The organism is Arthrobacter sp. GQ119, from assembly GCF_059759125.1.
The window spans coordinates 1-57,671 of record NZ_JCAXEA010000002.1 but is presented as its reverse complement, the minus strand read 5'-3'; the positions used below and the strand labels follow the sequence as shown (position 1 = coordinate 57,671).

The 57,671-nt window shown below is 61.8% G+C and carries 50 protein-coding genes and 3 pseudogenes (1 of these 53 running past the window's edge); 27 read left to right on the top strand and 26 right to left on the bottom strand.

The window, feature by feature from the left end:
- The 5 genes in view from AC6CH3_RS02140 to AC6CH3_RS02120 are tightly spaced (each overlapping or abutting the next) and all read right to left on the bottom strand, a layout consistent with a single transcriptional unit that may run on beyond the window.
- Positions 1 to 842 carry the 5' portion of a Gfo/Idh/MocA family protein gene (locus AC6CH3_RS02140; RefSeq protein WP_498130888.1) on the bottom strand. It extends 154 nt beyond the left edge of the window, so 842 of the gene's 996 nt are visible here — the first part of the coding sequence; it begins with the start codon at positions 840 to 842; its stop codon lies off the left edge, out of view.
- Positions 839 to 1,744, bottom strand: coding sequence for a sugar phosphate isomerase/epimerase family protein (locus AC6CH3_RS02135; protein ID WP_498130887.1), 906 nt, complete (start codon positions 1,742 to 1,744; stop codon positions 839 to 841). Before AC6CH3_RS02135 ends, AC6CH3_RS02140 begins: the two co-directional genes overlap by 4 nt.
- Positions 1,741 to 2,325 (bottom strand): VOC family protein, encoded by a 585-nt coding sequence (locus AC6CH3_RS02130; protein WP_498130886.1) that lies wholly within the window; start codon positions 2,323 to 2,325, stop codon positions 1,741 to 1,743. The genes AC6CH3_RS02135 and AC6CH3_RS02130 overlap by 4 nt, the downstream gene beginning before the upstream one ends.
- Complete coding sequence (locus AC6CH3_RS02125) at positions 2,322 to 3,317, bottom strand: LacI family DNA-binding transcriptional regulator (protein WP_498130885.1); 996 nt, start codon at positions 3,315 to 3,317, stop codon at positions 2,322 to 2,324. The genes AC6CH3_RS02130 and AC6CH3_RS02125 overlap by 4 nt, the downstream gene beginning before the upstream one ends.
- Positions 3,310 to 4,290 carry a Gfo/Idh/MocA family protein gene (locus tag AC6CH3_RS02120; protein WP_498130884.1) on the bottom strand — a complete coding sequence of 327 codons (981 nt, stop codon included), beginning with the start codon at positions 4,288 to 4,290 and terminating at the stop codon, positions 3,310 to 3,312. Before AC6CH3_RS02120 ends, AC6CH3_RS02125 begins: the two co-directional genes overlap by 8 nt.
- Positions 4,291 to 4,433: 143 nt before the next feature.
- Between AC6CH3_RS02120 and AC6CH3_RS02115 the strand changes: the two genes are divergently transcribed.
- The 13 genes from AC6CH3_RS02115 to AC6CH3_RS02055 all read left to right on the top strand — a co-directional run bounded on the left by AC6CH3_RS02115 (position 4,434) and on the right by AC6CH3_RS02055 (position 19,262).
- Positions 4,434 to 5,081, top strand: a complete 648-nt coding sequence (locus AC6CH3_RS02115; RefSeq protein WP_498130883.1) for a bifunctional 4-hydroxy-2-oxoglutarate aldolase/2-dehydro-3-deoxy-phosphogluconate aldolase — start codon at positions 4,434 to 4,436, stop codon at positions 5,079 to 5,081.
- On the top strand, positions 5,078 to 5,626 hold the full coding sequence (locus tag AC6CH3_RS02110) for a P-loop nucleotide/nucleoside kinase family protein (RefSeq protein ID WP_498130882.1): 549 nt from the start codon (positions 5,078 to 5,080) through the stop codon (positions 5,624 to 5,626). The genes AC6CH3_RS02115 and AC6CH3_RS02110 overlap by 4 nt, the downstream gene beginning before the upstream one ends.
- 359 nt (positions 5,627 to 5,985) lie before the next feature.
- On the top strand, positions 5,986 to 7,407 hold the full coding sequence (locus tag AC6CH3_RS02105) for an MFS transporter (RefSeq protein WP_498130881.1): 1,422 nt from the start codon (positions 5,986 to 5,988) through the stop codon (positions 7,405 to 7,407).
- A gap of 388 nt (positions 7,408 to 7,795) precedes the next feature.
- Positions 7,796 to 8,761, top strand: a complete 966-nt coding sequence (locus tag AC6CH3_RS02100) for a sugar phosphate isomerase/epimerase family protein (RefSeq protein WP_498130880.1) — start codon at positions 7,796 to 7,798, stop codon at positions 8,759 to 8,761.
- 596 nt (positions 8,762 to 9,357) lie between these two features.
- Positions 9,358 to 9,924: a recombinase family protein gene (locus AC6CH3_RS02095; protein WP_498130879.1), complete on the top strand. Its 567-nt coding sequence runs from the start codon at positions 9,358 to 9,360 to the stop codon at positions 9,922 to 9,924.
- A 397-nt stretch (positions 9,925 to 10,321) separates the two neighbouring features.
- Entirely contained in the window at positions 10,322 to 11,311 is a 990-nt protein-coding gene (locus tag AC6CH3_RS02090; RefSeq protein ID WP_498130878.1) for a LacI family DNA-binding transcriptional regulator, read from the top strand.
- A 2-nt stretch (positions 11,312 to 11,313) separates the two neighbouring features.
- Positions 11,314 to 12,294, top strand: a complete 981-nt coding sequence (locus AC6CH3_RS02085; RefSeq protein WP_498130877.1) for a 2-hydroxyacid dehydrogenase — start codon at positions 11,314 to 11,316, stop codon at positions 12,292 to 12,294.
- Positions 12,291 to 13,508 (top strand): D-mannonate dehydratase ManD, encoded by a 1,218-nt coding sequence (gene manD / locus AC6CH3_RS02080; protein WP_498130876.1) that lies wholly within the window; start codon positions 12,291 to 12,293, stop codon positions 13,506 to 13,508. The genes AC6CH3_RS02085 and manD overlap by 4 nt, the downstream gene beginning before the upstream one ends.
- A 4-nt stretch (positions 13,509 to 13,512) precedes the next feature.
- Entirely contained in the window at positions 13,513 to 15,033 is a 1,521-nt protein-coding gene (locus AC6CH3_RS02075; protein ID WP_498130875.1) for a mannitol dehydrogenase family protein, read from the top strand.
- Positions 15,030 to 16,082, top strand: coding sequence for an NAD(P)-dependent alcohol dehydrogenase (locus tag AC6CH3_RS02070; protein WP_498130874.1), 1,053 nt, complete (start codon positions 15,030 to 15,032; stop codon positions 16,080 to 16,082). The genes AC6CH3_RS02075 and AC6CH3_RS02070 overlap by 4 nt, the downstream gene beginning before the upstream one ends.
- A 74-nt stretch (positions 16,083 to 16,156) precedes the next feature.
- On the top strand, positions 16,157 to 17,548 hold the full coding sequence (locus AC6CH3_RS02065; protein ID WP_498130873.1) for an MFS transporter: 1,392 nt from the start codon (positions 16,157 to 16,159) through the stop codon (positions 17,546 to 17,548).
- A gap of 80 nt (positions 17,549 to 17,628) precedes the next feature.
- Positions 17,629 to 18,315: a bifunctional 4-hydroxy-2-oxoglutarate aldolase/2-dehydro-3-deoxy-phosphogluconate aldolase gene (locus AC6CH3_RS02060; protein ID WP_498130872.1), complete on the top strand. Its 687-nt coding sequence runs from the start codon at positions 17,629 to 17,631 to the stop codon at positions 18,313 to 18,315.
- Positions 18,312 to 19,262, top strand: a complete 951-nt coding sequence (locus tag AC6CH3_RS02055; RefSeq protein WP_498130871.1) for a sugar kinase — start codon at positions 18,312 to 18,314, stop codon at positions 19,260 to 19,262. The genes AC6CH3_RS02060 and AC6CH3_RS02055 overlap by 4 nt, the downstream gene beginning before the upstream one ends.
- A 460-nt stretch (positions 19,263 to 19,722) precedes the next feature.
- Here AC6CH3_RS02055 and AC6CH3_RS02050 read toward each other — a convergent pair whose 3' ends face one another.
- Entirely contained in the window at positions 19,723 to 20,142 is a 420-nt protein-coding gene (locus AC6CH3_RS02050; protein ID WP_498131134.1) for an enolase C-terminal domain-like protein, read from the bottom strand.
- 370 nt (positions 20,143 to 20,512) lie between these two features.
- Here AC6CH3_RS02050 and AC6CH3_RS02045 point away from each other — a divergent pair.
- The 3 genes and pseudogenes from AC6CH3_RS02045 to AC6CH3_RS02035 all read left to right on the top strand — a co-directional run.
- Positions 20,513 to 20,860, top strand: a pseudogene (locus AC6CH3_RS02045) (aldehyde dehydrogenase (NADP(+))); the annotation flags it as partial.
- 390 nt (positions 20,861 to 21,250) lie between these two features.
- The gene (locus AC6CH3_RS02040) at positions 21,251 to 22,336 is read left to right on the top strand and encodes a DUF8462 domain-containing protein (protein ID WP_498130870.1); all 1,086 of its coding nucleotides are present in this window, start codon (positions 21,251 to 21,253) and stop codon (positions 22,334 to 22,336) included.
- 91 nt (positions 22,337 to 22,427) lie between these two features.
- Positions 22,428 to 23,012, top strand: coding sequence for a hypothetical protein (locus tag AC6CH3_RS02035; protein WP_498130869.1), 585 nt, complete (start codon positions 22,428 to 22,430; stop codon positions 23,010 to 23,012).
- 162 nt (positions 23,013 to 23,174) lie between these two features.
- Here the strand turns inward: AC6CH3_RS02035 and AC6CH3_RS02030 are convergent, their stop codons facing one another.
- From AC6CH3_RS02030 to AC6CH3_RS02020, 3 genes are all read right to left on the bottom strand, one after another.
- Positions 23,175 to 23,336, bottom strand: a complete 162-nt coding sequence (locus AC6CH3_RS02030) for a hypothetical protein (RefSeq protein ID WP_498130868.1) — start codon at positions 23,334 to 23,336, stop codon at positions 23,175 to 23,177.
- 582 nt (positions 23,337 to 23,918) lie between these two features.
- Entirely contained in the window at positions 23,919 to 24,212 is a 294-nt protein-coding gene (locus AC6CH3_RS02025; RefSeq protein ID WP_498130867.1) for an antibiotic biosynthesis monooxygenase family protein, read from the bottom strand.
- Positions 24,209 to 24,916 carry an SDR family oxidoreductase gene (locus AC6CH3_RS02020; RefSeq protein WP_498130866.1) on the bottom strand — a complete coding sequence of 236 codons (708 nt, stop codon included), beginning with the start codon at positions 24,914 to 24,916 and terminating at the stop codon, positions 24,209 to 24,211. Before AC6CH3_RS02020 ends, AC6CH3_RS02025 begins: the two co-directional genes overlap by 4 nt.
- A gap of 314 nt (positions 24,917 to 25,230) precedes the next feature.
- On the opposite strand from AC6CH3_RS02020, the gene AC6CH3_RS02015 reads away from it, so the two are divergent.
- Positions 25,231 to 25,800, top strand: coding sequence for a TetR/AcrR family transcriptional regulator (locus AC6CH3_RS02015; protein WP_498130865.1), 570 nt, complete (start codon positions 25,231 to 25,233; stop codon positions 25,798 to 25,800).
- Between the two features lie 432 nt (positions 25,801 to 26,232).
- Here the strand turns inward: AC6CH3_RS02015 and AC6CH3_RS02010 are convergent, their stop codons facing one another.
- Positions 26,233 to 26,733, bottom strand: coding sequence for a transposase (locus AC6CH3_RS02010; RefSeq protein ID WP_498130864.1), 501 nt, complete (start codon positions 26,731 to 26,733; stop codon positions 26,233 to 26,235).
- Between the two features lie 533 nt (positions 26,734 to 27,266).
- On the opposite strand from AC6CH3_RS02010, the gene AC6CH3_RS02005 reads away from it, so the two are divergent.
- Entirely contained in the window at positions 27,267 to 28,493 is a 1,227-nt protein-coding gene (locus tag AC6CH3_RS02005; RefSeq protein WP_498130863.1) for an ATP-binding protein, read from the top strand.
- A 284-nt stretch (positions 28,494 to 28,777) separates the two neighbouring features.
- Here AC6CH3_RS02005 and AC6CH3_RS02000 read toward each other — a convergent pair whose 3' ends face one another.
- The 14 genes from AC6CH3_RS02000 to AC6CH3_RS01935 all read right to left on the bottom strand — a co-directional run bounded on the left by AC6CH3_RS02000 (position 28,778) and on the right by AC6CH3_RS01935 (position 44,173).
- Positions 28,778 to 30,868, bottom strand: coding sequence for a chorismate-binding protein (locus AC6CH3_RS02000; RefSeq protein WP_498130862.1), 2,091 nt, complete (start codon positions 30,866 to 30,868; stop codon positions 28,778 to 28,780).
- A gap of 219 nt (positions 30,869 to 31,087) precedes the next feature.
- Entirely contained in the window at positions 31,088 to 31,708 is a 621-nt protein-coding gene (folE, locus tag AC6CH3_RS01995; protein ID WP_498131133.1) for a GTP cyclohydrolase I FolE, read from the bottom strand.
- A 118-nt stretch (positions 31,709 to 31,826) separates the two neighbouring features.
- The gene (locus AC6CH3_RS01990) at positions 31,827 to 32,129 is read right to left on the bottom strand and encodes a hypothetical protein (protein ID WP_498130861.1); all 303 of its coding nucleotides are present in this window, start codon (positions 32,127 to 32,129) and stop codon (positions 31,827 to 31,829) included.
- An 841-nt stretch (positions 32,130 to 32,970) separates the two neighbouring features.
- Positions 32,971 to 34,089, bottom strand: coding sequence for an ABC transporter permease (locus AC6CH3_RS01985; protein WP_498130860.1), 1,119 nt, complete (start codon positions 34,087 to 34,089; stop codon positions 32,971 to 32,973).
- A complete protein-coding gene (locus AC6CH3_RS01980; protein WP_498130859.1) occupies positions 34,086 to 35,660 on the bottom strand; it encodes a sugar ABC transporter ATP-binding protein in 1,575 nt (524 codons plus the stop codon). The genes AC6CH3_RS01985 and AC6CH3_RS01980 overlap by 4 nt, the downstream gene beginning before the upstream one ends.
- Positions 35,661 to 35,663: 3 nt before the next feature.
- A complete protein-coding gene (locus AC6CH3_RS01975) occupies positions 35,664 to 36,902 on the bottom strand; it encodes a sugar ABC transporter substrate-binding protein (RefSeq protein ID WP_498130858.1) in 1,239 nt (412 codons plus the stop codon).
- Between the two features lie 123 nt (positions 36,903 to 37,025).
- The gene (locus AC6CH3_RS01970; protein ID WP_498130857.1) at positions 37,026 to 38,135 is read right to left on the bottom strand and encodes an alcohol dehydrogenase catalytic domain-containing protein; all 1,110 of its coding nucleotides are present in this window, start codon (positions 38,133 to 38,135) and stop codon (positions 37,026 to 37,028) included.
- Between the two features lie 33 nt (positions 38,136 to 38,168).
- Positions 38,169 to 38,486, bottom strand: a complete 318-nt coding sequence (locus AC6CH3_RS01965; protein ID WP_498130856.1) for a 2Fe-2S iron-sulfur cluster-binding protein — start codon at positions 38,484 to 38,486, stop codon at positions 38,169 to 38,171.
- Between the two features lie 45 nt (positions 38,487 to 38,531).
- Positions 38,532 to 39,767, bottom strand: a complete 1,236-nt coding sequence (locus AC6CH3_RS01960; RefSeq protein WP_498130855.1) for an NAD(P)/FAD-dependent oxidoreductase — start codon at positions 39,765 to 39,767, stop codon at positions 38,532 to 38,534.
- On the bottom strand, positions 39,764 to 40,321 hold the full coding sequence (locus AC6CH3_RS01955; RefSeq protein ID WP_498130854.1) for a cupin domain-containing protein: 558 nt from the start codon (positions 40,319 to 40,321) through the stop codon (positions 39,764 to 39,766). The genes AC6CH3_RS01960 and AC6CH3_RS01955 overlap by 4 nt, the downstream gene beginning before the upstream one ends.
- Entirely contained in the window at positions 40,308 to 40,985 is a 678-nt protein-coding gene (locus AC6CH3_RS01950; protein WP_498130853.1) for a 4-carboxy-4-hydroxy-2-oxoadipate aldolase/oxaloacetate decarboxylase, read from the bottom strand. Before AC6CH3_RS01950 ends, AC6CH3_RS01955 begins: the two co-directional genes overlap by 14 nt.
- A gap of 10 nt (positions 40,986 to 40,995) precedes the next feature.
- The gene (locus AC6CH3_RS01945; protein WP_498130852.1) at positions 40,996 to 41,931 is read right to left on the bottom strand and encodes an ABC transporter substrate-binding protein; all 936 of its coding nucleotides are present in this window, start codon (positions 41,929 to 41,931) and stop codon (positions 40,996 to 40,998) included.
- 35 nt (positions 41,932 to 41,966) lie between these two features.
- Entirely contained in the window at positions 41,967 to 42,995 is a 1,029-nt protein-coding gene (locus AC6CH3_RS01940; RefSeq protein WP_498130851.1) for an amidohydrolase family protein, read from the bottom strand.
- Entirely contained in the window at positions 42,992 to 44,173 is a 1,182-nt protein-coding gene (locus AC6CH3_RS01935) for a cytochrome P450 (RefSeq protein ID WP_498130850.1), read from the bottom strand. The genes AC6CH3_RS01940 and AC6CH3_RS01935 overlap by 4 nt, the downstream gene beginning before the upstream one ends.
- A gap of 404 nt (positions 44,174 to 44,577) precedes the next feature.
- Here AC6CH3_RS01935 and AC6CH3_RS01930 point away from each other — a divergent pair, with 404 nt between their 5' ends.
- From AC6CH3_RS01930 to AC6CH3_RS01890, 9 genes and pseudogenes are all read left to right on the top strand, one after another.
- Complete coding sequence (locus AC6CH3_RS01930; RefSeq protein ID WP_498130849.1) at positions 44,578 to 46,137, top strand: FAD-binding oxidoreductase; 1,560 nt, start codon at positions 44,578 to 44,580, stop codon at positions 46,135 to 46,137.
- A gap of 119 nt (positions 46,138 to 46,256) precedes the next feature.
- Positions 46,257 to 46,877: a TetR/AcrR family transcriptional regulator gene (locus AC6CH3_RS01925; protein ID WP_498130848.1), complete on the top strand. Its 621-nt coding sequence runs from the start codon at positions 46,257 to 46,259 to the stop codon at positions 46,875 to 46,877.
- Between the two features lie 719 nt (positions 46,878 to 47,596).
- Positions 47,597 to 48,499, top strand: a complete 903-nt coding sequence (gene purU, locus AC6CH3_RS01920; protein WP_498130847.1) for a formyltetrahydrofolate deformylase — start codon at positions 47,597 to 47,599, stop codon at positions 48,497 to 48,499.
- Complete coding sequence (gene folD / locus AC6CH3_RS01915; protein WP_498130846.1) at positions 48,499 to 49,374, top strand: bifunctional methylenetetrahydrofolate dehydrogenase/methenyltetrahydrofolate cyclohydrolase FolD; 876 nt, start codon at positions 48,499 to 48,501, stop codon at positions 49,372 to 49,374. Before purU ends, folD begins: the two co-directional genes overlap by 1 nt.
- On the top strand, positions 49,371 to 50,255 hold the full coding sequence (locus tag AC6CH3_RS01910; protein ID WP_498130845.1) for a methylenetetrahydrofolate reductase: 885 nt from the start codon (positions 49,371 to 49,373) through the stop codon (positions 50,253 to 50,255). The genes folD and AC6CH3_RS01910 overlap by 4 nt, the downstream gene beginning before the upstream one ends.
- A 570-nt stretch (positions 50,256 to 50,825) precedes the next feature.
- Complete coding sequence (locus AC6CH3_RS01905) at positions 50,826 to 52,205, top strand: aminomethyl transferase family protein (RefSeq protein ID WP_498130844.1); 1,380 nt, start codon at positions 50,826 to 50,828, stop codon at positions 52,203 to 52,205.
- A gap of 214 nt (positions 52,206 to 52,419) precedes the next feature.
- The gene (locus AC6CH3_RS01900) at positions 52,420 to 53,475 is read left to right on the top strand and encodes a hypothetical protein (RefSeq protein ID WP_498130843.1); all 1,056 of its coding nucleotides are present in this window, start codon (positions 52,420 to 52,422) and stop codon (positions 53,473 to 53,475) included.
- Positions 53,476 to 53,731: 256 nt separating this feature from the next.
- Positions 53,732 to 53,866, top strand: a pseudogene (locus AC6CH3_RS01895) (recombinase family protein); the annotation flags it as partial.
- Between the two features lie 95 nt (positions 53,867 to 53,961).
- A complete protein-coding gene (locus AC6CH3_RS01890; protein ID WP_498130842.1) occupies positions 53,962 to 55,104 on the top strand; it encodes an MBL fold metallo-hydrolase in 1,143 nt (380 codons plus the stop codon).
- 619 nt (positions 55,105 to 55,723) lie between these two features.
- Here AC6CH3_RS01890 and istB read toward each other — a convergent pair.
- Both istB and AC6CH3_RS01880 read right to left on the bottom strand, forming a co-directional pair.
- On the bottom strand, positions 55,724 to 56,512 hold the full coding sequence (istB, locus tag AC6CH3_RS01885) for an IS21-like element helper ATPase IstB (protein ID WP_498130841.1): 789 nt from the start codon (positions 56,510 to 56,512) through the stop codon (positions 55,724 to 55,726).
- Positions 56,509 to 57,671, bottom strand: a pseudogene (locus tag AC6CH3_RS01880) (DDE-type integrase/transposase/recombinase); the annotation flags it as partial. The gene istB and the pseudogene AC6CH3_RS01880, both read right to left, overlap by 4 nt.

Here is a 57,671-nt window from a genome sequence, read left to right as displayed (position 1 = left end):
TCCAGGAAGTGGTGGACGGCGGCGGAGAATCCGAGTGTGTCTGTCGCTGTTGCCCAGCCGTACGCCTCAGAGCTGAGCTCCCGTGAGGTGGTGACTCCCTGGACAGTGGTCGAGACGGTTTCCGGTGCCCTGACTTCCACGGTCTTGCCGTCGCCGTAAGCGTCGAGTTTTTCGTTCCAGGCACCTGCTGTTCTGGCTGCCATGAGCACTCCGGTGTTGCCGGTGCTGAAACGGATTATGGCTGCGGTGCCGTCTTCCTCCCAGGGATCGTTACCGGCTGCGTGTGCGGCCACGTCCACGGGTTCGCCGCCGCAGTACCAGCGGAGCAGATCGACCATGTGAATGGCGTTCTCGAACGTTGCGCGGTATTCCGATCCGGGGCGGTTCTTTTGCGCGACGCAGAAGGTAGCGCCTTTCGTGCCGAACAGCTCACGGCCGGCGGTGTAGACGGGTGCATAGCGGCGGTTGAAGTCGACCATCAGGATGCGGCCGCGCTCGTCGGCGAGGTCCGCCAAGCGTTCTGCCTCCTCGGTGGCCGGGGCCAGGGGCTTTTCGCAGAACACGTCGACGTCATTGTTAAGGCACAGCTGGACCGCGTGGGCGTGCTCGGACCGGGGGGTGAGGACGAAAACGGCGTCCAGATCCTGCGCATCCAGCATGTCCTCCACTGACCGGTAGGCGGCGCCGAAGCCCCAGCGTCGGACCAGGTTGCCCGGGTCCTCGCGGCGGGATACCAGGGCTGCCAGCTCAACGTCATCGCGCTGGACGAGTGTGGGCAATTGGGCAATGGTAGCGATGTTTCCGGCGCCGATGACGCCGACGCGGAGGCGGTTGGTGTTCATCGGGCGTTCCTTACATGGGCGGGATCAGCGAGCATGGCGCGCAGGACGTCGGCTGATTCCCTGAATCCGTCCTCGGGCTTGGGAAGGTCTTGCCGGTGCCAGCGGTATTCAAGTTCGATGCTGAGCACGTCGTCGTAGCCGTGCTGCACCAGCCCGGAGAGAATTTGGGGCCAGGGAACGACGCCGCTTCCTACGACGCGGGACCGTACGGCCCGCTCGGAAGCGTTGACGCGCGCTGTTTCGGTGGCGCGGAAGGTGGCGTTGGGATCGGTGAAGACAAGGTCTTTTACGTGCACGTGGCCGATCAGGTCGCCTTGGACAGCGAGGGCCTGTTCGAACTTTTCGTCGTGGGTGAATGTCAGGTTCGCCTGGTCGTACAGAACGCGGATGGCCGGGTGCGCGACTTCTCGGACCAGGGCTGCAGTTTCGGCCGCGGACTGGGTCATGGTGCCGAAGTGGTTTTCAACGCAAAGCCGTACGCCTGCCTGTTCAGCTTCAGGTGCAAGGGTTTGCAACGCATCCACGAGCTTTGCCCACCGCCGGGCATGGTCGGAGTCCCCGGCATGCCAGGACCCGGCGTAGACACGGACCCGGTCAGCCCCGACAATATGCGCGGTTTCAATGGCACCCCGGAATTCATCGACCGCGCCGCGCCACTCCACGTCATCGAGGGAGTTAATGGCTGTCGTGTATGGCGTAAGGCCTACGATCGGCACGCCTTCACTGTCGGAAGCCTTCAACGCCTCCATCGCGGCGCGCCGGTCTCCCAGAGGCAACCCTGACAGGTAGTCGTCCTGGTAGATGACCTCCGCGGCGTCGAGGCCGGCGGCTTTGAAGAGCGCCAGTGCCTGCGGAACGGTGTGGTCCGGGGTTCCGAGTGTGTGACCTGCAAGCCGCATCATTGATTGTCCTTTCTGGAAGTGTTTGGAGCCGCTGCCCAGTCCGCAGGACCGACCAGCCGCGGTGGGGCTGCAACGCGGGACCGGTCGACGATCTCCATCAGCAGGCCCCAGGGGGTAAGGAAGTAGGTCCAGCGGTTGCCGGCTACGCGCGGGCTGTCGCCTGCGACTTCTTTGCGCTCACCCAGCACCCGTACCCCAGGTGTTTCCTGGAGCACGGCGATCGCTTCATCGACGTCGTCCACGACGAAGCACAGGTGGTGTCCGCCGGCATCACAATGCCGCGGCGGGGTTTCGCGCCGCTCAGCGCTGCTCCACTCGAAGAGTTCAATATTGAGGTTCGGGGGCAGGCGCAGCATGGCGAGCGTGAGCTTCGCATCTGCCGGGACGTCGAAGTTTGTGGGCATGAATTCTTCGTCGGGACCCCGCTCTGAGCGGTAAAGTTCCTCGGCCCCGAGCACGTCGACGAAGAACCGGATACCTTCCTCGAGGTTGGGGACGGTCAGGCCGACGTGGTCCGTGTGCTGGAGCCCCGGCAGCCGCCGCAGTGTTTCTGCCGGGGCGCCATTCATTCGCGCGGTCATTTGCGCGGTCCCGAGGTGGAGCCACGGACCAGAAGTTCAGGTTCGAGGACGATGTGGTCCACGGAGCCGTCGATGTTCTGCTTCTCAGCCAGTTCGATGGCGATGTGTCCCATGTCGGCGATGGGTTGCCGGATGGTCGTCAGGGGAGGGTTGAACCGGGCACCCAAAGCCAGACCGTCGAAACCGATGACCGACACGTCCTCCGGTACGCGCACGCCGCTTTGGCCGAGGGCGGAGATTACCGCAAATGCCACCATGTCATTTGCCGCGATGATGGCGGTCGGCGGCTTCTCCATCTCGAGGAAATGCTCTGCCCCGCGCGTGCCCGCATCCAGATCCGACCCGCTGTCCAGCACCACAGGTGCGCTGCCGCTCTCGGCGGACAGCTCCAGGTACGCGTCCATCCGGTCTTGGGCGGTGTGCGTTCCGGCGATGCCGGAAACATAGCCAATCGACGTGTGCCCCAGTGAATGCAGGTGGTCCAGCGCGAGCATGATTCCGCGGCGGCTGTCGACGGTGACCGTTGGGACCGCATCGTCGCCTTCCACCCGGTCGATCACGACCACCTTGTGGCCAAAATCGAAGCGTTTCAGCGCCTCGGTATCGACCTTCGTGGAGGGCGCGACGATACCGAAGGGGGCATACATGGCCTGCATGGCGATGAAGTATCCCTCAGTTTTGGCAGGGTCCCCATTGGTGACGCAGAGCAGCAGCTGGTAGCCCCGCTCGTCCGCCGCCTGCGTCATCGTCTTGGCAAGTTCTGCAAAGAACGGGTTGGTGATGTCAGGGACGATCAGCGGGATGAAGGTGCTGGTCTTTCGTCGAAGCGCCTGGGCGAGTGGACTCATGGTGTAGCCCAGCCCCTCGGCGACACGGAGGATGTGCTCGCGGGTTTCACTTTTCACCGCTTCCGGGCGGGAGAATGCCCGGGAGACCGTGGACCGGTGGACACCGGCGGCTTTCGCGACGACGTCGATACTCAGATCAGGCATGTTCTCTTCCTCCGTGCTGGTCGTCATAGGCCTGCCAAATGGGGCGCATGACGTCTTCGAGCTGGGCCAGCGTCGGCAGACCCTGGAATCCATCTTCCAGCGTCTGGGCGACACGCCGCACGAACGGATCGTAAAGAGGGTCGCTGTCCACGTCGATCGTGGCGGACTCGCTTGTCCCGTCCAGGGCGGTGAAGGTAGCAGAACCATCAGAGTCAACGGAGGCATATCCTGCCTCACCGACCGAGGTGTAGCTGCAGTAACGCTTCAACGGGGAGCCAGGGAAGGCGTATCCGACCTCCACGATGGCTTCCCGTCCCTCCGGCGTGGTGATGATGAGACTGGCGTGGTCCTCCACGTCTCCGCCGTGCAACGTTGACGAAAGCCGGGACTGCACACGAACCGTGGTTGCGTCACAGCCCTGCAGGAACAGGTCCACGAAGTGTGGACCCAGGTTCGCCAAGCACCCGCCGCCGGCCTTGGCGGGATCCAGCATCCACGGATTGCCGTTATCCAGATAGCGGGACGGCGGTCCGGCGATAAATGAGATCCGCTGATAGGTTGGCCGGCCGGCCTTGGCGAGCCACCGGTCGGTGGGACCGCCCCGCTGGATCAGTGGGACGGTGGCAGGGACGCCCGCTGCCTCGGCGGCTTTGCGCACCGCAGAAAGTTCGGCAAGGGACGTTCCCAGCGGCTTTTCCACCACGAACGGAATACCACGGTCGATCAGGGCAAGACACTTCTCCGCCATGCCATCGTGCGGGCCAAAAACGTAGGCAAGGCCAACATCGGGAAGGTCAATCAGCTTCCGCCAGTCAGCTTCCACCGGCGCTCCCCAGCCATCCGCCAGTCCCTGGACGAGGGACACGTCGTCGTCACTGACGCCGACGACCTGGTGCACTTCAGCGATGGCGTTTGCGTAGAGCGGAGTGTGCCAATGGGAAGCCCCAAGAATGATTGTGCGTTCGTGAGTCAACCGCAATACCCCCTTGTATGAGATCGGTTGCTGAGATCGGTTGCAATAACAGTATGGATGGTGGGAAAGTTTGTCAACGACACTTCAACAGCGGCCCAGGCAACATGGAGCATCAACACGCCTGGGTCCCAAGAAAGGCCATCATGTACAAGAAACTTCGCACTCTGCAGACCATCGACGAATCCGGCGCCGTCCTTATCGTCCGCCTCGACAACGCCGACGTGGCAGAACGCGTTGCGGAAGCTGCCATCGCCGGAGGCTTCCGCGCCCTTGAAATCACACTGTCGATCCCGGGCGCCGTCGAGGTTATCCGCCGGCTCTCGGCCAGGCATGGGGCCAATGGAGTAGCGGTCGGCGCCGGAACGGTGCTGGACGAGCACTCGGCCTATGAGTGCATCCGCGCCGGGGCTGAATTTTTGGTCAGTCCGCAGCTGAATCCGGCAATGATCCGGACAGCGAACCGGTACCAGATACCCACTATTAGCGGGGCCTACACACCCACTGAGCTTGTTAACTCCGCCGAGGCGGGCGCTGACATCCTCAAGCTCTTCCCCACCGAGGCCGGCGGCATCCCCTACGCCAAGTCCGTGCTCGCCCCGCTCGCGCACCTGCCGATCATGCCGGCAGGTGGCGTGACCGTAGAGAACGTCGGCGAGTGGTTCGCGGCGGGCGTAGCAGGTGTCGGCGTCGGCAGCTACGTGACAAAAGCATGGCAGCCGGACGGCGACTTTAGCCGCGTCACCAAAGCCGCCGAGGAGTTCCTGTCAGCAGTGGCAGAGGCCCGCCGATGACGGTCCCCAGCGTCTTTATTGTTATTGGCCCGGCCGGGTCCGGGAAAACGACGGTCGCGCAGAAGACAGCAAAAGAACATAACGCGGCATACCTGGACAAGGACCGCGTATGCGGCCGTTTCGTCGAGTTCGCGCTGAAGGCGACCGGACACGACCCCACGGACCGGGAGTCCAACGACTACTATCGCGACAACCTGATGCCCCTCGAGTACGAGACACTCATGGACGTCGCCGGGGCGAACCTGCGCCTGGGCCGGTCCGTCGTGCTCGATGCCCCTTTCGGAGGCTACTTCGACGAACCGGATTTTCTGACGCGCGCGGCAGAAAAGTTCGATTGGCCACCTTCTGAGACCACGGTGGTGCGGGTGAGGGTCCCCCAGGACCTTCTGCGGGACCGGCTAACCCGTCGCGGCCTGGAACGGGACCAGTGGAAACTTTCCCATTGGGATGAGTACTGGTCCGTCTACGGGAGTTTGGAATGCGCGTGGTCCGGCGTGCAGTACCTGGACTTCAACAACGAGACACCCCTTCCGGCGGAGGGGTGACGGCTCAACCGCCAGAGCAGCTCCTTTCGGCCAGTTCTACGCGGGCCGCTCTTACAGCCCGCAGCATGAATGGGCCACACCACCCCTAAATCGACCGATGCAGCACGTCTGCCTACAGTGCACAAAGCGGTTGCCCTCCCCCGGAGGCGGCAATGCCAGAACCTGCGACGCGGCTCACAAAAAGACGTTGACAAGTCTCTTTTGTCGCCCTTAGTGTTGTTGCAACCGATCTCTGCAACCGATCTCAGCAATCGATCTCAGCAATCGATCTTATTGGTCCCGTGAAAAGCCGGAGGACCGATTGCCTACGGTTCAATCCCTAACCCCTCCTCAGCAAACGTGAAAGTATGGAGAGTTCAATGAAGACCTCAAAAGATGCGCTCGACGGCTCGGGCCCTTCTGAATTTCCGGAAGTGCCGGAGCCGCCCCGGCGCTCCGTCAACATGGTGGCAGGCACGATCGGCCACTTTGTGGAGTGGTACGACTGGTATATCTACGGGCTGCTGGCAGCGGTGTTCGCGGGACAGATATTCCCGAGCGAGAACCCGTTCGCGTCCCTTGTCGCAGCGCTGCTCACCTACGCGGTCGGTTTCGTTGTACGCCCGCTCAGCGGAATCATCATTTCGCCGCTGGCCGACCGCTACGGCCGCCGGCTCATCCTGACGCTGTCCATCTCCGGGATGGCGCTCGGCTCTCTGATCATCGGTCTCACCCCTTCATTTGCGACGATCGGCTACGCAGCACCTGTTCTCTTTCTGGTTGCACGCATCCTCCAGGGAATCTCGGCCGGCACCGAGCAGCAGAGCGCCATCGCGTTCATGGTCGAACACGCTCCCGCGAACCGGAGGGGCCTGTTCGGCTCGTTCTCCAACATGGCCAGCGGCCTTGCTACCCTCGCAGCGACCGGTTCGGCCGCGATCGTGACATCATCCTTTGCTCCCGCCGAACTCGCAGCCTGGGGTTGGCGCATCCCCTTCGTTGTGGGCGGCGTCCTCGGCGTCGCCGGTCTCATCCTGCGGGCCCGCTCGGATGAGACCCCTGAGTTTGAGGCAGCTGCCCTCGTCGATCAAAAGTCCGCCTGGGCGCGCCTGAAGGACCTGCTCCGCGAACACCCGAAGGCTCTGCTCCAGGCAGCGGCACTCTCTGCCCCGGCCGTGGCCTACTACACCTGGGCCACCTTCCTCCCCACCTATGCCAAGCTGACCACCGGCCGGGACCTGTCCTCCACCCTGGCCGGAAGCGTTATCGGCCTGGCCTTGCTCGTTATCATCGTGCCGGTCTGCGGATACCTTTCGGACCGCCTCGGCCGACGCAAGGTCTTCCCCATCATCGGTGCCATCGGCATGATCGTGCTCTTCTACCCACTGCTTCTGCTGCTGAACCAGCCAGGCTTCTGGGTCTACGTTCTGGTGTCGGCATCCGGCTGGGTAGTTCTCGGTATTTGGCAGGCCGTTTACCCGACCATTCAGGCAGAGCTCTTTCCGGCCTCAGTCCGGGTAGCAGGCATCGGTTTCGCGCACCAGATCGTGATCGCCGTCTTCGGTGGCACCGCACCACTTATTGCCGCTGCATTCGTCGGCGCCGGACAGCCCATGTTCGTTGCGTACTACATGATCGCCATTGTCACCCTCTCCCTCATCGTCTACTTCACGCTCCCCGAGACCGGCAGCAAGGGCCCGCGTGCCACCGTCGCACCGGCAGACCCCGAAGTGCTGGAAGGCGAGCACCTGCTCTTCGAGACTCCACACGGCGGGACCCAGACGAACGGTTCCAAGGCGTAGACCTCCATCTCCTCCACAACACTGCACATGAGGAAAGCCCTCGACCCGCTCCGGTCGAGGGCTTCCCCCTTCCCGGCCGGGGCCGGCTGCAAGATGAGGCACACCTAAACCTGACATCAAACGATCAAAGTATCTTGACCTGCATCGAGCAGGTCATGTGAGTTTGCGCCCGCAGGCCCCGTTACGAGCTGAACGGGCGGTGTCGGTTTGAGCTCTGGGCGGCAGGCGGGCCAGACCACGTAGCTTAGCTTTGTCAGGGTGTTCGAGAAAGCATTGTTGTTATGTCAGGACATTAAACCTAAGCTAGGCGTCTAAAGCTATAGATCCGTTGGCATTTGAGGGTCTAAACCTTTAGAAACCAGCCTAACGACGCACGAAAGGACCGTTCATGCAGCTCGGCTTGATCACTGACTCGCTAGGTGCCCGCCCACTGGAGCAAGTGCTCGACACTGCCGCTGGACTCGGCCTGGACACGGTGGAGATCGCAACGGGCAACTGGTCCGAAGCCCCTCATGTAAAGCTCGACGAGCTCGCCTCCAGCGCCACCGCACGCAATGCCCTCGCTGAAGCCATCAGTTCGAGGGGCCTCACGCTGAGCGCCCTGAACGCAAATGGCAACCAGCTCCACCCGGTCACTGGGAGCGCCCATGACGGCGTTGTGCGGGACACCATCAAGGTGGCCTCGGAGATGGGTGTTCCTACGGTGGTGCTGATGTCCGGGCTCCCCGGTGCCCGCGGCGAGCAATCGCCGAACTGGATCACCACGTCGTGGCCCCCGGAGACTCTCGAAATCCTCGAATACCAGTGGTCCGACGTCGCAGCGCCCTACTGGGTGGAACTCTCTGGCTTCGCACGTCGCCTTAACGTCCGTCTTGCCGTCGAAATGCACGGGCGGCAGCTCGTCTTCAACGTAGCCACCTTGAAGCGGCTCCAGGGCATTGTTGGCGACGATGTTGTGGGGGCTAACCTTGATCCTTCGCATCTTATGTGGATGGGCGCAGATATCCTGGCGGTCATCCGCGCGCTCGGCTCATCGATCTTCCATGTGCACGCCAAGGACGCACGAATCGAAAGACCCAACACGGCAGTCAACGGCATCCTCGACACCCTGCCCCCGGCCCGCACCGCGGACCGTTCATGGAACTACGTCACCCTCGGCCTCGGCCACCCGGGCGGGGCTGCTTTCTGGGCAGACTTCGTCTACACCCTCCAGTCCGTCGGCTACACCGGCCCCCTGAACATCGAGCACGAGGACGTCATCGTGAACTCGGGCGAGGGTGTTCGCAAATCTGCCGAGCTCCTACGTTCCGTGGTGCTCCGCGATGCACCGGACTGGGCCCCCGCACGGATCTGACCTCCCCACCACCAAAGGGACAGCACAAGCAAACGACGACGTCTCCCGCTCTCCGCAAGCAAGGAACCGCAACGTCTTCCGACCCCAAATGCGACTTATCATTCTCGCTCCGATCAGAAGCAGCGGGATGCTGCGGGTTAGCGGAAATTTCGGCATGAAGAAAGGACACTACGAGATTTCAGCGGCGATTGCCCGTCAAGGGATCCTGGCGAAGGCCAACGCTGGCCCCAGCCGAACCATACTCGCAGACGGATTTTCCTGCCGCACTCAAATCAAAGACCCTGCCGGTCTGGACGGTCTGCACGTCGTACAGCTTCTGGCCTCAGCACTCCGCCCGGAGCGGCCTCGCAATTAATCGCACCTCAGGGCATGCTTCACGACAAGGGGTCACGGCACGTCAAGACCTGCCGTCTTGAACAAGCCCCTGAGTCCCAAGCCAGCCAGCAGTAGAACCTGCCAGGGAGGGACTCGCATTACCGGTTGTTCGAAACCGCTGGAGTACACCCCAACCTGACGATATATACCCGAATGTCTTGACGTTCTCCTGGGAAGGCCCTAGAACTCAAGCTGACAGGTCGACGGGTTTGGAGGCATCTGTGGCTGGACAGCGGATTGGGTATGTGCGCGTGAGCACCCTGGACCAGAACGAGAAACGCCAGCTCGACGGCCAGATTCTGGACCGGGTTTTCAGCGACAAGGCCTCGGGCAGGGACGCGTCCAGACCGGAGCTCACTGAGCTGCTGCGCTTCGCCCGTGACGGGGACACCGTGGTGGTGCACAGCATGGACCGGCTCGCCCGGAACCTGGATGATTTGCGTTCACTGGTCCAGGGCTTCACGCGTAAGGGCGTGCGCGTGGAGTTCATTAAGGAACAGCTGGTCTTCACCGGGGAGGACTCCCCCATGGCCAACCTCATGCTCTCGGTGATGGGTGCCTTCGCGGAATTCGAGCGCTCCCTGATCCGGGAGCGGCAGCGGGAAGGCATCGCCCTGGCCCAGCAGCGCGGCGCCTACAAAGGGCGGAAAAGGACCCTCACACCGGAACGGGCGGCTGAACTGGTGCAGCGTGCCGACAACGGGGTCCCGAAATCCGTCCTTGCCAGCGACTATGGCATCAGCCGGGAAACTGTGTACCAGTACCTCCGCCAAGCCAAACTTTCCTGAAGCCCTCCCCTGCCGATCCGGCCGCCAGCCATTGGTGGAAAAGGCACAGGCTGACGGAATGATGGTTCGGTGTTTCGACAGACCGTCGTTAGGCGAAAGAATCGCGCATCTGCTCCTGGTTTCCGCCGCCTGCTGACCGGTCGGGCGTGGTCCGGCCGCGAGTCTCCATTCCAAAATTTCGCTCCACGGCAATAGTGCTTTGCGCCTGATGTCGCTTCGGCCGTGTCAACGATGGCAGGTGAGTAGTGGTGAGCCCTTTGGCACTACCCACCGCCGTTGAACCATAAGCCTGTAGGTGCGAGATCGTGTGATGCTGCTCATGGAAAACTCTTGACAACCTTGTACAACTCTTTCCATACTTGGGGAGAAGAGTTTCAAGGGAGCAACTGGAGGACCGATGCCGGCAAAACTTACTGACGTCGCAAAGCTCGCGGGCGTCTCGCTCGCTACGGCGTCACGCGCATTCGGGGATCCCGGCCGGCTGGCTGCGGAAACGCGGCAGAAGGTCATGGATGCCGCCGTCCAACTTGGATACGACGTCCCGGGCCTGAACGGCAGCCGGACCTTCGGCGTTATTGTTCCGGATATCTCCAACGCAGTGTTCGCAGCCCTCATCAAGGCCGTTCAGGACCAGGCCTGGCACGGCCGCCATCGGATGGTCCTGGCGGATACCGGCGAGTCCTCCACCCGGGAGCGCGACCACTTGGAAGCGTTCTCCACCGGAGTCGACGGCATCATCCTTTGCTCTCCGCGGCTGCCGTCGGACCAGATCCATAATCTGGCCGGTAATGCACCACTCGTGGTGATCAATGGCGAGGCGGATCACGCAGCCCGGGTCCTGATGGAAGCGGGCGAGGGGATCCGGCAGGCGGTCGAGCACCTGCACGCCCTTGGCCACCGCAAGCTGGCCTACGTCCCCGGACCGGCCTCCTCGTGGGCCAACAGCCAGCGGCTTGCCGCCATCACACGCCTCTGCGATGACTGGGGCATCGAGCTGGTCACCCTGGGCAACCAAAACGCCACGGTCGACGGTGGCTTGGCCGCTTCCGCTTCCGTAGTCGCCAGCGGTGCCACCGCCGTCATCGCCTACAACGACCTCGTCGCCATCGGCGTACTGGCCGGCGCACGAACGCTGGGCTACCACTGCCCAGAGGACATCAGCGTGGTGGGCATCGATGACCTCGATATCGCCGCGGCCGCCGAACCCGGACTCACGTCAGTGCGAGTTCCTATCAGCCGAAGCGGTTCCCTAGCCCTGGAACTCCTTCTTGAACAAATCGCCGGAAAGCCAGCCGCCACGGAGGCGGTCCACCTCAGCTCCCAGCTCATCGTGCGCGGCTCGACCTCCGCCGCCCGCAACGCCGACCAGACCCTCCAGGGAAAGTAACCATGAGAATCGTCATCGCAGACTCCAACCTGATGCCCCAGCGCGCCACCTTCGAAGCGGCCCTGCCCGAAGGCACCGTCACGTCCTGGCACGAGAGCTGGAACGAACACTCCGTCCTGACCGACCTCAAGGACGCCGACGTCTACGTCGGGCCCAAATTCATCGCCACCATGGGGGCTGAAGCAAGCAACCTCCGGCTGGTGCACGTGGCCGGCGCCGGCTACGACGGTATCGACGCCGATGCGCTGCCGGCCGGGGCCATTTGCGCCAACACCTTCCACCACGAAGGCTCCATCGCCGAACACATCGCCACCGTCCTCGTGGCGCTGCGCCGCAACCTGCTCGGCCAGGACGCCGCCCTGCGCACCGGCATATGGTCCTCGTCCGTCTACTCCCCCGATATCCGCCAGCCCGAGACCCTGCGCGGTGCCGTGATCACCTTCCTCGGCTTCGGCCACATCGGCAGCGCCGCCTGGAAACTGCTGCAGGCCTTCGGCGCCGAAGGCATCGCCATCACCCGCAGCGGATCCGCCAAGGCAGATGAGCACGGACTGCGGTGGACCGGCACCACCGAGCGCCTGGGCGAAGCCCTCAGCGAATCCGACGTGCTGGTGGTCAGCATCCCGCTCGACGATGCCACCACCTCCCTGATCGGCGCGGCCGAGCTGGACAACCTTGGCCCGGACGGACAGATCGTCAACGTGGCCCGCGGCCCCGTCGTCGACGAGTCCGCCCTATACGAGGCCCTCAAAGACCGCCGGATCGCCGGCGCCGCCATCGACGTCTGGTACCAGTACCCCAGCACCGACGGGCGCGGTGAACCTTCAAATCTGCCGTTCGGCCGTCTCGACAACATCATCATGACGCCGCACTCTTCCGGCGTCACCGCCGAAACCTTCCGCGGCCGCGCACTCGAGATCGCGGAAAACATCACCCGCCTGTCCACAAAGCAGCCCCTCAAGAATGTAGTGATCTCCCGATGACCCGAAAAATCGTCGACGTCGACGTCCTCGTTACCAGCCCCAGCCGCAACTTCGTCACCCTCAAGATCACCACGGACGACGGCATTGTCGGCTGGGGAGACGCGACCCTCAACGGCCGCGAACTCTCCGTCGCCAGCTACCTCCGCGACCACCTCGCCCCCGCCCTGCTCGGACGGGACGCGGACCGGATCGAGGACACCTGGAACTACTTTTACCGCGGCGCGTATTGGCGCCGCGGGCCGGTGACCATGGCCGCCATCGGCGCCATCGACCTGGCCCTGTGGGACATCAAAGGCAAGGCCCTCGACGTCCCCGTCTACCAACTCCTCGGCGGCTCCGCCCGGGACAAGATTCTCACCTACACCCACGCCACAGGCTGGGACCTCCCGCAGCTGCTGGACTCCGTGGACCGGCGACGCGAACAGGGCTTCCGTGCCGTCCGCGCCCAGTCCGGCGTCCCCGGCCTGGACAAGGTCTACGGCGTCACCAAGGGCGCCGCGAGCTATGAACCGGCCGGCCGCGGGGCCGGACCAGTTGAAGAAGACTGGGACACCTCGGCCTACCTGCGCCATGCACCCAAGGTTCTCGCCGCTGTGCGTGAGCACGTGGGCCCGGAACTGAAGCTGCTCCACGACGTCCACCACCGGCTCAACCCCACCGAAGCGGCCCGCCTCGCCAGGTCCCTGGAGGCCGTCGACCTGTTCTGGCTTGAAGACGTTACCCCTGCTGAAAACCAGCGGCTGCTGCGCACCCTGCGCCAACAGACCACCATCCCCCTGGCCATCGGCGAAGTCTTCAACACCATCTGGGACTGTGAACTGCTCATCACCGAACGGCTCATCGATTTCATCCGTACAGCCGTCGTCCATGCCGGAGGCATCTCCCACGTCCGCAAAATCCTGGCGCTGGCGGAGGTCTACCAGATCAAGGGCGCCCCGCACGGGCCCTCGGACGTCTCCCCGATCAATCTCTCCGCATCCCTCCACCTCGGGCTGGCGACCACCAACTTCGCCATTCAGGAGTACATGGGCTACGACCCGCTGGTGTCCGAAGTCTTCCAGTCGAGCTTCCGCTTCGAAGACGGCTACCTCCACCCCGGAGAAGAACCCGGCCTCGGAGTCCACGTGGACGAAGCAGCAGCAGCCCGGTTCCCCTACAAACAGGCGTACCTGCCCATCGCCCGCGAGCTCGACGGCTCCATGAAGGACTGGTAAAAACATGAACCCCTCCAGCATCCCGCAGCTCTCCGCTGCCCTCCCGGGAATCCTGCGACGAAACGCCGCCCCGGCCCCCGGTATCGTCCACCTCGGACTGGGCAACTTCCACCGCGCCCACCAGGCCGTCTACACCGACGCCGCCGTCACCGCCGACGGCGGAGACTGGGGCATCATCGGTGTTTCGAGCCGCTCATCCGCGGTCCCGGACGCCATGCACACCCAGGACATGCTCTACACAGTGGTAGAGATTTCGCCGGAAGGTTCAAAGTTCTCGGTCCCTCGGGTCCACAGCGACGCGTTCACGGCAGCGAACAATCCGGACCGTGTGCTTCAGGTCATCGGCGACGCCGCGACGCGAATCGTCTCCCTGACGGTCACCGAAAACGGCTACCACTACACCCCAGCCACGGGCTCCTTGAACCTGCAGGACCCAGCCATCCGCCACGACCTCGAAAACGCAGGAACTCCCCGGACACCCATCGGACAAATCGTCCGCGGCCTGCAGCACAGGGCCAGCACACATGCACAACCGGTGACAATCCTCAGCTGCGACAACCTTGCCGATAACGGCCACCACACCGAGCGCCTGATCAGAGAGTTTGCCTCACAACTCTCCCCCGCTGAAGCCACCGAAACACTGGCCTTCATCGACACCTGCACCAGTTTTCCGTCCTCCATGGTGGACCGTATCGTGCCGGCAACAACAGAGCACTACCGCAACCTCGTCGCAGCCGAGACCGGGTACACCGATCGCATCCCGGTCCCGGCCGAGCCCTTCACGATGTGGATCGTTGAAGACAACTTCATCGCCGGACGACCGGCCTGGGAAGCCGGCGGCGCCGTGTTCTCCAGTGACGTCGCCGGGTACGAACAGCTCAAAGTCCGGCTGCTCAACGGCACCCACTCCCTGATCGCATACCTCGGAGCCCTCTCCGATGCTGTCACCATTCCCGATTCCGTCGCCCACACCCACATCGAACTGGCGGCCCGCTCGGTGCTGAGAAACGAATACCTTCCCAGCGTCTCGGTACCGGCCGGCGTGGACGTGGACGCCTACGAAGAACAGCTCTTTTCCCGCTGGCGGAACACCGCGCTGGGCCACCGGACCAGCCAGGTCGGCTCCGACGGATCGGTAAAACTCCGTCAGCGCATCCCGCTTCCGGCACTGCAGATGCTGGAAACAGGGCACATGCCACACCTGCTGGCACTGACCACAGCCGCCTACCTGACCTGCATCGCGCCGCTGAGCGGGTTCCACCCCGGCCCGCAGGCCGCTGCCATGGAAGACCCGGCCCGGGCGCTGCTCTCCACACTGGCAGCCCAGTCCCGCTCCGGCCAGGACCTGGCCGAGCGGGTGCTCGCCGAACATCACCTCCTTGGTGAGGAACTGGCGGGCCAGACCGGCTTCATCAAGCGCACGGGCGAACTCATCGACACCCTCCACGCCCATGGACCCATCGCCGCGATCGCCGATGCCGGCACGCCCTCACACCCTTACGCAGCCACCCGGAGCACACCATGACCAGCCAAATCCTTGCCCCTGAGGCCCGCACTGAACTCCCCACGACCACCGAAGCCGCCGTCCTCCATGCGGCCTTGGACATCCGCATCGAAAACAAATCCCTGCCACCGCTCGGCCCCACAGATGTCCTGGTCGAGATGCGCTCCGGCGGCATCTGCGGTTCCGACATGCACTACTACGCGGACGGTCGTAACGGCACCAACATCCTGACCCAACCCACAGTGCTGGGACATGAAGGCGCGGGAATCATCATCGCCGCGGGGCCACAGGCCACCCTAGCCGCAGGTACCGCCGTCGTTATCGAACCGGCCCTCCCCTGCCATGACTGCCCCACCTGTCTTTCAGGCCGGTACAACCTCTGCCCGTCCGGTACCTGCTTCGGCTCACCGCCAACTGACGGGCTCTTCGCCCGCCACGTCGTGGTCCCCGCAGCAGCCCTCCACCCGTTGCCCGACGCGGTCCCCGCCGAAATCGGCGCCGCCATCGAACCGCTCGCCGTCGCCGTCTGGGCTGTCGAACGGGCCCAGATCCAACCCGGACACCGGGTACTCATCACCGGCGCCGGCCCCATCGGGCTGCTGGTATCCCAAGTCGCAGCCGCCAAGGGGGCAGCGGAGATCGTGGTGACAGACGTGAACGATGACCGGCTCGCCGTCGCCGCCACGTTCGGGGCAACCCGCACCATCAACACCGCCACGGCTCCCCTGGACCTGGAAAACATGGACCGCCTGATCGAGTGCTCCGGCAACACCCTCGCCCTGGCCGCGGGCATCCGCACCCTCGCGCCAGCCACCCGCGCCACCGTGGTGGGCCAGGCCAGGCCAACCGTGGACGGGATCCCGCTCGGATTCCTCCAGCGCTACGAAATCGACCTGGTAACCGCCTTCCGCTACGCCCACGCCTTTCCCACCGCGATCAAACTCGCCGCCTCAGGAGCAGTAGACCTGGCATCCATCATCACCAGCACCTACCCGCTCGAAGACGCCGCAACCGCACTCACCGCCCCGGTAACCGACCCCACCAACCTCAAAGTCCTCATCACCTACTGACACCACAGGGTCCCCGCGCCGAAGGCGTGCGCGGATCCCTACATGCAGAAGCATCCATTCAAAGGAGTATGGAAATGACCACAGCAGCACACATTCCACACCAGGAACCGGACCAAAGCAAGGTCCGCAAAGCAGCCCTTGCAGGCCTCATTGGCACGACACTGGAACTCTATGACTTCGTCATCTACGGCACAGCGGCAGCCCTCGTATTCGGACAACTCTTCTTTCCCAACGAATCCCCCGCCGTCGCCATGATCGCCAGCTTCAGCACCTTTGCCGTTGGCTTCCTGGCCCGTCCCCTCGGCGGAATCTTCTTCTCGCACTACGGGGACCGTCTCGGCCGCAAATGGGTCCTCGTCACCACCTTGCTGATCATGGGCGGCGCCACGTTGCTCATCGGCCTGTTGCCCACCTACGACCAGATCGGCGTTTGGGCTCCGATCCTCCTCGTCCTCTGCCGGGCCGGCCAAGGCTTCGGCGCCGGCGCCGAACAATCCGGAGGTGCAACCCTGCTCACCGAATCCGCCCGAGTCGGCACCCGGGGCAAGGTGGCATCACTCATCATGGTCGGCGCCGCAGCAGGAACCGCCCTCGGCGCACTCGTCTGGATGGCCGCTCAGGCACTCGCCCCGGACGACATGATGAACTGGGGCTGGAGGCTCGTTTTCCTCTCCAGCATCTTCGTCACCATCGCCGCCATGATCATCCGGCGCAAGCTGGATGAATCCCCGGTCTTCGAAGAAATTAAGCAAACCCGGGAAGAACCGCCCGCTCCGCTCAAGGAGGTTGCGAAGTTCGGCAAGGCCAACGTCCTTCGTGTCACGATGATGACGTTCGGCGTCAGCGCACAGTCCTACACCATCCAGGTCTTCATGGCGACCTACCTGATCTCCGTCGTCGGTACAGATCCCAAATTCATCCCTCAGGTACTGCTGATCGGCGCACTTTGCGGCGGCGTGGCAGCGGTGGCTTTCGGAATGCTGTCGGACAAGATCGGCCGCCGCCGCGTCGTCTCGATCATCACCGGAGCGCTTGTTCTCTTCCCGGCACCGGCCTTCATGCTTCTCACCACCGGGTCTCCCGTGGCCATCATCCTGGTGATGGTTGTCGGCTTCATGCTGGCCTGCCAGGGCGTCGTGGGCGTGCACATGAGCTACTTCCCGGAAATCTTCGGCAGCCGCTACCGCTACGCCGGCGTCACCCTCGGCCGCGAATTCGCCTCAATCATCGGTGGTGGCGTTGCCCCGATGATCTGCGCCGGACTCCTGGCACTCTTCAGCAACTCCTGGATCCCGGTTGCCATCTACATGTCCCTGGTCATGCTCGTCAGCTTCATCGCAACGAGGATGACGCCGGAAACCCTCAACCGCGATCTCACGGACCCCGAGGATGCCCGGTGGAACAACAAGACCACCGCAGAGCACGCAGCCACGGCAGAAGTGACGGCCCCGCAGCACGCCAAGTAAATCGTTCCCACAGCCCGACGGCGGCGGCATCCGCCGCCGTCGGGCACCATTTTCCCCGCCTGACCACTAAAGGAACCTCCATGCAGCGCCTCGATGACCAAGGCACCTTCTTCCGCCCGGCCCCGTCCGCGATCCTCGACACCACCCGGGTCGTGGCGGTCCTCCGCGCCGCTCATGCCTCTGAATGTGCTCCCGTCATCGAGGCGCTGCAGCGCGGCGGCGTCCTGAGCATCGAACTGACCCTGAGCACGCCCGGAGTTTGGGATGAACTGCCCCTCCTCCAGGAAAGGTTCGGGGACGCACTGGAAATCGGCGTCGGGACCGTCACCGCGGTAGCTGAAGCGGAAATTGCCCTTGACCTTGGCGCAGCCTATCTCGTCACCCCAGTCACCGACCCGGACGTCATCACCGCCTGTGTCCGCCGCGGTGTCCCCGTCTACCCCGGCGGCCTGACGCCCACCGAACTCCATACCGGGTGGAAACTCGGCGCCACCGCCGTCAAGGTCTTTCCGGCCTCCACCGTTGGCCCCGGCTATGTTTCTCAGCTGCGAGGCCCGTTCCCTGACATCCAGGTCATCCCGTCCGGCGGCGTGAACATCGACGACGTTCCTGGCTGGATCAGGGCAGGAGCCCTTGCAGTCAGCCTGGGCGGGCCCTTACTGGGGGACGCCTTCAAAGGCGGAGACCTGCAGGAGCTCACGGCCAGGGCCCGGCTCGTCCGCGAACTGGTGGACAAAACCGCAGACGAACTTGGTGCCAGCCAGTGAACGCAGCGCCGTATGTCCTGACCTTCGGTGAAACCATGGCGCTGATGCGCGCTGACCAAGTCGGCCCCCTCGCCCATGCCTCCACCCTCAGCCTTGGCATCGGGGGCTCGGAATCCAACGTCGCCATCGGCCTTCAGCGGCTTGGCGTGCAGGCCGTCTGGTGCGGACGCGTCGGCTCGGACTCACTGGGAAATCTGGTCGAACGCGAGATCCGCGCCGAAGGCGTCGATGTCCGCATCGCCGTCGACCCTGCCGCCCCCACCGGGCTAATGATCAAAGAACGCAGGACTCCGTCCACCCAACGCGTCAACTACTACCGAGCAGGCAGCGCCGGATCCGGAATCAAACCCGAAGACATCAATGAACAGTTAATTGCTAACGCCGCCCTGCTGCACGTCAGCGGCATCACCCCCGCACTCTCCCCTCAAGCGGAGGCGACGCTCAGATACGCAGTGGAAACAGCAAAAACCCACAACGTAATGGTTTCCTTCGACCTAAACTTCCGCGGAAATCTATGGTCACCAGAGAACGCAGGCAGCCTCTACCGCGACATCATCCCGCTTGCAGACATTGTCTTTGCCGGCGACGACGAAGCCGCCATAGCAGTAGGCCCAGGTGCACCCGAAGACCTGGCCCGGCGAATAGCTGCGCTCGGGCCAAGCCAGGCAGTCATCAAACTCGGCGCGGACGGCGCCTTGGCCCTGGTCGACGGAACAACACTCCGGCAGGAAGCGGTCACCGTAGACGCAGTAGACACCGTAGGCGCCGGAGACGCCTTCGTCGCCGGCTACCTCGCCGAACTCATAACAGGAAGCGGACCGCAAGAAAGGCTTAAGACGGCCGCAGCAACAGGAGCCTTTGCATGCCTCGTCCCGGGCGACTGGGAAGGCTTCCCCCGCCGCCACGAACTCCAGATACTCCAGACACGCGAGCCGGTGAGCCGCTAACGGCACCGCCGGCGCTCCCCCGGTGTCGTCCTGATGACAAAAAATGACAACCAAGGCGCTACACGACCTGCTCAGTCGGAGATCGTCCGGTTGGGTTACACCCCAACCTGACACCGGAGGCTTAGGCCCCGCAGTTTCTTCTGAAGGTGCCAGGCTCCAACCTGACAGGATGAGCTCTGGCGCTGTCGTCGGCTCGACAGCGGATCAGGGAGATGGACGCGAGCGGTCTGAACCAGGAAGGAGCGCCGGCTTGAAGGAGGGGAAGGCTCCTCACGGCCCGCCGCATGCTTAGTCTCCGCACGTCTGCTTGCTTGGCAGCGGAACGTGCTGGCAAACGTGCGTTTCGCGCCCTACTAATAAGCCCGAGCTATCTTCGGCTTGGCTCTACAGTTCCTCTCAGCAATAGGCCAGGGATCCATCGGGTCGTATTGGAAGCTGACGCTCCCAATGGACATAGTCGTCAGTGGTAAGCGCGGCTTCGTCGATGTCGATTCCCCAGCCGGGGCGGTCGGGGCGGAGTTCTAGGTGGCCGTCGGTCGGGAGGTAGGGGTCCTGGGCACCAGGTGGTTTCTTCGAGTTTGTATTCGAGGATGGAGAAGTTGCTGCAGGCTGCGGCAAAGTGCAGGTTGTGGGCGACTGCGAGTGGGCCCATGGGGTTGTGGGGTGCCACTGTGGTGAAGTGTGCTTCGGCGATGGTAGCGATTCTCCGCATTTGGGATATTCCTCCGACGACGCATATGTCCGGCTGGATGATGTCTGCTCCAGCGCCTGTGAGGAGGCTCAGGAACTCGTTTGCCGAGTAGAGGCTCTCGCCGGTCGCAAGGGGGACGTGAAGTTCAGCGCGGACTCTGTGCCATGCCGGGAAGTATTCGGGCCGGATGGGTAAAAGAGCGGTTGGTATGCTGCGAGGGCGTTGCCGAGTTGGATCGCTTGGTAGGGCTCGAAAATCTTGGCATGGGCATCAAAAGCGAAGTCCCAGGCGTCCGGACATGCTTCCCGTACGGCGGCGAAGTAGTCAGCCGTTTCCTTGACCACGAGCCCCCCAGCGGCGATCGTGCAGGTCTCCGCGGAACGGGCTTAGCTTGAAAGCGGTGAATCCGTATTCTTCGTTCAGTTCCTGGGTGATTTCCCGGCATTCGATCGGGTCCGGGGCTGAGTAAACGCCCGCGTATACGGAGACGCGGTCACGCACTGCTCCTCCCAGGAGGCTGTAGACAGGTACGTCAAGTGCTTTGGCCGCTATGATCAACAAACTCGAAGGCCAGCTCACCGCCACCCTGCAGCTCACCGAGCAGGACTACCCGACGGCGGCGCCCCTGATCCCTGCCCTCGAACAGAAAGTGGGCCGGATCATCGTCAACGGCTGGCCCACCGGCGTCGAAGTAGGCCACGCCATGGTCCACGGCGGCCCCTTCCCCGCCACCTCCGACTCCCGCACCACCTCCGTCGGCACCCTCGCCATCAACCGCTTCCTGCGCCCCGTCGCATACCAAAACCTCCCCCCGGAACTCCTCCCCACACCCCTGCAGGACACCAACCCCTGGCACCTCAACCGCCGCATCAACGGCGAACAGCAGTTGGCGACAACCTACGCGTGAATGGCAGTTCACACACGGAGCGGCGGGTACCGCCGGGTGATGAAAACCTGAGGACGTAGGGCCAGAGCGATGATGCAGGACTTGGCGGCCAGCAGCCGCGCACCCGTGCGCCCTTGACTTCGCATGCCCCGTGACTTTCGGTCGCGAGTCTACGGCGAGGCGACCTCCGAATGGCGCACTGGTTTCCGCCCGGATCCTTCGGCGTGGAGCGGCTGGGAGTGGGCAACCGATGGTAGGTTCCCCGGCCGGTGGGACGACCTGATGGCCCCGATGCTACCGCCTCCCCTGGGACCGTCTTGCTTCTGGTCGAGAGGCTGGCTTATCGTGGCAGGAGTTTCACCACTTTCACCAGTTTCACCTAGTTTCACCTACTTGTACCCAGGAGGTACGGTGCAGAATCCCTTCAAGCCGACGGCCGGAGCCACCCCTCCCGAGCTGGTAGGGCGGGCCGGGCTGCTCGACGAGTTCGAGTACGGCCTGCAGCAGGGTTCCGGCGCGCCAGGGCTCTTGACCATCATCACCGGCTCCAGGGGCATCGGCAAGACGGTCATGTTGAGCGAAGCCGAAGGCATCGCCCGGAGTCACGGATGGGCCGTGATCTCCCGGACAGCCACTCCGGGCTTCCTCGCAGGGGTCGGCGATGACATGCTCCGCCTCCTGGACGAACTAGGAGATGGGACTCCGTCGCGGAAGATCACCGCTTTTTCAGCAGCAGGATTCGGACTCACAACCCAGCTCCCGCCGGAACGGACCGCTGACTGGCGCCGGACCGGGAACGAACTGCTGCGCCAGCTGGACGAACAAGGCACAGGACTCGTCATCACCATCGACGAGATCCATGCCGTCGACAGGACGGAAATCGCCCAACTGGCCGCCGACGTCCAGCACTTCATCCGCGACGGGCTACCCATCGGCCTGATCTTCGCCGGCCTGCCATCAGCCGTGTCCGACCTGCTGAACGAAGGAGTTGCCACCTTCCTGCGGCGGGCCGACAGGATCAACCTCCACGAAGCAGCCATCGCGGAAGTCACCGCATCGTACAGCGAGCTCTTCAGCCAGGGAGGCATCAGCATCTCCCCCGACCTCATCAACGAGGCCGCCGAAGCCACGGAGGGGTATCCCTTCCTGATCCAACTGGTGGGCTACTACCTCTGGCTCGAAGCCGACAAGGCAGGATGGAAACTGGACCAGACCAACGTCCAGCGTGGAATCGCTGTCGCCCAACGACGGAACACCTTAGTAGTCGTCGAGTCAGCACTGTCGGACATCTCGGACAGAGACCGCGAGTTCCTGGACGCGATGGCCGCTCAGGACGGACCCTCTGCCGCCGGTCAGATCGGCGCCATCCTTAAAGCCAAGCCCAACGTCATTTCCAAATACCGGAACAGGCTCATCGCCGCGGGTCTGATCGAGTCCGCCGGCTACGGCAAAGTCGACTTCGCAATCCCCGGCCTCCGCCAATACCTCCGCGAGTAGGTTGACGGAATATCCGTTATCTGCCTTTTAAAACAGGCGGGGGAGTGCCCCGAAAAGGGCGTTCCTGCCCGTCGCTTACCGCTCCTCACCCTTGCGGCTGGCTGTCTTCGGCGCCGGACAGCAGGGCGTTGGTCACGTCGAAACAATTACTGACGTGATGGAAGGGCGCCGGGAAATCGAAAGCGTTACCTACATCGTTCGCAATCCCAGTGGAGCGAGCCCGTCACCTTCACCCAACAGCACAGTGGTCCGTGTCGGTTCACCAGCGGCGGAGACCACAGTGGCTGAAGCCGATGTAGTAATTTGTGCAACCTCTGCCAGCAAACCGCTCTTCGATTCCTCGCTTGTACGAGCTGATGCCATCGTCATCGCTGTGGGTTCCCACGAACCACACGTGCGGGAAATTGACGCTGCATTGTGCGCCCGTGCACAGGTCATCGTCGAAGATGTGCCGACCGCGTTGCGTGAATCCGGGGACGTCATTATGGCCATCGACGAGGGCGCTTTGGCTGCAGAAGATCTGATCCCCATGAAGGACGTGGCCAACGGAACGGCACGCCTGGACCTCACCCGCCCTGTCCTTTTCAAGAGCTCGGGGATGTCGTGGGAAGACCTTGTCGTCGCAAAGGCAGTCGTTCAGGCCTTAAAAAACAGCAATGCGGTTGCCGTTGGCTGAACTCCCCATCGGCACGCTCCGATCAAGGCAACGCCCGGTGGGAAAGAAGCCGGAGGCGCCTACTCCCCCAACGGGAGCCTCACTCCCCTGGACGGCGTTTCAACACTTAGAGCAAGCACGCCCATTCCTCAGTAGGAGCCTCCATTGACAGTTACCGGCTCGTTAATCGGCCAAATCACCGCCCATCGGCACCATGGCGTAGCCAATGAGAATAGCCGGAAACAGGAAACCACAGCGGTCCCTAACAAAGGCCACAACATCGTCGAGCGGGGATTCAACCGATTCAAGCACTGGCAGGATACGGGGGCCGTCGGCCGCCAGCATGCGCCCACGGCTACGCCGATGGCTCTATTTGATGACGAACCAATGGAGTCGCGGACGACACGGAAAAGCACGCGCAGGCAGTCACGTCGATAACTGCTCATCCGGACCTGGACAGGCATGACAGATTAACCGCAGCAAGAACGGCCACGGAAGAAGGGCTCGGTCCCGCACACCGCCATGCCATGGACGCTTCTGACACAATCTCCGCCGTTTACCGCCAGCCTCCAGCCAGAGCATCCGAACAGCCGGCCCGACCATGAGCGTAAAAGACGTATGAACCAACCCAAGGTCATGTCGCTCAGATCCCGTGGTCGAATGTCAGCTAGCCTCGCTGTACGCGAAACCCGTCAGTATGAGTCCCGATCAGCTTCACGCAGCCAAGGACCCCAGGGCCGTTCTGCTGTGCCCCATCACGCGATATCTGTACCGTGCACTTCCCGTCCTGGCGAACCATTGCCGCAGACACGATTTTCTAGCGCACTAAGAAACAAGGTCACCCGGAGCCCTCCGTGAGGAGAACGCCGGGTGGCCTGCCATATTCGGGTTCTGTCATGCGGCCGCCTGGACGAACGAGCGCAGTGCTTAGAACGTCAGGTGAGTGACGTAGTGCCGAGACATGGGCGCGCCCGATGCGATCTCGGCAAGGCGGGTGGCTCCTTCAGGAGAATTGCGCCAGGCGACATAGGTATCTAGGGCCTCCTGATCGGCCCAGTGCGTCAGCAGCCACAGCTTCGATGGGTCTTCCGGGTCGGCAAGGACCTCGGTGCCCTGGTTGCCGGGAAATGCGGCGGTGTGGGGCAGGTCAGCGCGGAGGATGTCATCGACGCCTTCCGCGTCGGGGCGAATCGACATCTCAAGCAGGGCGACGGCAGTCATGCGGCCGCTCCGCTGGCCGCGGCGAGGAGGTCGGCTATCGGTGCGGACAAGCCGGCACGGACCTGGCGAGTGGTCTCGTCTGCGAGGACCTCGTCCACGTTGTCCTGAAGTCCGTCAAGGATGTCGCGCACGACGTCGGCCGGGTCGTTCATGTCGCCGGGGATGCCTTCGGTCAACGGGGTACGGGTGTAGGCGAGGTATGCGCCAAGGACGTGGACCCTGGACGGCGCGAAGTTGAGACGCTGCGCGTTGGTCGCTGACCACAGGGCCGCTTTGGAGACGCTGTAGCCGTTGGTGAACGGCAACCAGCTTACGACGGAGGCGATGTTGACCAGCCCTCCCTTGCTGGCTCGGAGTGCGGGGGCGAATGCGCGCGTGACAGCGAGGGGGCCGAAGAAATTGGTCTCCATGACCTCGCGGATCTCGTCAGGGGGGCCGTCGACGAGGGAGGTGTCGCGGTAGATGCCGGCGTTGTTGATCACGATGGTTACGTCGCCTGCCTGGGCGGCCGCAGCGGTGATCGAAGCTTCGTCGGTGACGTCGAGGGCGAGAGGGATCACGCGGGCGTCATCCCACGTACGGGGCGTGCGCGCGGCGGCGTAGACGCGGGTGGCGCCGCGCTCGAGGGCTTGTCGGACGAACTCGGTGCCGAGACCTCCGTTGGCGCCGGTGACGAAGACAATGGACTGATTGATGTCGACCATGTGGTGTGCTCCTGAGGGTCTTAGTGGTTGATCGGTCTTGTGGAGTGGTGACGTGCGGTCGTTCAGCGGGGCAGGCGGTTGAGCTTGCGCAGCTGGGCGTCGAAGGCGCCGGTGGGCACGTAGCGGCGCATCCTGCTAACCGGGGCGACGTGCTTGGAGGACGGGACCATGAGGACTCCTTATTCATTGGATGATGATCGTAATACTATGCACAGGGATATCGCGATCGCAAGAGGCGCGTCGGAAACTTGCCCGTGCTGGCGAAAAATATTATGGTCGTAATAAGAACTGGCAGAGGAGCAGCGAAAAGATCGATGCGTTACAGCAGTGACCAGAAGGAAACGACCCGCAGGCGCATCATCGACAAGGCCGGCGAGCGGTTCAAGAAGGACGGCATCGTTGCCTCCGGTATCTCGGCGCTGATGTCCGATGCGGGCCTGACGAACGGCGCGTTCTACGCACACTTCGCTTCAAAGGACGATCTCGTGACCACCACAGTCACCGAGCAGCTCCTCGAGGAGAAGGACCGGTTTGCCGCTCAACCAGGTGAAGCCGCAGCGTTCGAGCGTGTTGTTCGCACCTACCTGTCGCCAGGTCACCGCGACGATCCGGCACACGGTTGCCCCTCTGCCGCTCTGCTCGAGGAGATCAGCAGGTGTACGACGGAGACCCGTGACGCCTACACCGAGGGCGTACTCACCAGCCTGGCCCCCTTGGCGGCCGAACTCGACACCGGAGACTGCGCAAATGCCCAGGTTCGAGCCCTCGGCATCTTTGCCGTGATGGTGGGCACGCTTCAAGCCTCCCGCGCAGTCACAGACCCTGCCATCTCGGATGCAATCCTCGAACAGGGCATAAAGAACGCGCTTTCCTTGGCCAAGTAACCTCGACGCAGCGATGGGGTCACGGCAATCGGGGCGCTATTTAGCTCTGCGAATAGACCGCAGCCCTACTCATGCCGGTTGGAGCAGGTGAAAGCGGTCATCGCTCAGAGCCTCATGGTTGGGAATAGGGCAATCAAAGGTGTCGCATCCTAGGCCATAAAGCCGAAATGTATCCAGACCCGAGAGACGGCGAGGCAGCCCCAACCGTCAGGCACGAATAGACGAACCACCGTCTCGACTCCGCCCTCGGCCTGATCCCGTTGCATTATGCTGCCACTGGCGTTGCCGCGGCCGCGGTGTAACTGGTGCCATCTCGGATCATGGCCCAGAGGACGTTAAGGCGGCGCCTTGCCAGCGAGAGCAGCGCCTGGATGTGGGATTTTCCCTCCACGCGTTTGCGGTCGTACTAGGTCCGGGAGGCGGGGCAGGACTTCAGTGCGGAGAGCGAGGACAGGTAGAAGACCCGGAGCAGCCGCCGGTCGTAGCGTCTGGGCCTATGGTGATTGCCGCTGATTCTCCCTGAGTCCCTGGGGCCGGCGCCAGTCCGACGACGCCCGCGAACCGATCAGCGGACTGGAAGACGGTGAGGTCACCGCCGGTGGCGCCAAGGAACTCGGCGGCCAGAACTGGGCCAAACCCTGGCATGCCCAACAGCACCTCGGGGTGCCGGTGTTCGGCTACTTTCTCGCTGATCAGCGCATCGAGTGCGGTGAGTTCCTCGTTCAGGGTTGAGATTTCGCGGGCGAGTGCGGCGACGATCTCCTCCCCCACGTGCTGGGCGGGAACGATGGTGTGCTGGGATTTGGCCGCCTCGATGGCGGCTGCGGCAACTGCTGCCGAGGAGCGGGCGCCGTGCTTTTTCAGCCAGGCGTGGATCCTGGCTTGGCCGGCGCGGCGGATCCCGTACGGAGTGCGGTGTTTGGTCAGCAACAACAGTGCGGCTTTGGAGCGGCTGTAGTCGAAGGCCTGTTCCAGTGCGGGGAAGTATTCGAGCAGCTAGGCCTGGAGCCGGTTGATCGCTCTTACCCGGTCCGCGGATTTGTCGGCACGGCGTGCTGTGAGGATCCGTAGGCCGGTGCTCGTTTCGTCCCCGGCTCAGGGGCGCAGCAGTGCCGATTTCGGTTGAAGTCAGTACCGAGGAACTGCGTCGTGATCAGTTGAAGTGTGCGCTTTCCTCGGCCCTTCGACGTTGGAAGCACTGAAACTTCCCGTTCGCCGCTAAGTTGCGGAGAGCCTGGCGCCCACAAGGCGAGCTAGTCCAGTTGGGGCACACTCCAACCTGACAGAGAACTTGAGCGTGAATGGCCGGGCAGCGGGCGATTGGCTTTGAAAATAGACCCTGCTGACCAGACGGTCGCCGGGCGGGGCGATTGTCGAGGATGTTCACGAGATCACAGCACTTTATTTATCCAACTGGACTTTATTAGAATCAAATAAAGCGTAGTAAATCTTGTAAGATCCCTTGTATGGATCCCGTGAACAACCCCTACACGCCGAACGCGGGCGCTACCCCAGAGATCGTCATCGGCCGTGATGAGCTGCTGGAGGACTTCCGGGTGCTCCTGCGCAGACTCGACAGAGGCCGCACCAATCAGTCCATGATCATCACGGGACTCCGCGGTGTGGGTAAAACCGTCTTGCTGGGAGAGTTCCGCCAGATAGCCGAAGAGTTCAAATGGAAAGTCCTGGAACTCGAGGCCAGCAAACACGACGACGACCATTTCCGCCGGACCATCTACACGCAGCTGCGGGCCGCGCTTTACCAGATCTCGCCTCGGGCAAAGTGGGGTGACAAAGCCCGGAAGGCGGCCCAGGTTCTACAGTCCTTCAGCCTTTCCATTGATCCTTACTCCGGCATCCCGACCCTCTCCCTCGATGTCGACGCCGCGGAAGGCTTCGCCGACCACGGCAATCTCAGCCTGGACCTGACCGACGTCCTGGTCTCGATAGGTGAAGCCGCCAGGGAACACGGGACGGGCCTTGTACTGCTGTTCGATGAGGTCCAGTTCCTCAGCCCGTCACAACTCGAGGCCGTCATCCAGGCGATCCACAAGTCGGTGCAGAGGAAGCTCCCGGTGACCTTCGTCGGTGCCGGGCTGCCCCAAATCGCCGAACTGGCCGGCGACGCGAAATCCTACGCCGAGCGACTGTTCAAGTTCCCCAAGCTGGGTTCCCTGGGTTTCGAAGACGCGAAGAAGGCCTTTGCAGAACCAGCGCACATCGAACAGGTCCACTTCGATGAGGACGCCTTGGTCCGGGCCTTCGAGCTCACCGAGGGCTACCCCTACTTCGTGCAGGAACTTGGATACCAGGTCTGGGCCGTGGCAGACGGTGACGTCATAACACTCGATGATGTCGAGGACGCGAAGGACGCCTACGAGGCAAAACTTGATTCCTCCTTTTTCCGTGTCCGACTGGACCGGGCCACCCAGCTGCAGATCGCCTACATGCGCGCCATGGCTCAGCTCGGCCCCGACTCCCAGAAAGCCGCGGATGTTGCCGCCGTCATGGGACGCGAATCCACCCAGCTGGCCCCCACCAGATCAGAGCTCATCAACATGGGACTGCTGTACACACCCGCCCACGGCTACGCAGGATTCACCGTGCCACACTTTGACCGGTTCATACTGCGGGCAGTGCCGCACCTGGAGGTCCCGCCAGTCCAAAAGCGCCGTCCCAAGCCCCAAAAATAGCCTTCCCAGCCAACTCCGGCCCGGCGGCGGCCTTGCAGCCAGTCATGCATCCGTTCTGGATTTCGCAGGTCTGCTGCTACAGCCGCCAAATGGTGGCTTTGGTCTAGATTGACGGAACGGCGGTTATCGGCTCTCGAGTGTACTGAGACGTTCGGAGGAAGTCGGCTAATACGACTACCTCTTCCTGGCTGGAGCATCTCAACTTACTCCTGCAGGATTGCCATACAGAGCGGCTAGTAATTCCACCTGCGGCGATGGCGGTTGCGCCTGCAGATCCTTGCGGCTTATTCATCACTCGGGAATTCCGATCCCAGGGTGGAGAGGATACCGAACGCCTTGACCCGAATCTCCTCGTACTCCTCTTTAGCGAGGGAATCTGAGGTGATGGCGCCGCCGACGCCCAACGTCAGGTCGGCGATTGCCTCTGTACCGTCCCCTGCTTCTTTGACTGTGACCAGCGTTCGTATAGTGACTGCGAGGTCTGTTGCGCCGTTGAGTGAAAAGTAGCCGATTGCGCCAGAAAAGATACCACGCGGTGCACCTTCTAGCCGGTCGAGGATGGCCATGCTGCTGATTTTAGGTGCCCCGGTCATCGAACCTGGAGGGAAGCAAGCGGCGACAGCCTTGGCCCGGGAAGAGCCGGGCTGTAGTTGCGCGTCAATGGTACTCACCATCTGGTGCACTGTTGCGTAGCTTTCGATTTCGCACAGCCGGCTCACGGTGACGGTCCCGGGTTGAGCCGTTTGGCTGAGGTCATTGCGTAGAAGATCCACGATCATAATGTTCTCGGCGCGGTCCTTCAGCGATGTCTCCAGCTCCTGCCTGAGTTCGCGGTCACGGGCAGGGTCAGCGGACCGGCGGCGCGTGCCCTTGATGGGTTCGGCGCGCATACCACCGTCGGACGTCATCTTGAGGAAGCGCTCCGGTGACGTACTGGCCACAGTGATGCTGCCGAAGTGCATGTAGCTGCCAAAAGGTGAAGGGTTCTTGCGGCGCAGCGCCAGATAGGTCTGCCAAGGTGCCGCGGAGGCGGCCGGCACGCGGGCCGAAAGAGTTGTGGTCAGGCAGACTTCGTAGGAGTTTCCTTCACTGATCTCGTGTTGGGCGGCGCTGATATTGTTCTTGTAGTTGGACTTGGTTTCGCGGCTCCTGAACCCGGGGCTCACCGAATGAGTGTGGTCGCTGTTGGCATCCGCCCCGCCTCCGGCCGCTTTCTGGGTTGCCGCCGCAACAGCTGTACGCGCGGTTTCGAACCATGTGCCCGCGTCGGACGACTCCAGTGCCAACAGCCAGACGTGACCCTCCAGGTGATCCAAAACCACGGCCCTGCCCGCAAAAATCAATGCGGCGTCAGGAGTTTGAGCAGCCACATTTGTTCCGCCTGTTTCACGTTTGAGCTCGTAACCCAGCCACCCAAGCCAGCCAAGAGTGAAGTCGCCCGGATATTCTTTGGGGCTGGGCGCCGGCCTCTCCCCCCACACGGTCTCGAGCCAGCTGAAAAACGGCCCAGGCACTGTGGCCGTGGCAGAGCCTGCAGATATGATGCTTTCCCCACAATGGTGCATGACCATTTTGCCTAAGGCGCCATCGTCGCTGGCGAGAATACTGAAGCGGTTTCGGTCTACTGCGGCGGCGGATTCGGAGGAGCCTGCGGGTGCGTTGGAGGAGTCCAGCCAAACAGCGTTCCTCGAGGAACCGTAGAGGTCGGCAAACAGTCGCGCGACATCCGGGCGGCCCTCCAGGTCCACAACCTGAAGCTTGCCTTGGCGGTGGTTTCCGAATTCAGGGGCTAATTTCTTCGCTGTGGCGGGAAGAAAGGGAAGGAGTTGCAGCACATGCTCAGCGGCTGAGGTTCCAGTCTTACCCGCAACCCTGATGTCTGGGTTCGTGGAGGCTGGCAGCCCATGGTTGTTACTCGGCAGCACACGGTCTTCCGGGTGGTCGCCCTGATTCGGGGTCGGCAGGGTCGGGACTACGCGAATGCCCAGCTCCTTTGTCCCAGGCAATACTCTTGCTGAATCTATCCAGATTGTGGCGGTCAACAGGTGCCGTGCGCTATCAGCAGCCGCCCCCACCCCCTCGACGAAAATGACCTCGGCGGCAAGGGTGAGCTGCGTGGCGCCGTAACGAGGGCTGGTCTCCTGCGCACCCAATATTGTCGGCTGCTCACCCCGGCTAAGAGGGCTTAGAACCGAGGAGATGTAACGCTCGATATCAGTGTCGAGGCCGCTCCACCCAGGATAAATGTCCTCGAGATGAAGCACTGCCACCTCATGGTGCGTCCTGATCCGGGTCGCCAGTTCAATGGCAAGAGCAGCTTTCGCTTCGCTCGGGTGTCCATCAATTGCGATGATCAAGGGTGGGAGTTTCTTCATCGGCTCTGGTTTAGTGCCGGAACGTGTCTTCGATTCATGGCCAATTGAGGCTGCTGCGGGAACCCCTAGTTGGCTGCGGATCTTACGCACCAGTTACTTGTCCTGCGCTTTCGTCTTCTCCCAGCAATGACAGCCGAGGAGAATTCCTGCCCGACGGTCTCCTGTCGGGCAACGGAGGTGGCGGCCCGTCGTGCGAGAACACGGCGAGTATGGGTGCTCTCACCGTCCATGTATGAGGCTCATAGCTTCGGCTCGCGTGGCCGGGTCATGAAGCTGCCCCCGCACAGCGCTGGTGATAGTTGTAGCACCAGGCTTGCGGATACCGCGCATCGACATACAGAGGTGTTCGCATTCGATGACCACAATTGCTCCGCGTGGCTTCAAATGTGTCACCAGTGCTTCGACGATCTGCGTGGTTAGGCGTTCCTGCACCTGCGGTCGCTTGGCGAACATATCCACCAATCTGGCTAGCTTGCTCAGCCCAGTAACTACGCCGTCATGGGAGGGGATGTATCCGACATGCGCGGCACCATGGAACGGCACCAAGTGGTGCTCGCATGTCGAGTAAAAGGGAATGTCTTTAACCAGGACAAGTTCCTCGTGACCCAGGTCAAAGGTTGTGGACAGGATTTCGGCGGGGTCATCGCGCAAGCCCGAAAACATCTCCGAGTAGGCTTTAGCCACACGGCTGGGGGTGTCCAGGAGGCCGCCGCGATTTGGATCCTCGCCAATGGCCAGTAAGATTTCGCGCACGGCTGCCTCAATCCGAAGCCGGTCCACCCCATCCTGTTCTACGGAGCCAACCCCAAGCGGGCCAGTGGGCACAGTTTCAGTCCTGATGAGAGGGGCCCCTTCGGGCGATGCTCCCCTAACAACTTTACGAACCGATGGGATGTCTCCTCCGGGGCCAGGAGTAATCTCCGTAAAGGCCCTCTGCGACCGGGGCAGGGGAACCAGTTCAGCCATTCTCAACACCACCCGCCGGGGCGGCCATATGGTTATTTAAGGCTCCATAGCGGTTGCCCAAACCTTTTACACCGTCCGCCGCGTCTGACCAGTGTTGCTCAAGAGTTAGACCGAATGGAACCTCCGTGCTGAGCGCAACGGTGAACAGCTGCGGGCTGTAGCGAGTAACCATAATGCCCTTTGAACCGTGCTCACGCGCCCTTAATCGCGCAATTTCTTCAGCTTCCGCGAGCTGCTGGTCTATGGTCAATCTGGTTTCCACCATCATGGTCATGGCAAATTCGGACGTCGGCATTTTTTTGATTTCCTTCCGTTATCGGGCCCATACTTTGTCTTCACCACAGATTGCGCTTGAGTAGCAAACACTCCGAGCCATTAGGGAGTGGCACGCTTATATACAGTTATTTCGCTGCGTAGGAAAAGGCGACGCGTGTCCGCGCCGTCATGTTGGAGCCAAAGCATGCTGGCGTCCAACGCGAGCATGTCCACGCATCCTGAGGCAATAAGTGCTCCCCTGGCGTATATTTCCACCTCGTCGTTGGGCAGGAGGCTTAGCCATTCGAGGATGGGAGCCGATCGGTGTAGTGCGTCTCCATTTACGCAAGACGGGTATGAAAGGTTCGCGGGCTGTCCCAAGGTCATTAGCGGATGGCCTCAAATCGTCGAATCTCTCGATAACTGGGAGGCGCCTCCCCGTCCGGTGGACGTTCGCTCAGTCGAACATTCATAGTCCTCTTTATGCCGTGAAATCAGTTTGAAAAGATCCGCTGGGCGGGTTGGTCGGGTTGGGTCAGCTCAGCCACGGACAGTCCCGGGCGGAAAAGCTGCACGTCCCCGCTGGGCCGGGTGAGCCGGACGCTCCGGTGCCCGTCCCCGCGGCATCCGGGACGATGGTGACCGGCGCGTCCAGAGTCAGGGTGAGCCAGGCCGCCAGCAGGATGGTGGAGGGCGAGTCCGAGGCGCCTTCGACGGCGAGGAAGATTCCGTCGGCCAGTCCGACATGGGCGGTGAGTACTGCCGGTTGTTGCTGATCTATTCCATCAGCTGTGGCAGTGATTTCGTCACGGATAAGGGACAGGTTAGTGCAAGGGAGCTTGCCGTTTCATCCTGTACTTTTATGTCAAGTATCTTCTGGCTCATGATTGAGAATCCTTTGCTACTGTGGCTCGGGTCTGGATCTTCTTGCCCTTCCCGAACGGAAGTAGTCGCCGGATGGCTGCTGTCTGTTTGGAAGTCGCTTCCCACTGGGAGAGGCCGACGGCGGCGAGAAGGGCGACGCCGTTGAAAAGGTCATTGATCCAAGGGGCCGCGCCGATCAGTTGCAGACCCTTGATGCCGGTGGCGAGAACATAGACCGAAATCACGGTGCCCCATACATTAAGCCGACCGCCGCTGAACTGAGTGGAGCCTAGGAATACTGCGGTGAGTGCCGGCAGCAGCAGGCTTGGGCCGACGGTTGGATCACCAGTGTTGATGCGGGAGGTCAGAAGTACGCCGGCGAGGGCGGCGATTGCGCCGCCAGCCATAAGTGCGCCAATCTGTAGCCGTGCAACGTTGACCCCGGCGAGCCTTGCGCCGTCGGGGTTATAGCCGGCAGCGTACATGCGACGCCCTACGGGTGTTCGTTCCAGGATGTACCAGACGATGAACGCCAGAATGATCATGATGTAGGCAGAATTTGTCACGCCTAGGAATCGTCCTGTCGCGACGAGGCGGAAGCCTTCCTGAAGTCCGGTGATTTGCTGGCTCGTGGAGAGCCAAGCGAGTCCGGCGAGCAGGATAGAGCTCAGTCCCAGGGTTGCGATAAAGGAGTCGATTTTTCCTTTGGTGATGATGAGACCGGAGATTAGACCCACGATCGCCCCGGCGAGCAGAGTCAGCGGGATTGCCACAGCGAAGGGAACGCCCATCTTGACCTGAAGGGTCGCGACTACGATGCCGGCAAAGCCTACTTCGGCGCCGATCGCGAGGTTGAAGGCGCCTGTGACGAGCGGGATGAGCACCGCAACCGCCGCGATGACAGTGATGGCTTGGGCGTCCAGCAGAGTCCGCCAGACGCCGGCCTGGAGGAATGTCTCGGGTGTCACGATCGAAAAGATGATGAAGATCGCGATGAAGATGTAGATGGCGCTGATGTTTCGAAAGGAGAAGGGATTTGCCCTGCCTCCTCGGGTTTCGACGCCGGCGGGTTTGGCCCCGTTAAGTTCGGGCCCGCCGGACCTGTGTTCTGTGGTCTTGGCTTCGGTGGTTGTCACTGTTTTCCCTTATTTTCTTCGAGCGGAGTACCCGCTGTAGCGCCGGTGCCCGCTAATCCGTATCCCTCCAGGATCAGCTGCGTTTCCGTCAGTCGGTCGCCGGTGAGTTGGGCGGCCACGCGGCCGTTGCGGAGCACGATGACCCGGTCGCAGAGGCGCACGAGTTCTTTGGCGTCTGAAGAACAGACGAGTACTGCGGCGCCTTCAGCCGCGGCCGCCTCGGTTGCCGCATAGATGGCCTGCTTCGCGCCGATGTCCACGCCCTGGGTCGGCTCTTCCAGGAGAATGACCAGTGGCCGGTTCCGCAGCCATTTGGCGAATACGATTTTCTGCTGATTGCCGCCGCTGAACTGTGAGAACTTCTGTTCCAGCCGTGGCGGTCTGACGTCGTATTTCTGGATCAGGTCGGCGGTTTCGGTGCGCTCCTTCTTTCGTTGCAGATTGCCGAACCGGTTACGAAGGCTTCGCAGTTCCGGCAGCGTGATGTTCTCGCGCGAGCTCATGGCCCGTACTGCGCCGAAGCGGGCGCGGTCGCCCGCGACGAAGGCCATTCCGCGCCTAATGCTTTCCGCGGGGTGGCGTCGGACGTAGGCTTCGCCAGCGACGGTGTATTCGTCAGCTTTCGACTCCATCGCTCCGAACAACATCGCAGGTAGTGCCTCTCGCCCTGAACCCAGGACACCCGCAACGCCCAGGACCTCTCCCGCATGGAGGGTGAGGTCCACCGAATCCACGCCGGCCCCCTTTAGAGCCTTGACAGCGAGAACCACCTCGCCGCCCTTCTTGCGCTTTGATCCGCTGACCATGGCGGCCCCGGCAGGGATACCCGTGACGTGTGCGACTAACTGGTCGTGGTCCAAGGCCCGGCGGGGCACATCGGCGGTTTTCTTGCCTTCGCGGAGTACCACGACGCGGTCCGCCATTTCGAGGACTTCATCGAGACGGTGCGAGATGAAGATAACCCCGGCCCCATTTGCGGCGATACGCTTCACGGCATCGAACAGAACTTTTACTTCGCTGGCGTGGAGGGCCTCGGTTGGCTCATCCAGAATTAGCACGTTCCGGCTGTGGGTCCATCCTTCCAGGGCCCGGGCGATCGCGATGATCGCCCGCTGGGCGGGCGTGAGCGACTTGATCGGGAGATCGACATCAAAGTGCTCGCCGAACTGGCCAATAAGATCAAGTGCACGGGCACGTTCCTGCTTTTTGTTGAACGGCGCAAAGGAAGCGCCGCCCTTATACCGGGTGATCCCAAGGTTCTCGATGGTGCTCAGTTCAGAAATTAGACCAAGGTCCTGGTGGATGATGTGCAGCTCGGTCTCTTCGGTGCCGCTCGTGGACAGTTCCACGGTTCCGCTATCGGCCATGTAGAGACCGGCCAGAACCTTAACGAGCGTGGATTTTCCGGAACCGTTGTGGCCAACGACTGCGACGACCTCCCCACCATGAAGCTCCATCGAGACTGAATCCAGTGCGCGCAAGCCGGGAAAATCCTTGACGACCGCCCCGATTCTGAGGAGCGGTGCCGACTCACTACTCACGTCGTCGGCGATCAGAGGTTCAGCGGTCATGGGTTATTTACCCCAAAGCTTCTTGAAGTCCTCCACCATGTTCGGGTAGGCGACGAATCCCTTCGGGTATTCGGCCGCATTTGCAGGAGTAATGACCCGTGACATGGCCTGGGTGGCCTTGGCCCAGTCGTCGTAAACCACCTTTTCGCCCATGTGACGGCGGAGGCCCTCATCGAGGAGCAACCATGCGTACATGTTGTAGTCTGCAGCGTAGCCAGCCGATTGGAGGCCATTGGCAATCTGCTCCACGTTTGACGGCAGTGAAGAATGACCGATGCCTGCCACGTTAATTCCGGCCAAGTCCTGCTTTGCCTTCAGGCCAATCTGCATTTGGTCGGCAACCGTCATGAAGTACTGAGTCTCGGGGTGCGCCTGCAAATCACTCACGATGGCATCGCCGGCAGTCGTGTCCATCGTTGCTACCGGAATTTCCACGACGCGCAGCTTGCAGTCGGAGCACAGCGTGGCAAAAGATTCACGGATGGCCTCAAGCTGCACGTGAGAAAACGTGAATTCGGGAACGTGATAGAAGACAAAATCCTTGCTCGTTCCGCAGGTGAACTTCACTGCGCTGGCAGCCAAGACTTTACCGTTCTCGATCGAAGCGCCACGGCCCGATAGCGACTCGAGCAGGCCGAAGTCAGCGGCATTGGTGGACCCGGCGTAAACGACAGTGGTCCCTCCTGCTTCGAGAGCCTTGAGCTGGTCCTGGAAGAACGTTGCATCGACCGCTGCGGCGACCAAGACGTCAGGCGCCGACTCCACAACCGTTCCAAGCGCGGCATTAATGCTCTGCGCGTTGGTTCCCGTAGAGACCCGCTGCATCTGAACACCCGCGGTCTTTCCCGCGGATTCCAGGAATCCCCAGATCATGCCGCCCACAGCTGATCCGTTGTCGAGGAAAGCGACAGTGGTTCCCGGGTCAATCGGCTTAGGAAGCGGCTGGGTCACAAGCAGCCCAGTTGCTTTCTGCTCAAAGGGCTCCAAGAAGGCGTGGGCAGCTTTGTAATCCACTCCCTGAAGCGGCTGGGCTGCGCAGCTACCATCCGCCGCCGGGTAAACGGCTCCGGCTGCCACTGAATCATTACCGGGTTCGGCGCTGCAGCCGCCGACGATCAAAGAGATGGAGGCGAGTGCTGCGGCAGTTCCAAGGGCCCTACTAATGCGTCGTTGCATGGTCTTTGTTCGCTTTCTGATGACTTCGTTGTCGGATTGCGTAAGCGTTCTGGGGGTGACGCTCATTCCGGATTAATTCCTCGCCACTCACACTCGTGAGATACGCAGTGGGTTCCGGATACCACATGGTATCTTTACGGTCTTCGGTGGTCAATGGTTTTTAGGGGCAAAGCGCGGGCCCCGGGGAACTCAGATTTCCACTAGATAGCTGGTGAAGCCGCCTTCCCCGCTCGCTGCTCCGGAAATTGCTTCATTGATCTCATCGAGCGGCCAGCTTTTCGGCTGAAGCACGGATATGTCGATGGTTCCGCTGCCCACCATTTCCGCCAGTTCCATTGCTTCGGCTGAGGTAAACCAAACCGAGCCAATCAGCTCCATCTGCTCGTCCATCCACCACTTGACGTCAACGGTGAGCTCGCCGGCCGTTCCGCCGATATTAATGATTCGGCCGCCGCGTTTTACGCCGTGCATCGCGTCCTTAAGCGAGTCCAGGGAGGCGACCGCGCCAAGGGTATCGACCATCAAATCGGACCCAACCCCTCCAGTCAGGGACCGCACCCACGATCCGGTGCTGCCTTCACTGTTGGAGAAGGTTTCAATTCGTTCGGGTGCAAGGGCCTTCAGCCGCTCCAGCAGCGGCAAGCCTCGTGCGACGGCGAAGATGCGTGAGACGCCCAGCGCGAGAGCGATTAGCGTGACGCCGACCCCCAGTGTGCCGGTGGCACCGTTGATAATCAGCGACTTGCCAGCCAGGGGGCCCATTTTTTTGACTGCCGCGTAGGCGGTCCCGAGGTACCCCATCCGGGTCGCCTGCCGGAATTCGATATTGTCCGGCAGCTTCACCAGGGCGCTTTGTGGTGCGCGCATGTATTCGCAGAAGCCGCCGTGAGGGTGGTTCTTGAACATTTCGAGGCTTTTCTGGTTGTAGCCGAAGTACCCGTTCAGCGTCCAGTAATCGCACTTCTGCGGAGTTCCTGAGGCACAGGCGTGACAGGCGCCGCAGGAGCGGCCCGGATTGACGTAGACACGGTCACCGGGTTTGACGTTCACCACGTGCTCACCGACCTCGTGGACCACCCCGACAGGGTCGAGACCAAAAATTGCCGGGCGCGGTGGGAGCGGCATTTGCGGGTACCAGGTCTCCCAGTTCGCCAGCACGTTGGCCAGGTTGGGGACCATCCCGCAGCCCTTCACGGCGACGACGACGTCGGTGCCGCTTGCGCGCGGCCGTTCGACGTCCTCGATCAGCATCTCTTTGCCAACGGTGTGGAGCCGCGCGGCACGCATCAAGTTGTTCATATTTTTCCTCTCAGGAGCAGGCAATTGAGTTGGTTAGTCTTCGGGCGCTACGGTGACCCGGATGCCTGACAACTGGTCGCCGCAGGTCAGCTGGCAGGACAGGCGGGAATGAGGCTCCAAGTAGTCTGAGGAGTCGAGGAGGTCTTCTTCGTCACGTGACTTGGCGGGAAGCTCCGCACCGGCAGGCAAGGTATCGATGTAGACATGGCACGTCGCGCAGGATAACGCTCCGCCGCAGAGTGCCTGCAGTTCATCGATGCCAGCATTGCGGATGTTCTGCATGAGTGAGACACCGGGCCGGCCCTCGACTTCGTGGTCAACTGCATCGCGGGTGGTGACTGTGAATTGCATGATGGTTCCTCTTCTTTGAGTTGGGGACTGCCGCGGCGCGGCATGTCAGACCGCCGCAGCAGCCTCTTTGAGTGATCTCTGTTCGTCGGCCAAAATCGCCGCGTCGACGTGAGCGCCTGCTTCAACGAGCCCGCGGCCGTGCATATAGTCCCGGGTTGCGTTGATGCAATCCATGGCAATGACCACCCCTTGTTTCAGATAGATCAGCGAAAAACTGCGGCTCTGCGGGTCCCCGCGAAGGACAGTCTCGTCGTAGCCCAGGCTGAGGCCGATGGTCTTGAGCCGGAGGTCATACTGGTTTGACCAGAACCAGGGGACAAAGTGCACTGGCTGGGCCTGGCCCGCGATTGCTTTGGCGGCTGCCTGCGCCTGTTCAATGGCGTTCTGCCGCGATTCGATGCGGATGCCGGGGCCGTTCCTAAGCACGGCACTGTCGCCGATGCAGTAAACATCCGGAAGAGACGTCAGGCAATGCCCATCAACCAGAACGCCCATGGCGCCCGCCGCGGCTTCTGCCCCGGCGGCCAGAAGCGGTTGGATCGCAGGAATGATCCCGATTCCCACGATCACCTGGTCCGCGTCGATGACAGTTCCATCGGTGAGCCGCACCCCGGCGACGTTGCCGTCCTGGCCGAGGATCTCAGCGACACCGGTGCCAAGATGCACTGACACGCCGCGGTCACGGTGCTCGTTTTCATAGAACCGTGACACCGGTTCGGCCGCGACCCGGGCGAGGAACCGGTCCAGCGCCTCGATGATGGTGACTTGTTTGCCCATTTCCCGGAGCACTGCCGCCGCCTCCAGGCCGATGAACCCACCGCCGATCACTGCGATACTGCGGCTCTGCGGCAGGGCAGACATGAGCCTGTCGCAGTCAGCCATGTCACGGATGGCATGGATGCCGGTGAGGTCGTGCCCGGGGCAGTTGAGCTGGCGGGGGCTGCCCCCTGCCGCCCAGACCAGAGTGCCATAGCCGAACACGGAACCGTCGCCGCAGCTGACTGTTTTAGCCTGAGCATCAATGCCATCGGCGTGCATCCCCAGGCGGAGTGCGACATCCTGTTCGGTCCAGTACTCGGCCGGGCGCAGCAGGAGCTGGTCAAGGCTCTTCTTTCCTGCGAGGTATTCCTTTGACAGCGCCGGACGTTCGTAGGGGTGAACAGCCTCCTTGCCGAGAAGTCCTATTGTTCCTTTAAAGCCTTTTGTCCGCAGGGTGAAGGCGGCCTCTGCGCCGGCATGTCCGCCACCGATGATGAGGCAGTCGAAATGTTCCTGGCTCATGATGCGTCGCCGCCGATCAGCACGAACATGACTTTGGCCGTGCGGTCCCCTTTGTTGCGCCATGCATGGCGCGTTCCGCACTGGACCACCACGTCCCCGGTCCGCAGATGCGTGATGTGGCCATCGTCGAGTTCGAGCCAGAGCTCACCGTCGATGACGATGCCGTAGTCCACTGTCTCGCTCTGGTGCATTCCGGGGGCGTCCGGCTCAAAGAGCTCGGCCAGTCCGGGAATGAACTCCCGCTGCTCGGCATCTGCGGCTTCCGGGTCAAAATCCGGGTTCGCGTATCCAGCGTCCGGGGGGAAAGCCACCATCATGAGGCGGGTCTCGCCGGGCTTCGGGAGGACAACTGTTCGAAGCGGCGCCGTTTCGGTTTGGTGCTGGGGCAGCTGCGGGGGGGCCGTTGTGGTGTATAGAACGGAGGTCAGCATCCCCGGAATGGCGCTGTAGTGGTGTGCATTCGGGACGGGACCGTCACTGACAACGACGGATTTCCCCTCCCGCAAGCCGGTCACCACACGGCGCGGAACGGCGGGACGGTCAGGCAGGTTCATGGACAAGTCCTTTCCGGGCGAGGCGCGGCCGCATGTCGTTGACATCCAGACTTAGGTGGCCGGCTGCGTACAGCTGTCGTTTTTCTTCTTCCATCGCGGCGCGTCGTCGGGCGTTCTCCAGCACGGCGGCGGCCGAACCTTGGGGTACCAGGCAGACGCCGTCGTCGTCCGCCACGATCACGTCTCCCGGGGTAATCAGGGTGTCACCGCAGATGATGGGGACCTGAACGTTGGCGAGCGTTTCCTTCACCGTTCCCTGGGCGCTGACTGATTTGTTCCATACGGGAAAACCCATGGCGCGCAACTGGGCGACGTCTCGGACGCCGGCGTCGATAATGAGCCCGCGGATGCCCCTGGCCATCGCAGAGGTGGCGAGGAGGTCACCGAAATATCCGTCGTCGCAGGGCGACGTCGGAGAAACTACAAGGATGTCTCCTGGCTGCGCCTGTTCCAGCGCGACATGGATCATCCAGTTATCGCCGGGGGCTACTTCGCAGGTCAAAGCGGGGCCTGCGATCGTCGCCCCGGATTGCAGGGGACGGAGCCGGTGATTTAGGAGACCGGTCCGGCCTTGCGCTTCATGCGCCGTTGCAACATCGAGTGCTGCGAAGCCGTCGCAGAGCGAGGCCTCGGTGCGGGTGATGCCTGTTACTACCTTTGCCATTACCGATTCCTTAACGTGTGGCCGGCGGGGCTGTCGAAGCGGCTGACACGAAAGTCGGGGAAACCGCGGACGCCGCCCCAGGGGCGTTTTCCGGTGCCAGTAGGCCGACACGCATCATGAGGTCTGTGGTGGCTTCGAGGGCTGGTGACGGCACCTCCAGGTTTGTGGGCCACATGCCCATGTCCCTGGTGTAGGCGAGGCCCCGTGCCGCCAGTTCCGGATCCTCAGGGGTTGTCAGCCGCTGGTAGATCGGCAGCGTGATGGCGTCGTTGGCCGGATCGTTGACGAAGTCATGGGCTTCAGCCAATGCCGAGACCAGGCCATGCACTGTTTCCTCGTTTTGCGAAAGCCAGTCGGCGTTGCCGATGATTGCAGCGAAGACGATCTCGGGGATCACCTCGTTTGTTTCACCGATGCGGCCGTAACCTTCGCGTTCTGCGAGGAAATTCCACGGGGCCGGCTGAGGAGCGGCGTCAATTTCGCCGTTCTGCAGCGCCGTCCATCGGGTCGTGTGCACCCCGGCGAGGACGAAGTCGTAGTCCTCCGGATACGAGAGCCCTTCCTGCTGCAGCATCATCTGGGTGTAGATGGCAGTGCCCTCAGTCAGGGACGAGGTGCCGATTCTCTTGCCACGCAGTTCGGCAATGCTGCTGATGCCGGGCCGTGCCACCAGGGACATTGGCAGACGGACCGAATTGGCTCCTACGATGCGCAGCTTTCCGGCCGCGACGTAATCGGCGATTGCCCCTTCTGGCGGTGTGATGGCCAGATCAGCGGAGCCTTCACGTACGGCAGCGGTCGCTTTGTCGACGGAACCGAGCTTCTGGTACGTGATCTTAAGTCCGTTGCGTTCGAAGAAGCCGCGGTCTTCGGCGACGAACACCGGAAGCCAGTTGAATCCTTGGGCTCCGCCGGCAAGCCGGATCTCGGTGGGTGTTGCTTTCATGGTGCGAACTCCTTTGTCCCGTTTGTGGACGCTGCTCAGCGTCCCTGCTCTTTAAGAATTGAGTCGAGGCGCGGATATACGAGCCTGGCGTTTCCTTCCAGAACTGCGTGGCGTGTTTCCTCGTTGAGGCCAAGGGCGTCGATGTAGCGCTTCGTATCGTCGAAGCTGTGCCCCGTTTCGGGGTCCACAGCCCGGACGGCTCCGAGGAGTTCTGAACCGAAGAGGATGTTTTTCGGCTCGACCACCTTGAAGAGGGCATCGATTCCGGCCTGGTGATAAACGCAGGTGTCGAAGTAAAGGTTCTGCATGAGGTGTTCGTTGAGCGGCGCCTTGCCCAGCATCATCGACAAGCCGCGGTAGCGGCCCCAGTGATAGGGAGCCGCCCCGCCGCCATGCGGGATGATGAGCCGGAGCCGGGGATGCCGCTCGAAGAGATCGCCTTCGAGTAACTGCATGAAGACAGCGGTGTCAGCGGCCAGGTAATACGCCCCCGTTGTATGCATGGCCCGTTGACAGGACCCGGATACGTGAATCATCGCCGGCACGTCAAGCCGGGTCATGGTCTCCCAGAGGGGGTCCCACCACTGGTCGTAAAGCGGTGGAGCGGACCAAAGCCCGCCCGACGGGTCCGGATTGAGGTTGCAGCCGATGAAACCGTTTTCGACGCAGCGTTCCAACTCGGCGATCACAGGCCCCAGATCACCGCCAACGGTCTGCGGGAGCTGGCACACCCCAGCGAAATTCCGCGGGAAGAGCCGGCAGATCCGCAAGATGGTGTCGTTGGAGAGCCGCGCCCAGGTGTTTGCAGTTTCCTGCCCCGGAACGTGGTGCCCCATGCCCGACGCGCGCGGCGAAAGAATCGTAAAATCCGAGCCACGCTCCTGCTGAAGGCGTAGCTGATTCTTGGTGATGATCTCACCGAGTTCCGACTCCTCGATTCCCGCGTACGCTGGCTCTCTCTCGGAGTGCCCTTCAGCGAAGGCCACCTGCGCCTTCCGAAAGGCATGAAACCCGGGCGGCTCGGTAGTGAAGTGACCGTGGCCGTCGATAACCAGTGGCTTCATGCGTCCCATTTGGCCGGGAGGTCGGAGACGCCGCGGAAGCGCCACCCTTTGAAGGCCATCTCGCGGCTGTGGTCCTGACGAAGGCCCGGGAGTTGCCGAAAAGCTTCCTCAAGAGCAATTTCACCCATAGCGCGCGACAGTGCGTGACCAGAGCAAAAATGTGGACGGAATCCAAAGGTAAGGTTGGGCCGTTTCTTGCGGAACATATTGAACACGTCGGGATCCTCGAAGCGTGACTCATCGCGGTTAGCGGAGGCCATCACGATGGCAACCGAGGAGCCAGCGGGAATGACGCTCCCGGCAATCTCAAAGTCTTCGGCAGCAACGCGCGGCGTAACCCCGATAGGGGCGATCCAGCGAAGACCCTCGTCAAATGCCCGGAGCGCGTGCTCGCTGGGATTGGCGACCATAGCCTTACTCTGCTCGGGGTCAAGGAGTAGGCCTGCGGCCGCGTTTGCCGCTGCATGGCCGGGCTCCTGGAGGCCGCCAAGGATGATGACCTTCATCGTCGGCATGATCTCTTCGACGCTTCGGACTTCGCCCTCGGGCATGCCACCATGCATGACATGGCTCATCAGCGAATGATCGGGCTTCTTCAGCGCCCTCTCGTAGAGTTCTCCCAACTGTGCGTCGATGTCAGCAAGAGCCAGGTCCACACGGGTCCAGACCGCCGGATCATTGTTGACGTTCTGAAGCCCGGCAGCCATCGCTTGGAACCACTCCACCAGGGTCTCGTTCGGAGTGTCGTTCAAACCGATAACATTTCCGATGCAGCGAACCGAGATGGGCTCAAAAAGGTCTGCCGTCAAATTGGCTTCGCCGCGAGGCTTGAGCTCCTCAAGGTACTGATGAACAACCGGCCGCGTCAGGGCCCCGACGAAGCCGCGTACTGCTTCCTGGGTTAGGTTTTGATCAATCGCAACGCGAAGGCTCGTGTGTTCTTCCCCGCTCATGGATAGGACGTTTGGCATGCCCATGACGCGCGCTTCCGGCCGGTTCGGGCTATCGGAAGGACCAAAAATACGATCGTTGGATCCCACCGTGCGGCAGTCATCGTAGCGAGTAACAAAGTACTCCTGCGTACCTTCAAAAAATGCCACCGGCGACTCTTGACGCAGGCGCGCATATACCGGATAGGGGTCCCGGTAAAGGTTGTCGCCCGTTAATTCTGTAGACATGTCTCCTCCATTGCAGCTCTGTCGGCTTTCTGGACGCCCGCAGCAGCAGGGCTCACCCTCAGCCAAATACGACGAGGCATCCAGATACTGAAGGGTATCCCGCCCTTGCGGGCCCGTCAATGGTTCCAAGATTCACCCGCATTAAGGGGCCAAGCTCACGGGCCGGTTAGCCCGTCGATGGACGTGCACAATCAGGGCTGTTGACGAAACATATCGCTTGATCCCACAGCGGCAACTCAGTAAGATACCGAATGGTATGTGGATACCCAAGGTGACGTGAGTTTTGGCGTTCAAGTTAGAGCTATGGATCGATCCCGCCGATGAAGAACCGAGCCTCCGGTGTGGATGCATGACTGTCGAGACGGCCCACAACGGTGGGGCGTCCATCTTTCAAAGGAGAGAGAATGAACGATTCAACCGTGCTTTTACCCACCATTCCCGACCAGATGATCCGCGACCTGGCCGCCGTCGTTGGCGAGGATGCCGTCCATGTCGAGCGCGCGAAGGTGGACGAATTCAAGGACCCTTACGGCTTCCCCGGCGACGAGACGTACGCTGCTTCTGCCGTGGTTCAACCAACTACCACGGAGCAGGTGCAGGAGATCATGCGCATTGCCAACCGATTCGAGATTCCCGTATGGCCCCACAGCCAGGGTCGGAACGTTGGGCACGGTGGACCGTCGCCGCGGGTCCGCGGCTCCATTCAAATCGGTTTTCAACGGATGAACCGCATTTTAGAGATTAACGACGAGCTCGCTTACGCGGTGGTTGAACCTGGGGTTCGTTGGTTCGACCTCTACGACGCAGTAAAGGACGCAGGCTACAGTCTTATGACTCCGTGCCCGGATCTAGGCTGGGGATCCGTCATCGGCAATTCAATGGACAGCGGCCATTCATACCAGTTCTACGGGGCCGACTACGCGTTTCCGACAGGGTTTGAAGTCGTACTTCCAGATGGCCAACTGCTCCGGACGGGGGCGGGCGCAATCCCAGGGAGTAAGGTCTGGCACCTTTACAAGCGAAGCCTCGGTCCCTCTCTGGATCCGCTGTTTGTCCAGTCGAACCTCGGGATTGTCACGAGAATGGGCGTGTGGCTAAAGAGACTCCCCGAGGCGTACGCACCCGTAATGCTCGCGATTGACGATGACGGCGACCTTGAGGCCGCGATCGACACGATTCGCGAGTTGCGGCTCGCAGGCCATCTGGAGGGTGTCCCGACGTTGTATTCCACACTGCGCGCCGCCGTCATGCTTCGTGACGAAGCAGGGGTCCCTGGCCTACTGACGCCCGCGCAGGTCGACGATATTGCGAAGCGCGCCGGCGTCGGCGCGTGGGCTACGCGGGCAGCCATCTGGGGCGATGCAGACATCGTCCAGATTCGACTCCGGCGCATCACTGAAGCATGGGCGAAGATACCCAGCGGCCGCCTCGTCGCTCCTCGGATATACGCCCCTGAAGAGTACGACCAAATCGTTTACTCGGCAGATCAAATCATGGCTGGAATACCCACGCTCAAGGCAATCGAAAATATGCCCCCACACATCGCCCACGTTGACTTTTCCCCCATCGTGCCAATGCAGGGCACTGAGGTTCGCTTTGTTACCGAAGAGATTCGAAAGCATCTAGCCGATGGAGGGGTGAATTTTTCAGCGGCCGTCATGTTCACCGGCGAACGCTCAGGCGTGGTGCTCTCGGGTGTTCGCTACGACAAAACAGACGCCGGAGCCGTCCGCAACGCGTTCGACGTTGTGAAGGGAATGGTTTCGGCACTTGGCCAGGCTGGCTATGGTGTGTGCCGACCGCATCTCAATTTCATGGACCTCGCGGCGGCCCAATATTCCTTTAATGACCACGCCTATAGGCGCTTTGTCGAGAAGATAAAGGACGCTGTTGACCCCAAGGGCGTCCTATCCCCCGGCCGGCACGGCATCTGGCCTGCAGCGTACCGAGACGGAACGGCTTAAGCGACCATCAAGTATCCAGATACGCGCGGCCGTAATAGAGTTGAAGTGGCTTTTGGCGGCAGCGGCAGAACTTATCCCGGGCGGCTGTTTGCGATGGACGAATTGAAGAAGAGGTATTGATGGCACGGTTAACGAGAGAACAGAGCCAGGCCCTAACGCGGGAGAAACTTCTCAAATCTGCCGGAGAGGTCGTGGCCCGCTACAGCTATGACGGTGCATCAGTCGAGCGCATAGCCGAAGAAGCAGGGTTCTCGAAGGGCGCTTTCTACTCGAACTTCTCCTCGAAAGAGGACATCCTGCAACAACTGCTAAGGAGTCATGCGGGCAGCGATGTCCAGGATCTGACCCGGCTCCTCGAGAACGTCACGAGCCCCGCTGAGGTAGTCGAAACCGTCGCTCAGTGGAGCGACGCGCGAGCAGGCGAACAAAAATGGGGCCTCATCGCCATCGAAGTGCTGCGCCGTGCACAGCGGGACGGGACCCTGCTTGACGAACAACGCCAGCTTTTCGTCGGCCAGTGGGAGGAAGTGGGGCAGCTGCTGCTCAAGAAACTTTTCCCAGACACCAAGCCTCAGATCAGTGCCCTCGATCTTGGCGGGATCGTGCTCGAACTCACCTATGGCGGCGTAGCAGTCTTCGTCAAGGCTCCCGTCTCCTCGGGAGGGATGCTCCGGCAGGTTTTCACGGCTCTTAGGGCTTCGGCCCTGGCCGCAAACGGGGCCCTGCACCCAATCACTTAGATCGACCCGAACATCTACCCCGAGCGGTGGGCTGGTTGATGGTCGACTAACCATCTGGGCTTGCCGCGTGCCCGCGCGGCGGTCGTCATATCAGCGCGGATTGAGCTTCGCGCTAGTTCGGCCGTGCAACATGCAACTAGCTAGCCGGAGACGGTTCCCAGCCCCGTCATGCCCTCGTCCCGACATGCGGACCGCTCAATGTTGCCGGGAGAACCCAGCCCCGTTCGGTCTTTTGGGACAGCTGAGGATGTTCCTGGTTCCAAACTGTTGACTCGGTAAAGCATCGCAAATACTATCTAGTATCTAAAGACGTTTCGGTATCGGAAGCCCACCCGTCACACGACGGGCCAGTTTCTGAATCTTCCCCCGTGGCAAACCGAACGAGATGTGTCTGCAATGGAGGAGACGTGTCAGAAGCTTGGCCGGACATGGCCACCATTGCACCCAACCCCGGCATAAAGCTGCAAGTCGGACTCCAAGAAATCCACTACCGCTGTCCAGGACGTCCCATCTGCTGCGGCAACCGGCCCATCGGGTGACGGTGTCCGGCAGTTTGTCCTCCCATTCAACACTCGGGCCTCAGCGCACAGATGCCGTTGGCATCGGAAGAGGAATTAACAGTGTCACCACAATCGACTGCAAAAAAGACTGGTCCACCGGAGGGCCAGACCACACCAATCATCGAAATGCAGGCGTCATTAGCCAGGAAGGAAGCGGCCGTGACACACGACGTGCTGGAGAAGTTCTCTGTCGACGTAGACAGCTCCGTCGACAAAGGAATACTCATTGTTTCTGGGCCTGACCGGCCAGGAATTGTCTCCGCTGTCTCGACGCTGCTTACCCAGTTCGGGGCAAATATCATCTCGCTTGACCAACACACGAGCGATCCCGTCAGCGGCCGCTTCTTCCAACGATCGGTGTTCCGGCTTCCTGATTTGACGCTTGCCCGCCCCGAACTGGAAGCTGCGCTAGACCGGGAGATCCTCGGCGGTCTCGGCATGGAATGGCGCCTCACGGAGTCGCACAAACGGAAACGTGTTGCGATTTTGGCCTCCAAGACGGACCACTGCCTGTTGGACCTGCTTTGGCGGCAGAAGCGGGGCGAATTGGAAATGACCGTTGAAATGGTCATCTCCAACCACCCCGACCTCGCGGAGTCCGTACGCCAATTTGGTATTCCCTACTTTTACGTACCTGTAAAAGACGGGGACAAGAAGGCTGTGGAGCAGGAGCACTTGCGACTGCTGCAAGGCAATGTCGATTTCGTTGTGCTCGCGCGGTACATGCAGATCATTTCATCTGAGTTCATCGACGAGGTTGGCGTGCCGATAATCAACATCCATCATTCCTTCCTTCCCGCCTTCATCGGGGCCGGCCCGTACCAGAAGGCCAAGGAGCGCGGGGTCAAGCTCATCGGGGCGACGGCCCATTACGTTACTCAGGACCTCGACGAGGGTCCCATCATCGAGCAGGATGTGGTTCGTGTCGATCATTCCAACACGACGCAGGACTTGGTTCGCCGCGGGGCGGACGTTGAACGCCAAGTGCTCTCACGCGCGGTGGCCTGGCACTGCCAAGACCGGGTTCTCCGCGATGGGAACACGACGATTGTGTTCGCGTAATGACTGCAAACCTAGTCGATGGCCGGGCTGTCGCAGCCGCCAGCCTGGCCACAACGGCTGAGCGGGTCAAAGTCTTCGTTGCAGCCCATGGCTACGCGCCTGGCCTGGCAACATTGTTGGTCGGCGATGACGCCGCCAGCGCCGTGTACGTCCGAAGTAAGCGCAAAATGGCGACGGAAGTCGGGCTGGCGGATTTTCATCGCCGGCTGGAAGCGGAGGCCTCCCAAGAGGACGTAGCGGCCGCGATTGACGAACTTGGTCAAAATCCCCGGGTCGCAGGTATCCTGCTCCAGTTTCCCCTGCCGGGGGGCCTGGACCGTTCTGCTCTCATAGATCGAATTCCGGCAGCCAAGGATGTCGACGGCCTGACCACTCTGAACCAGGGCCGGCTGCTACGGGGCGAGCCCGGGCTCCGCCCCTGTACTCCGAGTGGTGTCATCGAGCTGCTCGACTCCGCCGGTGTGAAAATTGAAGGTGCCGCCGCAGTGGTGGTGGGACGCTCTGCATTGGTGGGCCATCCTACGGCAGAGCTACTCCTCGAGCGTTCGGCGACGGTGACCATCGCCCATTCCCGCACCAACGACCTCGAGTCGTACACGACACAGGCAGATATCCTCGTCGCCGCGGCCGGAGTGCCAGGACTTATTACAGCAGGTCACGTAAAGCCAGGAGCCGCCGTGGTGGACGTGGGTATCCATAGGGTCCAGAGCGGCCTCATCGGCGACGTTCGGTTTGACGAGGTCGCACCGATCGCAGGGTGGATCACTCCGGTCCCGGGTGGTGTGGGTCCTATGACCATCGCCTCCCTCATGTCCAATACCATTGCCGCGGCGGAAGCCGCAGTGGTCAGTCATTCGAAACGAGATATCCCATGACCATGACAATCAGCCAGATCCTCGAAGACTTTTCCGTCGAAATGACAGGCAAAGACGTCGATGCCTTGCACGAAGCACGGCCCTACTTGCCGGCGGGAACCCGAGTGAACGTCACCTTTCTCGGCAATGAAGATCTTGCGATGCGCACATCCGCGGCGCGCACCGTCAAGGAAAGCGGGTTGAAGCCTGTCCCCCACATCTCCGCCCGGCGCATCAATTCGCGGGCTGCGCTCGAGGAAGTCTTGAATGCCCTGCATGCCGACGGGACCAGTGAGAACGTCTTCGTCATTGCTGGCGACCCATCCGAACCTGAGGGTCCTTACAACGATGCGTTGGCTCTGATCAATGACACCGACTGGGCCACCTTTGGCGTAAGAACCGTCGGTATCAGCGGCTACCCTGACGGGCATTCCGACATCTCCCGAGACCAACTGTGGGGTGCCATCGAAGACAAGGCCGCTGCACTCAAGGAGCAAGCGAATGCCGGCGACATTATTACCCAGTTTGGTTTCGACGTGGACCCGCTCATCGAGTGGATCGAGGGCGTCCGCGACCGCGGTATCGATATGCCAATCCGGGTCGGGGTCCCAGGGCCCGCTGGCGTGAAGCGGCTGCTCTCCTACGCGCGCCGCTTTGGCGTAGCCTCCAGTGCGGGCATCGCCAAGAAGTACGGCTTCTCACTGACGAACCTGTTGGCCACCACCGGCCCCGACCGATTCGTCACCGAGTTGGCAAGCCGTCTGGACCCAGCCCGGCACGGCACCGTAAAGCTGCACTTCTTCACCTTCGGAGGTCTACGAACCACAGCCGAATGGGTGCGAGACTTCGACGCCCGCTCCCGACCCGAGGTACCTGCCGGGAAGGATCACGTCGGTCACTGACCCATAATGAACGGCCCAGGCTTCAGCATAACAATTTTCATTTCGCGCTCCTGGAGTTCACCGGATTGGAAGGACGTACTTATGTTTCTGACCACTCTCAACTTCTTACTTGAGGTCAGCCGAGGCGGTGCCAGCCCTTTTGAGCACGACGGCAACGCACCAAATCAATTTCCCAACGGGCAACTAAGCTCGGCGGCCTGGGAAGGCTGGTGGCACGAGGACGCAGCGTGACGTGTCGGCCGACCACCGCCTCCCCAGACCGACTAAGCCACCTCGGGGCGTCTGCTGTACCCGGACGCCCTCGAGTTCACACCCGGGCACCCCAATAAGCCTTTCCAGCCCAGCTAACGCCGGCAAGGTGGTGTCCGCAATTGCCATGGTGCGCTGTCGAAACCCGCTCGGAAGCCTTGAAGGGCAGGAAATAAAAAATCCTTGACATGCGCATCGGTAGCCGGATACTAATTAGTATGTGGTCTTCACCACTTTCAATCTGAACCTTACTTTTACCCTACCCACCTATCGGCTCTTCGCCCTGTCAAACTGACGAAGAAGCCAGCAGAATGGAGAATCATGACCTCGAGCAAAGGCGCTCCCAAGAGCCTGGAATCGCTAATCAATGAGGCAGGCAATCCGGTCAAGCATCTGCGGAGTGCCCAACTCGGCCCGTATGTGTTCCCGGGTATTCCGCCCGAGTTCACCAACTGGCGTGACGAGGTGCGCGCCTGGAAAAACGGCGTGGCACTTCTCGAGCAGTCGTACCACATGACCGAACTCCACCTTCGTGGAACCGAGGTCATCCCGTTCCTCTCGCAGTTTGCCGCCAACAAGTTCGATCCGTTCCAGGTCATGCGTGCAAAGCAGCTCGTCCTCGTAGCCCCGGACGGCAACTTCATCGCTGATGGCATCGTCTTCCGTGAGGAAGAGAACTTTTTCCGCGTAGTCGGTGCGCCCTTCGGCAGCGACTGGCTATTGTTCAATGCTGAGCGTTCTTCACTCGACGTCACGGCGGAGAAGAACGACAACTGGTCAGTCCGGCAGGAACCGCGCGATGTGTTCCGCGTCCAGGTGCAGGGTCCGAACGCCCTCGCCCTGATGAAAGAGGTCACCGGGGGCAGCGTTCCGGAGATCAAGTTCTTCTTCATCGGTGAATTCGAGATCGCCGGCAAGAAAGTTCGCGCCCTGCGGCATGGCATGGCTGGAGAGCCCGGCTTCGAAATCTACGGCCCATGGGATGACCAGCAGGTGGTGCGCGAAGCCCTCGAGGTGGCTGGTGCATCTTATGGCCTGCGCAAGATCGGCGCCTTGGCATATTCCACCACCGCGCAGGAATCAGGGTGGATGCCAATGCCGCTCCCCGCAATCTACCAGGGCGAGGAACTCAAGCCCTACCGCGAGTGGCTGAACAACTACTACCTCGAGACGATTGGTTCACTCGGAGGCAGCTTTGTTTCCGATCAAATCGAAGACTACTACGTCGATCCGATCGAAGTCGGCTATGGCGGACTCATCGACTGGGACCGTGATTTCCTGGGCCGCGACGCTCTTAAGGCCAAAGCCGATAACCAGCGCCGGAAGAAGGTCACGCTGGTTTGGAACGATGAGGACGTGGCTGCCACGATCGCGTCCTCCCTTTTCGACACCGAAAGTCCTGCCCGGTTCGCCTCGCTTCCCACACCCATGTACGCGACGTTTGAGTCCGATGCCGTGCTCAGCGGCAATGAGACCGTCGGAATCTCTCAGTGGGTGTCCTACTCGGCCAACGCAGGACACGTCATCTCAACGGCGCTGGTCAACTTGGAACACGCCGAACCAGGCACCGAACTGACGCTGATGTGGGGCGAACCTGACACCCAGCGGGCGAGCGTGGACAAGCACGAGCTGCGTGAGATCCGCGTAACCGTTGCACCTTCCCCGTACTTCAGCAAGATCATCAAGACCGGGCAGCAGTAGCACACCTCCTCGAGAGGTGCCGTATCCATCGCAGATGCGGCACCTCTCCCTAAAGTACGCCACATAGATTCCTTCGATGCCGCAACCTTCGGCTCAAGCCGACCAACTGTACGGGACCACAACGAACGACACCGAGGATTGGGCTGGCATAGCAAGGGCCTTACCTTCAAGGAGTCCGGGAGTCTGTGGCCTTATGGAACGAAAGCAGACACGAATGACTCAACCGCAAGGCGCCCTTCTGGTGGGCAGCATCAATTTCCCCGACGCGGAAACCACTATCCGCACGGCTGCAGGGATCCTCGGCCCTCATCTGAAACGCATCCCCGATGGCGAAGTCGGACACAGGTTTCATTGGATTGCATTCCAGCCTGACCGCCTCTCTCAAACTCAAGGACTCGAACGCGTGGGAGACGCACCCATCTTCGTAGGTCACCTCGATGTGCGTCCGCTCCGTATTGCCGACGGCGCCGCTGCATCTGCTCTCCGGCTCCCCTCACTGGGCTACGCTGATTCGGCCATTGAGTCCTGGCAAGTATTTCGGGCCCTGCAGGATGCAGGTGCCGTATCTCGCGCAACGCGCTTTCAGGTGTCCCTTCCCACGCCAGCGGCAGTCGTTGGTGCCTTCATCGTCGAGGAAGACAGAGAACGGTTTGAGCCGGTCTATCGCGACGCCCTCTACGCCGAACTGGATCGAATCCTCGATGCGATCCCGCACAACAACCTAGCGATCCAGTGGGACACGGCGGTTGAATTCATCTGGATTGAAGCATCAGCCTACGACGACAAATTCGGCGGAGCCTATGCTCATTGGTTTGCCGACGTGTGGGCAGCAGTGATTGAACGGGCAATTGACCAAGCCTCACGCGTGCCTTCGGATGTCGAGGTGGGGTTCCACCTATGCTACGGCGACGCGGGCGAGAAGCACTTTACCGAGCCGCTAGACACGGCAAACCTCGTACGCTTTGCGCGGCTCCTGATTGAGAAGTCGCCACGCCCTATCGACTGGGTGCACATGCCGGTACCCATCGACCGTGACGACGACGCGTACTTCACTCCTTTAGAAGCGTTACAGCTGCCGGAGGAAACGGAACTTTATCTGGGTCTGGTGCACCGCGAGGACGGCATCAAGGGCGCGAACCTCCGCATTGCGACAGCACAACGCCACGTACTCAGATTTGGCGTCGCAACTGAGTGCGGCTGCGGCCGTGGCCCAGAGAACGAAATGAAATCCATCCTTCACACGCAGGCTGAGGTTGCCTCAGCATGGTGAGCTACCGAGGAAGCGGAACCTCTACCAACCTTTAGGGATGCTCTCTGTCCTATGCCCCCGGCAAGAGCATCTTGCTGCAGAGGCGACAACGACTGCGTCATCGAAGCCCACAGACCACGGCTTCCAATCACGGCCGGGGGCCGACCCATTTTGGCTCCCGCCCACCGGTCGCCTACCTATTCCCGTTCTCCGGCTAAGCGTTCACCACCGTGAAAGCTGCAGTGACAGAAAGGCAGCGCCCAGGAATGACCTTGAAAGGGAGACTTGCAGCGTTGTCGTGCACCGCTTGGACCGGCTCGCCCGAAACCTCGTCCACCCGCGTGCTCTCGTCCAAGGCCTGACCAGGAGGGGAGTACGCGTGGATTTCGTCAAAGAGAGATTGGTGTTCACCGTTACGTCGTAATTCCCTAACTTCCCAACAAGCAGTCCCTGGGCGGAAGCAGGTGGCACTCCGCTCCCCACGACCAGCACAACAAAGGAGTTGTAATGTGCAATACGAACGAAACTGCGACTGATGCTCTCATAAACCGTCGGTCCGCACTGGCGGGCCTTTCTGGTGCCGCAGTGATGGGTTTGGCAGCATGCACGACTGAACGAGCGCCGGAGGCGGTTCCTGTAAAGAGCGCGGTAACGGCTCCAGAAAGCGCAGGGAAGTCGGGGCCAGGGCTGGAAGTGGTCTTTCTTGGGACGCAGGCCGGGCCACCGATCGAGGCGAACAGAGCCGGAATTTCCACTGCTCTTCGCGTCGACGATTCGGTTTATGTTATTGACTGTGGGCGGAGTGCAACTACACAGTTCATCCAAGCGGGCTTGAAATTCGAGTCTCTGAAAAGCATATTTATTACCCACTTACACGCCGATCACTTGGCCGATTACTACAACTTCTTTCTTCTGGCGGGTAACGCACCAAACTCCGGGGGTGACAGGCTTTCCGGGCCTGTTCGAGTCTACGGACCGGGGCCGGCCGGAGGTCTCCCCCCGAAGTTCGGCGGCGGTGAAGCAGCAACTATTGCTCCCGAAAACCCGACGCCTGGGATTCGTGCCCTTACGGAGAAGTCCCATGAGGCTTTCGCGTACAGCCACAATGTCTTTATTCGCGGTTCGAACCTTCGCGATGTTCGCGAGCTCGCGGACGTCCATGACATCGAGCTGCCACCGGTCGGGGCAGATTTCCATAACGTCAGTCCAGCAATGGAGCCGTTCCTGGTGATGGAAGATGAAAAGGTGAAGGTCACCGCGACATTGGTTCCGCATGGTCACGTTTTTCCTTGCTTCGCTTACCGATTCGAAACGGAATACGGGTCCGTGACCTTTTCGGGCGACACAACCTACTCCGACAACCTGAACGTACTGGCTTCAGGAACGGACATATTGGTTCACGAAGCAATGAATTTAGAAGGCGCGGAAAACCTACCGCCGGCGCTGCGGAATCACCTTCTAGAAGCACATGTCGAGGTGCAGAAAGTCGGACCAATTGCGGAGAAGGCGGGCGCTTCGAAGCTCGTCCTCTCCCATATTGGCGACCTCAGCGGGACACCGCTGGACGCAGTGCAGTGGAAGACCTGGGCGCAGCAAGGATATAAAGGCGAAGTGGTCATCGCAGAGGATCTGCAGCGCATCTCTATCTGACGTCCGCCAGCGGGGTGCACCTGCCGCTCCAGATGCGTGAACGAAATACCCTTTATGGGAACAAACAGAGTGAGGACGATCTAGATCGTCCTCACTCTGTTTGTTTATGTCGATATTCGAGGTCAACCACGGCCGCGGGGAAAGGGGGCTCGAACGCTGCTTGAGGTCAAAGCTGGTATCGCGGCGCGTTGCTGGCGCGGACGATGGACCGGCTGAGTGCCTCCGAAGTGCGAGCCGCACGCAGTGCGGCCCTGGAGTTGTTAATCCCGGCGGACCGCCACAAGGTCACTGCGGAAAAGGGGGGAGCAATTGAACCGCCAATTGCTCTGCTGCAGGACTGGATCGAACAGCGCCTTCTGTCGGGGGATATCACAGCCCTTCGATCACTGCCGCACACGGGATGTCGGTTCGCGGGTGTGTATAGGGTCTTTGAGGAGGACGGTGAGACTGTAGGAGCGTTCGTGCGTGCAGGACGTCTGGCTCGGGCTGTCAATGGCCAGTCGTTTCTGCCCACGGGCGGCCACTAAAAGTGCCCGCTGGTGGCCAGTAAAACTGCCCGGTGATGGCCAACAGATCTGCCCACTGATTGGTTCGGCGGGATTGGCCATCGTTGGGTTGGTCAGTTCAAGCGGGTGACTCCTTTTCCGGCGAGGGCCTGGGTGAGGCGGACGGAATCGCCGCTGGTCTGGCAGACGTGTGCGTGGTGCAGCAGCCGGTCAACGGTGGCGGTGGCGAGGGTTTTGGGCATGAGCTCGTCGAAGCCGGCGGGGTGGAGGTTGGAGCTGATCGCGACGGAGCGTTTTTCGTAGGCTGCGTCCACGACCCGGTAGAGGCCTTCGGCGGCGTCGGTGGCGACCGGCAGCAGGCCGATGTCATCGATCACCACGAGCTCGGCTCGGAGAATCCGGGCCACGGCCCGGGTGACGCTGTCGTCGGTGCGGTGGGCCCGGATGAGGACGCCGAGGTCTTCGAGCCTGAACCAGGCCACGCGCATGCTGGCTTCGACGGCTTGCTGGCCGAGGGCTTCGAGGAAGAACGTCTTCCCGGTTCCGGAGGGTCCGCAGACGACGAGGTTCTCCCTGCGTGTGATCCATTCCAGGGTCCGGAGCGCCTGCTGGGTCGGGGCCGGTATGGAGGACGCTGCCGGGTCCCATGCCTCGAAGGTTTTCCCGGTCGGGAACCCTGCTGCTTTGCGGCGGGAGGCGAGCATGGATCGGGCCCGGCCGGCGGCTTCTTCGGTGAAGAGGGCTTTGATGACCTCGGCCGGTTCCCACCGCTGCGCGCGGGCGGTCGCGATCAGGTCCGGGGCCAGCGCCCGGGCGTGGGGCATTTTCAGGGACCGCATCAGGGCCTCCAGGTCAGGCGGCAGCGGCGGGACGGCGGTGTTGGTCGTGCTGACGGGGTTCATCGGGCCTCCTCCGGCGTGATGTTGATTGTGGTGTTCAGGGCGGGACTGCCGATCGCGGCCCACGCCCCTGTTCCTTGGGTGAGGGAGGTGGCTTCGTTGGCGGCGTGGGTGGTGGTGCGGCGGATGTTGGCGTTCAGGATCGAGGCGAGGTCCTGGTGCGCGAACCGGCCATGCAGGGCGGCGTCGCCCAGGGCCCGGTCCACCTGGTCGGTGCCGGCGATTTTGGCCAGCGTGACGGCCTCGGCCATTTTCACGTTCATCCGTGCCGTTCCGGCCGCGGCGGCCTCGACGAGCCATGTTCGGGCGCCTTCGCCGATGGCCAGGAACGCGGCCTCGTCCGCGCTGCGGGCCCTCACCTCGTAGTCGCCGGGGAGCTTCGCCCGGGTTCCGGGGAAGTGCTCGTCGTTGATGGCGGGGCTGCCGGGTCGGGCCCGTTCGTGGCGGGCGACTTCGATCGGCCCGGTCGTGCCGTGGTGGACGATGATGACCTGCTCGCCGGGCCCGGTGCCGTGGGTGCGGACGAACACCCGGGCTCCGAGCAGGTGGGCCGGGACGGAGTACTGGCCGTTTTCGAAGGTGACCATCGGGGTGTTCTCCGGAACCCTGCGGGCCAGGCCGAACGCGACCGTGTGCGCGGTGTCCGGGACCCGGTGCAGCCTGGGAGCTTCCTCAACCAGCATGGCCGCGGGTTTACGCCGCGTCACCCGGTGCTCACGGTGATTGACCTCGTCCATGAACGCCAGACAGGCGGCTTCGAGTTCGGCAAAGGTGCGGTAGTCATCGCGGAGGTTGGTGTCTTTGGGCACGAGGTCGGCCTTGGCGAGCTTCACGGACGCTTCCACACCGCCCTTCGTGGCCGGGTCCGCGGGCTGACAGGTCAGCACGGTCACCCCGTAGTGCCGGGCGAAATCCAGGGTCTGCTGGTTCCGCACCGGAACCCCGGCAACATGGGCGGTGGTGACGGTCTTCTCGTTGTCCGTGAGGACATAGGTCGGCGCCCCTCCGAGGATCCGGAAGCACCGGTCCAGGGCCGCGAACACGCTCGGCGCCGTCCTGTCCCTGAGCGGGATCACGATCCGGAAGCGTGAAACGCCAGCCAGGCCACGAACAGGATGGTCTTCACCCCGCCGATCCGGGGCCCGTCGCCGAAGTCGTACTG

Bases quoted from the DNA above. Each gene is read 5' to 3' on its own strand.
- AC6CH3_RS02135 (WP_498130887.1), bottom strand. From the start codon at position 1,744: ATGATGCGGCTTGCAGGTCACACACTCGGAACCCCGGACCACACCGTT.
- AC6CH3_RS02130 (WP_498130886.1), bottom strand. From the start codon at position 2,325: ATGACCGCGCGAATGAATGGCGCCCCGGCAGAAACACTGCGGCGGCTG.
- AC6CH3_RS02125 (WP_498130885.1), bottom strand. From the start codon at position 3,317: ATGCCTGATCTGAGTATCGACGTCGTCGCGAAAGCCGCCGGTGTCCAC.
- AC6CH3_RS02115 (WP_498130883.1), top strand. From the start codon at position 4,434: ATGTACAAGAAACTTCGCACTCTGCAGACCATCGACGAATCCGGCGCC.
- AC6CH3_RS02110 (WP_498130882.1), top strand. From the start codon at position 5,078: ATGACGGTCCCCAGCGTCTTTATTGTTATTGGCCCGGCCGGGTCCGGG.
- AC6CH3_RS02105 (WP_498130881.1), top strand. From the start codon at position 5,986: ATGAAGACCTCAAAAGATGCGCTCGACGGCTCGGGCCCTTCTGAATTT.
- AC6CH3_RS02100 (WP_498130880.1), top strand. From the start codon at position 7,796: ATGCAGCTCGGCTTGATCACTGACTCGCTAGGTGCCCGCCCACTGGAG.
- AC6CH3_RS02090 (WP_498130878.1), top strand. From the start codon at position 10,322: ATGCCGGCAAAACTTACTGACGTCGCAAAGCTCGCGGGCGTCTCGCTC.
- AC6CH3_RS02085 (WP_498130877.1), top strand. From the start codon at position 11,314: ATGAGAATCGTCATCGCAGACTCCAACCTGATGCCCCAGCGCGCCACC.
- manD (WP_498130876.1), top strand. From the start codon at position 12,291: ATGACCCGAAAAATCGTCGACGTCGACGTCCTCGTTACCAGCCCCAGC.
- AC6CH3_RS02075 (WP_498130875.1), top strand. From the start codon at position 13,513: ATGAACCCCTCCAGCATCCCGCAGCTCTCCGCTGCCCTCCCGGGAATC.
- AC6CH3_RS02070 (WP_498130874.1), top strand. From the start codon at position 15,030: ATGACCAGCCAAATCCTTGCCCCTGAGGCCCGCACTGAACTCCCCACG.
- AC6CH3_RS02065 (WP_498130873.1), top strand. From the start codon at position 16,157: ATGACCACAGCAGCACACATTCCACACCAGGAACCGGACCAAAGCAAG.
- AC6CH3_RS02060 (WP_498130872.1), top strand. From the start codon at position 17,629: ATGCAGCGCCTCGATGACCAAGGCACCTTCTTCCGCCCGGCCCCGTCC.
- AC6CH3_RS02030 (WP_498130868.1), bottom strand. From the start codon at position 23,336: ATGCTGGCGGCCGACGGCCCCCGTATCCTGCCAGTGCTTGAATCGGTT.
- AC6CH3_RS02025 (WP_498130867.1), bottom strand. From the start codon at position 24,212: ATGACTGCCGTCGCCCTGCTTGAGATGTCGATTCGCCCCGACGCGGAA.
- AC6CH3_RS02020 (WP_498130866.1), bottom strand. From the start codon at position 24,916: ATGGTCGACATCAATCAGTCCATTGTCTTCGTCACCGGCGCCAACGGA.
- AC6CH3_RS02015 (WP_498130865.1), top strand. From the start codon at position 25,231: ATGCGTTACAGCAGTGACCAGAAGGAAACGACCCGCAGGCGCATCATC.
- AC6CH3_RS02005 (WP_498130863.1), top strand. From the start codon at position 27,267: ATGGATCCCGTGAACAACCCCTACACGCCGAACGCGGGCGCTACCCCA.
- AC6CH3_RS02000 (WP_498130862.1), bottom strand. From the start codon at position 30,868: ATGAAGAAACTCCCACCCTTGATCATCGCAATTGATGGACACCCGAGC.
- AC6CH3_RS01990 (WP_498130861.1), bottom strand. From the start codon at position 32,129: ATGCCGACGTCCGAATTTGCCATGACCATGATGGTGGAAACCAGATTG.
- AC6CH3_RS01980 (WP_498130859.1), bottom strand. From the start codon at position 35,660: ATGACCGCTGAACCTCTGATCGCCGACGACGTGAGTAGTGAGTCGGCA.
- AC6CH3_RS01975 (WP_498130858.1), bottom strand. From the start codon at position 36,902: ATGAGCGTCACCCCCAGAACGCTTACGCAATCCGACAACGAAGTCATC.
- AC6CH3_RS01970 (WP_498130857.1), bottom strand. From the start codon at position 38,135: ATGAACAACTTGATGCGTGCCGCGCGGCTCCACACCGTTGGCAAAGAG.
- AC6CH3_RS01965 (WP_498130856.1), bottom strand. From the start codon at position 38,486: ATGCAATTCACAGTCACCACCCGCGATGCAGTTGACCACGAAGTCGAG.
- AC6CH3_RS01960 (WP_498130855.1), bottom strand. From the start codon at position 39,767: ATGAGCCAGGAACATTTCGACTGCCTCATCATCGGTGGCGGACATGCC.
- AC6CH3_RS01955 (WP_498130854.1), bottom strand. From the start codon at position 40,321: ATGAACCTGCCTGACCGTCCCGCCGTTCCGCGCCGTGTGGTGACCGGC.
- AC6CH3_RS01950 (WP_498130853.1), bottom strand. From the start codon at position 40,985: ATGGCAAAGGTAGTAACAGGCATCACCCGCACCGAGGCCTCGCTCTGC.
- AC6CH3_RS01945 (WP_498130852.1), bottom strand. From the start codon at position 41,931: ATGAAAGCAACACCCACCGAGATCCGGCTTGCCGGCGGAGCCCAAGGA.
- AC6CH3_RS01940 (WP_498130851.1), bottom strand. From the start codon at position 42,995: ATGAAGCCACTGGTTATCGACGGCCACGGTCACTTCACTACCGAGCCG.
- AC6CH3_RS01935 (WP_498130850.1), bottom strand. From the start codon at position 44,173: ATGTCTACAGAATTAACGGGCGACAACCTTTACCGGGACCCCTATCCG.
- AC6CH3_RS01930 (WP_498130849.1), top strand. From the start codon at position 44,578: ATGAACGATTCAACCGTGCTTTTACCCACCATTCCCGACCAGATGATC.
- AC6CH3_RS01925 (WP_498130848.1), top strand. From the start codon at position 46,257: ATGGCACGGTTAACGAGAGAACAGAGCCAGGCCCTAACGCGGGAGAAA.
- folD (WP_498130846.1), top strand. From the start codon at position 48,499: ATGACTGCAAACCTAGTCGATGGCCGGGCTGTCGCAGCCGCCAGCCTG.
- AC6CH3_RS01910 (WP_498130845.1), top strand. From the start codon at position 49,371: ATGACCATGACAATCAGCCAGATCCTCGAAGACTTTTCCGTCGAAATG.
- AC6CH3_RS01905 (WP_498130844.1), top strand. From the start codon at position 50,826: ATGACCTCGAGCAAAGGCGCTCCCAAGAGCCTGGAATCGCTAATCAAT.
- AC6CH3_RS01900 (WP_498130843.1), top strand. From the start codon at position 52,420: ATGACTCAACCGCAAGGCGCCCTTCTGGTGGGCAGCATCAATTTCCCC.
- AC6CH3_RS01890 (WP_498130842.1), top strand. From the start codon at position 53,962: ATGTGCAATACGAACGAAACTGCGACTGATGCTCTCATAAACCGTCGG.
- istB (WP_498130841.1), bottom strand. From the start codon at position 56,512: ATGAACCCCGTCAGCACGACCAACACCGCCGTCCCGCCGCTGCCGCCT.